At 61.1% G+C, this 57,671-nt stretch carries 44 protein-coding genes (2 of these 44 cut by a window edge); 19 read left to right on the top strand and 25 right to left on the bottom strand.

Annotated features, from left to right (window positions below):
- The 4 genes in view from N8H74_RS23125 to N8H74_RS23110 are tightly spaced (at most 13 nt apart) and all read right to left on the bottom strand, a layout consistent with a single transcriptional unit that may run on beyond the window.
- Window positions 1-1,807, bottom strand: partial view of an acetyl/propionyl/methylcrotonyl-CoA carboxylase subunit alpha gene (locus N8H74_RS23125; protein WP_262150561.1) — the 5' portion only. The gene continues 143 nt to the left of window position 1, outside the view; the window shows 1,807 of its 1,950 coding nt (coding positions 1-1,807); its start codon is at window positions 1,805-1,807; its stop codon lies beyond the left edge, outside the window.
- Window positions 1,807-2,619: a gamma-carboxygeranoyl-CoA hydratase gene (locus N8H74_RS23120; protein WP_217830523.1), complete on the bottom strand. Its 813-nt coding sequence runs from the start codon at window positions 2,617-2,619 to the stop codon at window positions 1,807-1,809. Before N8H74_RS23120 ends, N8H74_RS23125 begins: the two co-directional genes overlap by 1 nt.
- A gap of 13 nt (window positions 2,620-2,632) precedes the next feature.
- The gene (locus tag N8H74_RS23115) at window positions 2,633-4,240 is read right to left on the bottom strand and encodes a carboxyl transferase domain-containing protein (RefSeq protein WP_262150558.1); all 1,608 of its coding nucleotides are present in this window, start codon (window positions 4,238-4,240) and stop codon (window positions 2,633-2,635) included.
- A gap of 12 nt (window positions 4,241-4,252) precedes the next feature.
- Window positions 4,253-5,416, bottom strand: a complete 1,164-nt coding sequence (locus tag N8H74_RS23110) for an isovaleryl-CoA dehydrogenase (RefSeq protein WP_262150556.1) — start codon at window positions 5,414-5,416, stop codon at window positions 4,253-4,255.
- A gap of 200 nt (window positions 5,417-5,616) precedes the next feature.
- On the opposite strand from N8H74_RS23110, the gene N8H74_RS23105 reads away from it, so the two are divergent.
- Window positions 5,617-7,314 carry an AMP-binding protein gene (locus N8H74_RS23105; protein WP_262150554.1) on the top strand — a complete coding sequence of 566 codons (1,698 nt, stop codon included), beginning with the start codon at window positions 5,617-5,619 and terminating at the stop codon, window positions 7,312-7,314.
- 606 nt (window positions 7,315-7,920) lie between these two features.
- On the opposite strand, the gene N8H74_RS23100 is transcribed toward N8H74_RS23105, so the two are convergent.
- The 3 genes from N8H74_RS23100 to N8H74_RS23090 all read right to left on the bottom strand — a co-directional run bounded on the left by N8H74_RS23100 (window position 7,921) and on the right by N8H74_RS23090 (window position 10,393).
- On the bottom strand, window positions 7,921-8,820 hold the full coding sequence (locus N8H74_RS23100; RefSeq protein ID WP_217830519.1) for a hydroxymethylglutaryl-CoA lyase: 900 nt from the start codon (window positions 8,818-8,820) through the stop codon (window positions 7,921-7,923).
- Between the two features lie 62 nt (window positions 8,821-8,882).
- Window positions 8,883-9,284 (bottom strand): MerR family DNA-binding transcriptional regulator, encoded by a 402-nt coding sequence (locus N8H74_RS23095; RefSeq protein ID WP_217830518.1) that lies wholly within the window; start codon window positions 9,282-9,284, stop codon window positions 8,883-8,885.
- A gap of 179 nt (window positions 9,285-9,463) precedes the next feature.
- On the bottom strand, window positions 9,464-10,393 hold the full coding sequence (locus N8H74_RS23090) for a LysR family transcriptional regulator (RefSeq protein ID WP_217830517.1): 930 nt from the start codon (window positions 10,391-10,393) through the stop codon (window positions 9,464-9,466).
- Between the two features lie 165 nt (window positions 10,394-10,558).
- Between N8H74_RS23090 and N8H74_RS23085 the strand changes: the two genes are divergently transcribed.
- Window positions 10,559-11,788: an acyl-CoA dehydrogenase gene (locus N8H74_RS23085; RefSeq protein ID WP_217830516.1), complete on the top strand. Its 1,230-nt coding sequence runs from the start codon at window positions 10,559-10,561 to the stop codon at window positions 11,786-11,788.
- 69 nt (window positions 11,789-11,857) lie between these two features.
- Here the strand turns inward: N8H74_RS23085 and N8H74_RS23080 are convergent, their stop codons facing one another.
- Together N8H74_RS23080 and xthA are read right to left on the bottom strand one after the other, a co-directional pair.
- Window positions 11,858-12,496 (bottom strand): OmpA family protein, encoded by a 639-nt coding sequence (locus N8H74_RS23080; RefSeq protein WP_262150550.1) that lies wholly within the window; start codon window positions 12,494-12,496, stop codon window positions 11,858-11,860.
- Window positions 12,497-12,618: 122 nt separating this feature from the next.
- The gene (xthA, locus tag N8H74_RS23075; RefSeq protein WP_262150548.1) at window positions 12,619-13,431 is read right to left on the bottom strand and encodes an exodeoxyribonuclease III; all 813 of its coding nucleotides are present in this window, start codon (window positions 13,429-13,431) and stop codon (window positions 12,619-12,621) included.
- 171 nt (window positions 13,432-13,602) lie between these two features.
- Between xthA and N8H74_RS23070 the strand changes: the two genes are divergently transcribed.
- The 3 genes from N8H74_RS23070 to N8H74_RS23060 all read left to right on the top strand — a co-directional run bounded on the left by N8H74_RS23070 (window position 13,603) and on the right by N8H74_RS23060 (window position 19,717).
- Window positions 13,603-14,253, top strand: a complete 651-nt coding sequence (locus N8H74_RS23070) for a GNAT family N-acetyltransferase (RefSeq protein ID WP_217830513.1) — start codon at window positions 13,603-13,605, stop codon at window positions 14,251-14,253.
- Window positions 14,254-14,318: 65 nt separating this feature from the next.
- A complete protein-coding gene (locus N8H74_RS23065) occupies window positions 14,319-16,046 on the top strand; it encodes an autotransporter assembly complex family protein (protein ID WP_217830512.1) in 1,728 nt (575 codons plus the stop codon).
- Window positions 16,043-19,717: a translocation/assembly module TamB domain-containing protein gene (locus N8H74_RS23060; protein ID WP_262150545.1), complete on the top strand. Its 3,675-nt coding sequence runs from the start codon at window positions 16,043-16,045 to the stop codon at window positions 19,715-19,717. Before N8H74_RS23065 ends, N8H74_RS23060 begins: the two co-directional genes overlap by 4 nt.
- Here the strand turns inward: N8H74_RS23060 and N8H74_RS23055 are convergent.
- The 8 genes from N8H74_RS23055 to N8H74_RS23020 all read right to left on the bottom strand — a co-directional run bounded on the left by N8H74_RS23055 (window position 19,714) and on the right by N8H74_RS23020 (window position 32,746).
- Complete coding sequence (locus tag N8H74_RS23055; RefSeq protein WP_262150543.1) at window positions 19,714-22,203, bottom strand: fimbria/pilus outer membrane usher protein; 2,490 nt, start codon at window positions 22,201-22,203, stop codon at window positions 19,714-19,716. The two genes, N8H74_RS23060 and N8H74_RS23055, sit on opposite strands and share 4 nt — an antisense overlap.
- An 85-nt stretch (window positions 22,204-22,288) precedes the next feature.
- Window positions 22,289-23,038: a molecular chaperone gene (locus N8H74_RS23050; protein WP_217830509.1), complete on the bottom strand. Its 750-nt coding sequence runs from the start codon at window positions 23,036-23,038 to the stop codon at window positions 22,289-22,291.
- 73 nt (window positions 23,039-23,111) lie between these two features.
- Window positions 23,112-23,702 (bottom strand): fimbrial protein, encoded by a 591-nt coding sequence (locus tag N8H74_RS23045; RefSeq protein ID WP_262150542.1) that lies wholly within the window; start codon window positions 23,700-23,702, stop codon window positions 23,112-23,114.
- A gap of 108 nt (window positions 23,703-23,810) precedes the next feature.
- Entirely contained in the window at window positions 23,811-24,458 is a 648-nt protein-coding gene (locus tag N8H74_RS23040; RefSeq protein WP_217830507.1) for a response regulator, read from the bottom strand.
- Window positions 24,459-24,465: 7 nt separating this feature from the next.
- Complete coding sequence (locus N8H74_RS23035; RefSeq protein ID WP_262150539.1) at window positions 24,466-27,645, bottom strand: hybrid sensor histidine kinase/response regulator; 3,180 nt, start codon at window positions 27,643-27,645, stop codon at window positions 24,466-24,468.
- A gap of 86 nt (window positions 27,646-27,731) precedes the next feature.
- Window positions 27,732-28,919 (bottom strand): EAL domain-containing response regulator, encoded by a 1,188-nt coding sequence (locus N8H74_RS23030; protein ID WP_262150537.1) that lies wholly within the window; start codon window positions 28,917-28,919, stop codon window positions 27,732-27,734.
- Window positions 28,906-31,719, bottom strand: coding sequence for an ATP-binding protein (locus tag N8H74_RS23025; RefSeq protein ID WP_262150535.1), 2,814 nt, complete (start codon window positions 31,717-31,719; stop codon window positions 28,906-28,908). Before N8H74_RS23025 ends, N8H74_RS23030 begins: the two co-directional genes overlap by 14 nt.
- A 55-nt stretch (window positions 31,720-31,774) precedes the next feature.
- Window positions 31,775-32,746 carry a fimbrial protein gene (locus tag N8H74_RS23020; protein WP_262150533.1) on the bottom strand — a complete coding sequence of 324 codons (972 nt, stop codon included), beginning with the start codon at window positions 32,744-32,746 and terminating at the stop codon, window positions 31,775-31,777.
- Window positions 32,747-32,940: 194 nt separating this feature from the next.
- On the opposite strand from N8H74_RS23020, the gene N8H74_RS23015 reads away from it, so the two are divergent.
- The 4 genes from N8H74_RS23015 to N8H74_RS23000 all read left to right on the top strand — a co-directional run bounded on the left by N8H74_RS23015 (window position 32,941) and on the right by N8H74_RS23000 (window position 37,693).
- A complete protein-coding gene (locus N8H74_RS23015) occupies window positions 32,941-33,414 on the top strand; it encodes a MarR family transcriptional regulator (RefSeq protein ID WP_262150531.1) in 474 nt (157 codons plus the stop codon).
- Window positions 33,411-34,880, top strand: coding sequence for an efflux transporter outer membrane subunit (locus tag N8H74_RS23010; RefSeq protein WP_262150530.1), 1,470 nt, complete (start codon window positions 33,411-33,413; stop codon window positions 34,878-34,880). The genes N8H74_RS23015 and N8H74_RS23010 overlap by 4 nt, the downstream gene beginning before the upstream one ends.
- Window positions 34,881-34,895: 15 nt before the next feature.
- Window positions 34,896-36,098 carry an efflux RND transporter periplasmic adaptor subunit gene (locus tag N8H74_RS23005; RefSeq protein WP_262150528.1) on the top strand — a complete coding sequence of 401 codons (1,203 nt, stop codon included), beginning with the start codon at window positions 34,896-34,898 and terminating at the stop codon, window positions 36,096-36,098.
- A gap of 65 nt (window positions 36,099-36,163) precedes the next feature.
- Window positions 36,164-37,693: a DHA2 family efflux MFS transporter permease subunit gene (locus tag N8H74_RS23000; RefSeq protein ID WP_262150527.1), complete on the top strand. Its 1,530-nt coding sequence runs from the start codon at window positions 36,164-36,166 to the stop codon at window positions 37,691-37,693.
- A 172-nt stretch (window positions 37,694-37,865) separates the two neighbouring features.
- Here N8H74_RS23000 and lpxH read toward each other — a convergent pair whose 3' ends face one another.
- Both lpxH and N8H74_RS22990 read right to left on the bottom strand, forming a co-directional pair.
- Window positions 37,866-38,612: a UDP-2,3-diacylglucosamine diphosphatase gene (gene lpxH, locus N8H74_RS22995; protein WP_262150526.1), complete on the bottom strand. Its 747-nt coding sequence runs from the start codon at window positions 38,610-38,612 to the stop codon at window positions 37,866-37,868.
- Window positions 38,609-39,112, bottom strand: coding sequence for a peptidylprolyl isomerase (locus N8H74_RS22990; protein ID WP_217830497.1), 504 nt, complete (start codon window positions 39,110-39,112; stop codon window positions 38,609-38,611). Before N8H74_RS22990 ends, lpxH begins: the two co-directional genes overlap by 4 nt.
- A 263-nt stretch (window positions 39,113-39,375) precedes the next feature.
- On the opposite strand from N8H74_RS22990, the gene N8H74_RS22985 reads away from it, so the two are divergent.
- Together N8H74_RS22985 and cysS are read left to right on the top strand one after the other, a co-directional pair.
- Window positions 39,376-41,076 carry a glutamine--tRNA ligase/YqeY domain fusion protein gene (locus N8H74_RS22985; protein ID WP_217830496.1) on the top strand — a complete coding sequence of 567 codons (1,701 nt, stop codon included), beginning with the start codon at window positions 39,376-39,378 and terminating at the stop codon, window positions 41,074-41,076.
- Between the two features lie 20 nt (window positions 41,077-41,096).
- Entirely contained in the window at window positions 41,097-42,479 is a 1,383-nt protein-coding gene (cysS, locus tag N8H74_RS22980; RefSeq protein WP_217830495.1) for a cysteine--tRNA ligase, read from the top strand.
- A 126-nt stretch (window positions 42,480-42,605) separates the two neighbouring features.
- Here cysS and N8H74_RS22975 read toward each other — a convergent pair whose 3' ends face one another.
- Window positions 42,606-44,459, bottom strand: coding sequence for a sigma-54-dependent Fis family transcriptional regulator (locus tag N8H74_RS22975; protein ID WP_262150523.1), 1,854 nt, complete (start codon window positions 44,457-44,459; stop codon window positions 42,606-42,608).
- 268 nt (window positions 44,460-44,727) lie between these two features.
- Here N8H74_RS22975 and N8H74_RS22970 point away from each other — a divergent pair, with 268 nt between their 5' ends.
- Genes N8H74_RS22970 through N8H74_RS22945 form a run of 6 tightly spaced genes read left to right on the top strand, consistent with a single transcriptional unit; the run spans window position 44,728 to window position 50,683 of the window.
- A complete protein-coding gene (locus N8H74_RS22970; RefSeq protein ID WP_262150521.1) occupies window positions 44,728-45,822 on the top strand; it encodes an ABC transporter ATP-binding protein in 1,095 nt (364 codons plus the stop codon).
- On the top strand, window positions 45,822-46,937 hold the full coding sequence (locus tag N8H74_RS22965) for an ABC transporter ATP-binding protein (protein WP_217830492.1): 1,116 nt from the start codon (window positions 45,822-45,824) through the stop codon (window positions 46,935-46,937). The genes N8H74_RS22970 and N8H74_RS22965 overlap by 1 nt, the downstream gene beginning before the upstream one ends.
- Complete coding sequence (locus tag N8H74_RS22960) at window positions 46,934-47,800, top strand: sugar ABC transporter permease (RefSeq protein WP_217830491.1); 867 nt, start codon at window positions 46,934-46,936, stop codon at window positions 47,798-47,800. Before N8H74_RS22965 ends, N8H74_RS22960 begins: the two co-directional genes overlap by 4 nt.
- A 9-nt stretch (window positions 47,801-47,809) precedes the next feature.
- Entirely contained in the window at window positions 47,810-48,610 is an 801-nt protein-coding gene (locus tag N8H74_RS22955) for a carbohydrate ABC transporter permease (RefSeq protein ID WP_217830490.1), read from the top strand.
- 10 nt (window positions 48,611-48,620) lie between these two features.
- A complete protein-coding gene (locus N8H74_RS22950) occupies window positions 48,621-48,893 on the top strand; it encodes a DUF2160 domain-containing protein (protein WP_056854889.1) in 273 nt (90 codons plus the stop codon).
- Between the two features lie 47 nt (window positions 48,894-48,940).
- On the top strand, window positions 48,941-50,683 hold the full coding sequence (locus N8H74_RS22945) for an ABC transporter substrate-binding protein (RefSeq protein ID WP_217830489.1): 1,743 nt from the start codon (window positions 48,941-48,943) through the stop codon (window positions 50,681-50,683).
- A 116-nt stretch (window positions 50,684-50,799) separates the two neighbouring features.
- Here the strand turns inward: N8H74_RS22945 and N8H74_RS22940 are convergent, their stop codons facing one another.
- From N8H74_RS22940 to N8H74_RS22920, 5 genes are all read right to left on the bottom strand, one after another.
- Window positions 50,800-51,759 carry a class I SAM-dependent methyltransferase gene (locus N8H74_RS22940; RefSeq protein ID WP_262150514.1) on the bottom strand — a complete coding sequence of 320 codons (960 nt, stop codon included), beginning with the start codon at window positions 51,757-51,759 and terminating at the stop codon, window positions 50,800-50,802.
- Window positions 51,756-52,979: a YcaO-like family protein gene (locus tag N8H74_RS22935; RefSeq protein ID WP_262150512.1), complete on the bottom strand. Its 1,224-nt coding sequence runs from the start codon at window positions 52,977-52,979 to the stop codon at window positions 51,756-51,758. Before N8H74_RS22935 ends, N8H74_RS22940 begins: the two co-directional genes overlap by 4 nt.
- 50 nt (window positions 52,980-53,029) lie before the next feature.
- Window positions 53,030-53,158 (bottom strand): hypothetical protein, encoded by a 129-nt coding sequence (locus N8H74_RS22930; RefSeq protein ID WP_262150510.1) that lies wholly within the window; start codon window positions 53,156-53,158, stop codon window positions 53,030-53,032.
- A gap of 438 nt (window positions 53,159-53,596) precedes the next feature.
- On the bottom strand, window positions 53,597-54,991 hold the full coding sequence (locus N8H74_RS22925; protein WP_262150508.1) for a heavy metal sensor histidine kinase: 1,395 nt from the start codon (window positions 54,989-54,991) through the stop codon (window positions 53,597-53,599).
- Complete coding sequence (locus N8H74_RS22920; RefSeq protein WP_217830485.1) at window positions 54,988-55,662, bottom strand: heavy metal response regulator transcription factor; 675 nt, start codon at window positions 55,660-55,662, stop codon at window positions 54,988-54,990. Before N8H74_RS22920 ends, N8H74_RS22925 begins: the two co-directional genes overlap by 4 nt.
- A gap of 477 nt (window positions 55,663-56,139) precedes the next feature.
- Here N8H74_RS22920 and N8H74_RS22915 point away from each other — a divergent pair, with 477 nt between their 5' ends.
- Together N8H74_RS22915 and N8H74_RS22910 are read left to right on the top strand one after the other, a co-directional pair.
- On the top strand, window positions 56,140-57,417 hold the full coding sequence (locus N8H74_RS22915; RefSeq protein ID WP_262150505.1) for a TolC family protein: 1,278 nt from the start codon (window positions 56,140-56,142) through the stop codon (window positions 57,415-57,417).
- Window positions 57,418-57,466: 49 nt separating this feature from the next.
- A protein-coding gene (locus N8H74_RS22910; protein ID WP_262150503.1) for an efflux RND transporter periplasmic adaptor subunit crosses the window boundary here: on the top strand, window positions 57,467-57,671 show its 5' portion. 995 nt of this gene lie beyond the right edge of the window; only the first 205 of its 1,200 coding nucleotides appear in the window; its start codon is at window positions 57,467-57,469; its stop codon lies off the right edge, out of view.

The following is a 57,671-nucleotide window of genomic DNA, read 5'->3' as shown; positions in this document are numbered from 1 at the left end:
CGGCTTCAACCGATTGCCCGGCCTCCACCAGTACCCGCACGATGCTGCCGTTCATTGGCGCCGTCAGCCCGCCCTGATGGCTGTGACTGGCCTCGACGGCGCTGATCGGATCGTAGGTTTCGACGCGCCGCAATTCACCGTCCCATTGCAGGTACAGAGCATCGCTGCGACGGATCGCGCGCAACCGACGGCGCAAGCCGTCCTGCTCGATCAGCAGTTGCTCGCCAGTCCATTTCGCGTTGCCGCCAGCGCCGAGGGTGACCGCCCGATCCTGGCCTTCGCAGCTCAAATGCAAGGTGGTTTCGCTCGGCAGGCCGGCACGCAGACCGCTGTTCAAAGCCCATGGCGAAGCCGGATCATCTGCTCGGCTAGCGCCCGGCAGACTCTGCGCAAAGGCCTGCGCCGCCGCGTTCCAGAACTCATCGCCAAGCGCCGTGGCCGTCGGCAGCAATTGCTCCTGATAGCGAGGAATGAACCCGGTATCCAGTTGCGCCTCGGCAAATGCTGGGTTAGCGATGATGCGCCGCAGAAAGTTGATGTTGGTCTTCAATCCGCCAATCGCGAACTCATCGAGCATGCTCAACAGGCGCAGCCGCGCTTGTTCACGATCGGCGCCCCAGGCAATCAACTTGCCGAGCATCGGGTCATAGAACGGCGAAATCTCGTCGCCTTCCTCGACCCCGCTGTCCACCCGACGCCCCGGTCCTTCATGGGATTCGCGGTACAGATCGAGACGTCCGGTGGCTGGCAGGAAATCATTCGCCGGATCTTCCGCGTACAACCGAACCTCGATGGCATGCCCGTTCAGCGGCACCTGATCCTGGCTGATCGGTAGCGCTTCGCCCCGCGCCACGCGGATCTGCCAGGCTACCAGATCCAGCCCGGTGATGGCTTCGGTGACCGGATGTTCGACCTGCAGGCGGGTGTTCATCTCCATGAAGAAGAACTCACCGCGAGCATCCAGCAGGAACTCCACCGTGCCGGCACCGACGTAGCCGATGGCCTGTGCTGAACGCACTGCCGCTTCACCCATTGCTCGCCGCAACTCGGGGCTGAGGCCCGGTGCCGGGGCTTCTTCGACGACTTTCTGGTGCCGGCGCTGGATTGAGCAGTCGCGCTCGTTGAGGTACAGGCAATTGCCGTGTTGATCGGCGAACACCTGGATTTCCACATGGCGCGGCTTGATCAGGTATTTCTCCACCAGCATCCGCGAGTCGCCGAACGATGACTGCGCTTCACGCTGGGCCGAGGCGAGGGCTTCGGCCAGTTGGCTGACGTCCTCAACCACTTTCATGCCTTTGCCGCCGCCCCCGGCGGTCGCCTTGAGCAGTACCGGATAACCGATGCGTTCGCAGGCTTCGCGGAAGGTGTCCAGGTCCTGCGCTTCGCCGTGATAGCCCGGCACCAGCGGCACGCCAGCGGTTTCCATCAGGGCCTTGGCGGCGGATTTGCTGCCCATGGCATCGATGGCGGAGGCGGGCGGGCCAAGGAAAATCAGGCCGGCGGCTTCAATGGCGCGGGCGAACCCGGCGTTTTCCGAGAGGAAGCCATAACCCGGATGGATCGCTTGGGCACCACTGGCCTTGGCGGCCGCGATCAATTTATCGATTTGCAGGTAGCTTTCGGCGGCTTTGCTGCCGCCCAGATCGACGCGAATGTCCGCTTCACGGCTGTGTCGCGCCTCGCGGTCGGTGGCGCTGTGGACGGCGACGGTGGTCAGGCCCTGGGCCTTGGCGGTGCGCATGACCCGGCAGGCGATTTCGCCACGGTTGGCCACCAGCAGGGTGGTGAGAACAGGTGCGCTCATCAACGCGACTCCTTGGTGGTTGTGGCTTGCCAGTTCGGCGGGCGTTTTTGCAGAAAGGCGCGCAGACCTTCCTGACCTTCGGGACTGACGCGGATCCGTGCGATGGCGTTTTCGGTGTAGCGGCGCAGCGCCGGGGTCAGCGCGCCGTTGCCGACTTCACGCAGCAAATCCTTGCTGGCCCGCATGGCGGCGGGGCTGTTGAGCAGCAGGTTGTCGATCCACTGTTCGACTTTCTGTTCCAGTTCGATGGCCGGATAGCTCTCGGACAGCAGACCGATGTCCTGCGCCCGTTGTCCGCCGAAACGCTCGGCGGTCAGGGCGTAACGGCGGGCGGCGCGTTCGCCGATGGCTTGCACCACGAACGGACTGATCACCGCCGGTGCCAGACCGATGCGCACTTCGGACAGGCAGAACTGCGCGTCATCGGCACCAATCGCCATGTCGCAGCAACTGATCAAACCCAGTGCGCCACCAAACGCCGCGCCTTGCACCACGGCCAGGGTCGGGATTTTCAGTTTGGCGAGGTTGTACATCAGCTCCGCCAGTTCCCGGGCGTCGTCGAGGTTGGTGTGGTAATCGAGCTCGGCCGATTGCTGCATCCACGCCAGGTCCGCGCCGGCACTGAAGTGCTTGCCGCGCCCGCGCACCAGCAGAAAACGGAGGCTGGCGTCGCTGGCAACTTTATCGAGGGCGAGGATCAGTTCGCGGATCATCTCGGCGTTGAATGCGTTGTTCTTTTCTTCGCGGCTGAGCCAAAGGGTGGCGAAACCCCGTGGGTCGCTCTGCAGTTCGAGGGTGTTGAAGTCGCTCATGAGATTCTCCCGATCACATCCGGAACACGCCGAAGCGGCTCGGTTCGACAGGCGCGTTCAGCGACGCGGACAGGGCCAGGGCCAGCACATCGCGGGTCTGCGCCGGATCGATGACGCCGTCGTCCCACAGCCGTGCGCTGGAGTAGTAGGGGTGACCCTGCTCTTCGTACTGGTCGAGAATCGGTTGCTTGATCTCGGCTTCCTGCTCGGCGCTGAACGGGTGGCCACTGCGTTCGGCCTGCTCGCGCTTGACCTGGACCAGCACGCCAGCCGCCTGCTCGGCACCCATCACGCCGATCCGTGCGTTCGGCCACATCCACAGGAAGCGCGGATCGTAGGCCCGTCCGCACATGCCGTAGTTACCGGCGCCGAAGCTGCCGCCGATGATCACGGTGAATTTCGGCACCTTGGCGCAGGCCACGGCGGTCACCAGTTTCGCGCCATGTTTGGCGATGCCGCCGGCCTCGTATTTCTGGCCGACCATGAAACCGGTGATGTTCTGCAGGAACAGCAGCGGAATGCCGCGCTGGCAGGCCAGTTCGATGAAGTGCGCGCCTTTTTGCGCGGCTTCGGCGAACAGGATGCCGTTGTTGGCGAGGATCGCGATCGGGTAGCCGTGCAAGTGGGCGAAACCGCACACCAGCGTGGTGCCGAACAGCGCCTTGAACTCATCGAACACCGAGCCATCGACCAGTCGCGCGATCACTTCTCGCACGTCGAACGGCTGCTTGGCGTCGGCGGAAACCACGCCGTACAACTCGTCGCTGTTGTACAGCGGCGCGATCGGCGTGCGTTGCTGCACGTCGCCCAGCTTGCGCCAGTTGAGGTTGGCGACGCTGCGTCGGGCCAGCGCGAGGGCGTGTTCGTCGCTCTCGGCGTAGTGGTCGGCGACCCCGGAAATCTTGCAATGCACATCGGCCCCGCCGAGGTCTTCGGCGCTGACCACTTCACCGGTTGCGGCTTTCACCAGCGGCGGGCCGGCGAGGAAAATCGTCGCCTGCTGCCGGACCATGATCGCTTCGTCCGCCATCGCCGGCACGTATGCGCCGCCAGCGGTGCAGGAACCCATGACCACGGCGATCTGCGGAATGCCCATGGCGCTCATGTTGGCCTGGTTGAAGAAGATCCGCCCGAAGTGCTCGCGATCCGGGAACACCTCATCCTGGCGCGGCAGGTTGGCGCCGCCCGAATCCACCAGATAAATGCACGGCAGGCGGTTCTGCTGGGCGATGGTCTGGGCACGCAGGTGTTTTTTCACGGTCAGCGGATAGTACGAGCCACCTTTCACCGTCGCATCGTTGGCGACGATCATGCACTCGACGCCTTCCACGCGACCGATCCCGGCAATCACGCCAGCCGCCGGGACGTCCTCGCCATACACCGCGTGGGCCGCCAACTGGCTGATTTCGAGGAACGGCGAGCCCGGGTCGAGCAAGCGGTTGATGCGCTCGCGCGGCAGCAGTTTGCCCCGCGAGGTGTGCCGTTCCTGGGCTTTCGCGCCACCACCCTGAGCCACTTGGGCGAGCAGGGTGTGCAGGGCGTCGACCTGTTTGAGCATCGCGGCGCTGTTGGCGGCGAACTCCGCTGATCGCGGGTTGAGCTGGGTATGCAGGATAGCCATGGACAGCTCCGTTTAGCGGGTTTCGTTGAACAGTTCGCGACCGATCAGCATGCGACGGATCTCACTGGTGCCGGCACCGATTTCGTACAGCTTGGCGTCACGCAGCAGGCGACCGGTGGGGAATTCGTTGATGTAGCCGTTGCCACCCAGGATCTGGATCGCATCCAGGGCCATTTGCGTGGCGCGTTCGGCGGTGTAGAGGATCACCCCGGCGGCGTCCTTGCGTGTGGTTTCGTTGCGCTCGCAAGCCTGGGCCACCGCGTACAGGTAGGCGCGGCTGGCGTTGAGCTGGGTGTACATGTCGGCGACCTTGCCCTGGATCAGCTGGAACTCACCGATGCTCTGGCCGAACTGCTTGCGGTCGTGGATGTACGGCACGATCACGTCCATGCACGCCTGCATGATCCCGGTCGGGCCGCCGGACAGCACGACGCGTTCGTAGTCGAGGCCGCTCATCAGGACTTTCACGCCACCATTGAGCACGCCGAGAATGTTTTCTTCCGGCACTTCGACGTCATCGAAAAACAGCTCGCAGGTATTGGAGCCGCGCATGCCGAGCTTGTCGAATTTGTTGCTGCGGCTGAAGCCTTTCCAGTCACGTTCGACGATGAAGGCGGTGATGCCGTGCGGGCCTTTTTCCAGGTCGGTCTTGGCGTAGATCACGTAGGTGTTGGCGTCCGGGCCGTTGGTGATCCAGGTCTTGCTGCCGTTGAGTACGTAGCGGTCGCCGCGTTTTTCCGCGCGCAGTTTCATCGACACCACGTCGGAACCGGCGTTCGGCTCGCTCATCGCCAGGGCGCCGACATGCTCGCCACTGATCAGTTTTGGCAGGTACTTGGATTTCTGTTCGTGGTTGCCGTTACGGTTGATCTGGTTGACGCAGAGGTTGGAGTGGGCGCCGTAGGACAACGCCACCGAGGCTGAACCTCGGCTGATTTCTTCCATCGCGACCACGTGTGCCAGGTAACCCAGACCGGCGCCACCGTACTCTTCCGGAACGGTGATCCCGAGCAGGCCCATGTCACCGAATTTGCGCCACAGATCGGCGGGGAACAGGTTGTCGCGGTCGATCTGTTCAGCGCGCGGGGCGATCTGGTCGGCGACAAAGGCCTGAACCTGATCGCGCAGCATGTCGATGGTTTCACCGAGGGCAAAGTTCAGGGATGGGTAGCTCATGGGACACCTTTTGGCTTTTTTGTAGGGTGGGGAGGGCGGGGATTTGGCTCTCACCTTTACGTTAACGTAAGCCTGTGACGAATGGCTGTCAATCACCCTTTACGTTAACGTCAACTTGAGCGAGAGTAGAGCCAGTTCTGAAGGTCGGAGCTGTCATTGCTCCGGTCCAACACCCACTAATAAAGACAATAGGGGTCGTCATGGATCAACCCAGTGCAAACCCGCAGCGCAGCTACACCCGCGGTTCCCAGGACAAAGCCTTGCTGGCCATGACCATCGGTCAGAAGTTCGACGACACCGTCGCGCAGTACCCGGACGGCGAGGCGCTGGTGGTGCGCCACCAGCAGTTGCGCTATAGCTGGCAGCAACTGGCCGACGCGGTGGACGTGCATGCCAGAGCCTTGCTGGCGCTGGGGTTGCAGACGGGTGACCGCCTCGGCATCTGGGCGCCGAACTGCGCGCAGTGGTGTATCACCCAGATTGCTACCGCGAAGATCGGGGTGATTCTGGTCAACATCAATCCGGCCTACCGCAGTTCAGAGCTGGAATATGTGCTCAAGCAGTCTGGTTGCCAATGGCTGGTGTGCGCCGGTGCATTCAAGACCTCCGATTACCACGGCATGTTGCAGGGTCTGGCGCCGGAGCTGGCCGAGCACGCCATCGGTCAATTGTGCAGCGAGCGTCTGCCGCAACTGCGCGGCGTGATCAGCCTCGACGCGCAGCCGCCATCCGGCTTTCTCCCGTGGGCGCAACTGACGGATCTGGCGGCCGCCATTTCCCCGCAGCAGTTACGCGAACGTGGCGACAGCCTGCATTTCGATCAGCCCGTGAACATTCAATACACCTCCGGCACCACCGGTTTTCCCAAGGGCGCGACCCTCAGTCACTACAACATTCTCAACAACGGTTACATGGTCGGTGAAAGCCTCGGGCTGACGGCCGCCGATCGCCTGGTGATCCCGGTGCCGCTGTATCACTGCTTCGGCATGGTCATGGGCAACCTTGGCTGTATCACCCACGCCAGCACGATGATTTATCCCAACGATGCCTTCGATCCGCTGCTGACCCTGAGCACCGTCGCCGAAGAGAAAGCCACGGCGCTGTACGGCGTGCCGACCATGTTCATCGCCATGCTCGATCAGCCGCAGCGCGCCGAATTCGATCTGTCGACCCTGCGTACCGGGATCATGGCCGGCGCCACCTGCCCGATAGAAGTGATGCGCCGGGTCATCAACGAGATGCACATGAGCGAAGTGCAGATCGCCTACGGCATGACCGAGACCAGCCCGGTGTCCCTGCAGACCGGGCCTTCGGATGAACTGGAATTACGCGTGACCACCGTCGGCCGTACCCAGCCACAACTGGAAAACAAGATCATCGACGAGGCTGGCAATCTGGTGCCGCGTGGCACCATCGGTGAACTCTGTACCCGTGGTTACAGCGTGATGCTCGGTTACTGGAACAATCCGCAGAGCACCGCCGAAGCCATTGACCAGGCCGGCTGGATGCACACCGGTGATCTGGCGAGCATGAATGACGAAGGCTATGTGTGCATTGCCGGGCGTAACAAGGACATGATCATCCGGGGCGGCGAGAACATTTATCCGCGCGAACTGGAAGAGTTTTTCTTTACTCACCCGGCGGTGGCGGACGTGCAGGTGATCGGTATTCCGTGCTCGCGATACGGCGAGGAGATCGTCGCCTGGATCAAGTTCCATCCCGGCCACAGCGCGACGGAGCAGGAGTTGCAGGCGTGGTGCAAGGAGCGCATCGCGCACTTCAAGACGCCGCGTTACTTCCGGTTCGTTGAAGAGTTTCCGATGACCGTGACCGGCAAGATCCAGAAATTCCGCATGCGCGAAATCAGCATCGAAGAGCTGAAGATAAACGACCGGTAACGGTGGGAGCGAATTTGTGGGGGCGGGCTCGCTCCCCAAATGGATCGGGTGCGAAACACAAATCGCAGAAAGCACAAAGGGGAGCCGAAGCTCCCCTTTAATTTTGTCGTCGCGTGCTCTTTTTTTATTATTGAGGGTCGGTCTGTTGTTGTTTTTGGCAACCGTGGCCCTTTACCGCTGTTTTTGGCGATCCCCATCCGGGATCAAGAGCAAACGTATTTTTTTGAGCGCTGATCTGCTTTCTCGCCAAGCGATCCAACCGATTCGGGAGCTACCTGAAGGTAGTTTTATTGTTCTCTGCCCGGTTGCGGGTCACTCCTGGGAGCACCCTGAAAAGCACACCTTCTCCAAAAAAATCTGTTAGCTGCGTCTCTGCCGTGTTGTTCTTGTTATGTCAGAGTCGTTTCGTCTTATTTTTATTGGTTTGCTGCTTTTTATTCTTGTTATACCATAGGGATAGCAGAAGCCGTGCCAACTTTTAAATTTCCTTATAAATCAATAACTTAAAAATTTGTAGGATTTGGCTGTCGGCTAAAGCCAGACAATTTGTTTCCGTGTTACTCGCTTTTGCCCACGTTTCGCTCGCCGCGGTAACACCGTTCCCCCTCACTGTGCGCTACGCGCCTTCGCCACGCGCGAACCGCTCGGGCGACCAAGCACCGCGCTGATCTGCTGGCCCGCAGCAATCAAGGCGTCCAGGTCGATCCCGGTCTCGATGCCGAGGCCGTTGAGCAGGTAAACCACGTCTTCGGTCGCGACGTTACCGCTGGCGCCTTTGGCGTATGGGCAGCCGCCGAGGCCCGCGATAGAGCTGTCGAACACCGCGATGCCTTCCAGCAGGCCGGCATAGATGTTGGCCATGGCCTGGCCGTAGGTGTCGTGGAAATGCCCGGCAAGTTTTTCCCGTGGCACGTGCGCCGAAACCACTTCGAACAGCCGCCGGGTCGCGCCTGCGGTGCCGGTGCCGATGGTGTCGCCGAGGGAGACTTCGTAGCAGCCCATCGCGTACAGCTCGCGGGCGACCATGGCCACCTGTTCCGGCGCCACCGTGCCTTCATAAGGGCAGCCGAGCACACAGGACACATAACCGCGCACGGTAACGCCGTGTTGTTTCGCGGCGTCCATGATCGGTGCGAAACGCGCGAGGCTTTCGCTGATCGAACAGTTGATGTTGCGCTGCGAGAAGGCTTCGGAGGCGGCGGCGAACACCGCGACTTCCTTGACCCCGGCTGCCAGCGCATCTTCGAAACCGCGCAGGTTGGGCGCCAGTGCGCCATAGGTCACTCCGGGCTTGCGCTGGATCTGCGCAAACACTTCGGCGGAACCGGCCATCTGTGGCACCCACTTGGGCGAAACGAAACTGCCGACTTCTATATAGCCCAGACCGGCGGCGCTCAGCGCGTCGACCAGTTGCACCTTGTCGGCGACGCTGATGGGTTGGGCTTCGTTTTGCAGGCCGTCACGTGGGCCGACTTCGATCAGGCGTACTTGGGAGGGGAGGGACATGGCGTTGACCTGCTGTAATTGTTAGACGTCCGGGAAGCGTTCCACCGGGGCATTCGGGAGGTTTACTGAACCGCCTGCTGACTCTTGAGCGTTTGCTCCAGCGCCTGCACGCAGCGCTCCTCGGCGGTGTCGAGTTCCAGTTTCATCTGTTCGATGTCCAGCAGTTGCTGCTCGAGCTGCGCCCGACGCTCGGCGATTTTCGCCAGCATGCTGTTGAGTTGTTTGGTGTTACCGCTGGAGGGGTCATAGAGTTCGATCAGCTCGCGGCACTCGGCCAAGGAAAAACCGATGCGCTTGCCCCGCAGAATCAGCTTCAGGCTGACCTTGTCGCGCGGCGAATAGATGCGCTCCTGGCCCCGGCGCTCGGGACTGAGCAAGCCTTGTTCTTCATAAAAGCGGATCGCCCGGGTGGTGATGTCGAGCTCGCGGGCGAGGTCGGAAATGCTGTAGGTCTGGCTGCTCATGGAAGCGCTCGGAAAAGGGTCATGGCGCTAAGCTAATGGCAGGTTGACGTTTACGTCAAGGGGTGGGGTTTTTCATCGAATTCACGGGCTCTTCGCGGGCGAGCCCGCTCCCACAGCGAGCGCAGTTGCTGTTGTGGGAGTGGGCTTGCTCACGAACAACGATAACGCGGCGCAAAGTCCTACACCTTGTCGAGCTTCTTCTCATGCGCCGTGACCTGCTGGCACAACTCGATCATCTGCTCGCGCATCCAGCGGTTGGCCGGGTCCTGGTCAGTGCTTTCGTGCCAGTAAAGATGCGTCTCGACCGGCGGCACATCGTTCACCGGCAGGTTGAACGCATGCAGTTCGTGGCGACGGGCGAAACGCTCCGGTACGGTCATGACCATGTCGGTCTGCTGCAACACCTGGGAGGCCATCAGGTAGTGCTGGGAGCGCAGGGCGATCTTGCGCTGGATACCCATTTTGCCCAACGCCAGATCGACATGGCCCAGGCCATTGCGACGGCTGGAAATGTGGATATGGGTGAGTGACAGATAGTCGTCGAGGGTGAGTTTTTCCTTGCCCGCCAGCGGATGACCCTTGCGCATCGCACAGACATAGCGGTCTTCCATCAGCTTGACGTGGCGCACTTGCGGATCGGTGTTGAGCGGTGCATCCACGGCAAAGTCGAGACGCCCGGCGGCCAGCTCCTTGGTGGTTTCCCGGCGCTTGGACAGGAAACTCTCGATGATCACTGTCGGCGCCAGACGCCGCAGACGCTGGAACAGCGGCGGCAGGATCACCGCCTCGGTCAGGTCGGTCATGCTGATGCGATAGGTCTTGACCGCTTGCGACGGGTTGAAAATCCGGCTTTCCTGCACCGACACGCGCAGCAGCGACAGGGCGTTGCGCACCGGGCCGATGATGTTCTGCGCCATGGGCGTCGGCACCATGCCCTGGGCGGTGCGCACAAAGAGCGGGTCGTTGAAGGTTTCGCGCAGGCGCGCCAGGGCGTTGGATACGGCCGGTTGAGTAATGCCGACAATCTGCCCGGCGCGAGTCAGGTTGGCTTCGGTGTAGATCGCGTCGAAGACGATGAAAAGGTTAAGGTCGACCTTGCTCAGATTCATTACGCGGCTCTCTTCTTATAGGGACGGGGGTGGCCCGGAAAATCAACTGATCATATATCGGTGATGAATGTTAATACACGCCGAGAATAGGCTAGGTAAATTATCAACGCTGTTCTAGCATCGATTGCATGACCTAAACAACCTCTAAAACAGAAGGTGATGCTCATGGATTTCGCTTATTCGCCCAAGGTTCAAGAACTGCGTGAGCGCGTGACCGCGTTCATGGACACCTACGTGTATCCCGCCGAGGCCGTGTTCGAACGCCAGGTGGCCGAAGGCGACCGCTGGCAACCGACCGCGATCATGGAAGAGCTCAAACTCAAGGCCAAGGCCGAAGGGTTGTGGAACCTGTTCCTGCCGGAGTCGGAACTCGGCGCCGGCCTGACCAACCTCGAATATGCGCCGCTGGCGGAAATCATGGGCCGTTCGCTGTTGGGGCCGGAGCCGTTCAACTGCTCGGCACCCGACACCGGCAACATGGAAGTGCTGGTGCGCTACGCCAACGAAGAACAGAAACAGCGCTGGCTCGAACCGTTGCTGCGCGGCGAGATCCGCTCGGCATTCGCCATGACCGAACCCGACGTCGCCTCTTCCGACGCCACCAACATGGCCGCCCGCGCTGTGCGTGATGGCGACGAGTGGGTGATCAACGGCAAGAAGTGGTGGACTTCCGGCGCCTGCGATCCACGCTGCAAGATCCTGATCTTCATGGGCCTGAGCAACCCGGACGCACCGCGTCACGCCCAGCACTCGATGATCCTCGTGCCGGTTGATACCCCTGGCGTGAAAATCCTCCGTCCGCTGCCGGTATTCGGTTACGACGACGCGCCTCACGGTCACGCCGAGGTGCTGTTCGATAACGTGCGGGTGCCATACGAAAACGTCCTGCTCGGTGAAGGACGCGGGTTTGAAATCGCCCAGGGGCGTCTCGGCCCTGGCCGGATTCACCACTGCATGCGTTCGATCGGCATGGCCGAACGGGCACTGGAACTGATGTGCAAACGCTCGGTGAGCCGCACCGCGTTCGGCAAGCCATTGGCGCGCCTGGGCGGTAACGTCGACAAGATCGCCGACTCGCGGATGGAAATCGACATGGCGCGTCTGCTGACCCTGAAAGCGGCGTACATGATGGACACCGTGGGCAACAAAGTGGCGAAAAGCGAGATCGCGCAGATCAAGGTTGTCGCGCCGAACGTCGCCCTGCGGGTGATCGACCGGGCGATCCAGATCCACGGCGGGGCCGGGGTCTCGAACGATTTCCCGCTGGCCTACATGTACGCCATGCAACGCACCCTGCGCCTGGCCGACGGTCCGGACGAAGTCCACCGCGCGGCGATCGGCAAGTTCGAGATCGGCAAGTACGTGCCGAAGGAGATGTTGCGCAGCGGTCATTAAGACCGCGTCGCCTGCTTTGCTAGCGAGCCCGCTCCTACGTTGCGTGGGGGCGGGTTGTCCGCGAATGCGTCAGTAAACCCAGACCTCAACCCGCCGATTCTTGATCCGGCCTTCGTCGCCATTGTTGGCGGCGACCGGCATCAATGCGCCAAACCCGCGCACTTCGCGTAGCACCACGCCGTTTTTCACCAACTCCCGACGCACCGCCATCGCCCGCAGTTTTGACAACAGGTCGGCCCGCGCCGGGTCATCCTTGGCGTCGCCGAAACCCACCAGTGTCACGGCGCGGTCAGTCTTGTCGTGGCGCTTTATATAGTCGAATACCCGGGCCAGATCCTGGCGTGCCTTGTTATCGAGGCTGGCGCTGCCTTCCTCGAAACGGAAGTTGACGGTCAGACGTTGTGCATGGCGGCTGAGGGATTGATAACCCTCGGGCATCAGCGCATTCGGCGTCACCGCAATCGCCTGCACGGTCTGGCCGACGACCCGTTGTTCGTTAGCGGTGTCGGGGTTTTCCCGATGGATTTTCAACAGGCCTTGTTCTTGAAAAAGGCCTTCGACCAGCGCCGGACCGAGATCCGCGCCGATGGTATTGGAACCCTGAATGCGCAGCACCGGTCCGCGGTCGGCGATCGGCAAGTCGCCGGCGGCGGCGATCAATGGCAGCCACGCGCCCAGCAGAAAGGAGAACAGAACACGCAGGATCATGCCGGCACCGATTGCAGCCAAGGGGATTGCCGGGGAGATTAAGTCAGATGCATGACGGAGAAGTTACAGAGCGTCGATGTGGGAGCGGTGCTCCCACACTCAGGGTTGAGGTGATGTCGTAATCAGCTCAGTTCCAGCCAGATCGGCGCATGATCCGACGGTTTTTCCATGCCGCGCAGTTCATAGTCGACACCGGCGGCCTTCACCCGTGGCAGCAAGCCATGGGACGCGAGGATCACATCGATCCGCAGCCCGCGCTTGGGCTCATCCTCGAAACCACGGCTGCGGTAGTCGAACCAGCTGAACATGTCGGTCACGTCCGGGTTCAGGTGGCGATAACTGTCGGTCAGGCCCCAGTTTTTCAGGCGCGCCATCCACTCGCGCTCTTCCGGCAGGAAGCTGCATTTGCCGGTTTTCAGCCAGCGCTTCATGTTGTCCGGGCCGATGCCGATGTCGCAGTCTTCCGGGGAAATGTTGACGTCACCCATCACCACCAGTGGCTGTTCGTTGTGGAACTGACTTTCCAGCAAGGTTTGCAGGTCGCTGTAGAAGCGCTGCTTGGCCGGGAACTTGGTCGGGTGGTCGCGGCTTTCGCCCTGGGGGAAATAGCCGTTCATGATGGTCACCGGCACGCCGTTGGCGTCGGCGAACGTGCCCCAGATGAAGCGCCGCTGGGCGTCTTCTTCATCGCTGGCGAAGCCTTTGTGGATCGCGATCGGCTCCTGGCGCGAGAGCAGGGCGACACCGTAATGGCCTTTCTGCCCGTGGAAATACACGTGATAACCCAGCGCCCGGACCTCTTCGAGCGGGAACTGGTCGTCGTGGACCTTGGTTTCCTGCAGGCCGATGACATCCGGCTGATGCTTCTCGATCAGCGCCGCCAACTGATGCGGACGGGCGCGCAGTCCGTTGATGTTGAAGGAAACGATCTTCATGGTCGGCAGTCCTGGCAAAAGGGCGATGCTAGCTGACATGTAGGATCCGGGCCAGTCCAGTCGATGAAGATCAAGCCTTGGGCTATACCTGTGGGGAACTGTGCAGTCACCCAAAGGTTCGTACCAACAAGAGCGCCGCCCTCCGAGCGCGCCCCGGGGAGAATCACCGTCATGCCTGAAAGCCAGACCGCCATTGCCGACATCCACATGCTCGATCGCGGCTACTCCCGCGAAGCCCGTTCCCTGCTGTATCAGGCCTATCGGCATGAACCGACCTTCGGTTACCTGTTCGAGGCCGAGCGTCCGGGGTACGAGCAGCGGGTGCGCGCCACCGTGCGCGAACTGGTCAAGCAGCATTTCCTGCAGGATCTGCCGGCCATCGGGCTGCTGGTCAATGATCGGCTGATCGGCATCGCCCTGATCGCGCCGCCGCAACGGCGCCTGGGCGTCACCGAGAGTTGGGCCTGGCGGCTGCGCATGGTGCTGAGCACCGGTTTTCGCTGCACCCGACGTTATCTGGAGTACCACGCGGCAGTCGAGGCCTGCGTTCCTTCGGAGTCAGTACACATGCTGCCGCTGCTGGGCATTCACCCACAGTTCCAGGGCAAGCATTTTGGCGAGCAACTGCTGCAAGCGGTACATAACTGGTGCGCCGTGGACGAAACCTCCCAAGGCGTGGTGCTGGACAGCGGCAACCCGCGCTACCTGGAATTCTACAAACGCCAGGGCTACGAAGAGATCGGTGAAGTGGCGGTTGGCCCGGTGCGCGAGCATGTGTTTTTCCATGCCAATCCACAGGTGTTACAAACGGCAACGGCATAAAGGTAGAACTTTACCGGCACCCCAGGCTCTATCACGCTCCCAAGCTCGTGATAGCATCCGCGCCTATGAAGTTTCCAGGAAGATTTACCAGCGGTTTGCTGATGCTGTTCACCAGTGTCGCAGCCCTGGCGCAAAGTGAATTGGATGTGCGGGTCAAACCGTCCAACGATGAGCTCAAGGCCAATATAGAAGGCTATATCGGCAGCCTCGGCGATCGTGACGAAGAAGCCTTGCAGCGCTTCAGTCGTGGCGCCGAAGAGCAGGCGCGCAAGGCCGCCCAGGCGTTGGGCTACTACCAGCCGCAAATCGACAGCGAAGTGAAGGGCGGCGAGAAGCCGCGCCTGGTGCTGACCATCGATCCCGGCGAGCCGATCCGTCTGCGCAACGTCACCGTGCGCGTCGATGGCCCGGCCGCCTCGCTCAAATCCTTTCGAGTCCCCAAGAGTGACGTGCTCAAGCCCGGCGCGGTGCTCAACCATGGCCGTTACGAAGACGCCAAGCGGCTGATCCAGAACCAGGCCTCGCGCTTCGGTTTCTTCAGCGGGCATTTCACCAGCCAGAAACTGCTGGTCGACCCGCGTGCCGGAGTAGCCGACGTTGAACTGATCTACGACAGCGGCCCGCGTTATGCCCTGGGCAACGTCAGTTTCGAGGGCGACACGCCGTTCGATGAAGACCTGCTGCAACGCATGGTGCCGTTCAAGGCGGGCGAGCCGTATGACTCGGAACTGATCGCCGAACTCAACCAGGCCCTGCAATCGAGTGGTTATTTCGAAGGCGTGCGGGTCGATGCCGCGCCGACCGCCGCGAAGAATGACGTGATCCCGGTGGCGGTCAAACTCGACACCCGCAAACCGCGCACCATGGGCCTGGGCCTCGGCTATTCGACCGACGTCGGCCCGCGGATCAAGGCCAACTGGACTCGCCATTGGGTCAATGCGCAAGGCGACAGTTATGGCTGGGAAGCCGAACTCTCGGCGCCCCGGCAGAACGTCGGGGTGTTCTATGACATTCCGCTGGATCCGCCGCTGACCGACAAACTGCGCTGGGCGGCCGGTTACCAGTACGAAGACATCGACGGCTCCGACACCTTGAGCAAACTGCTTACGCTCGGCCCGGAATGGCACAGCAAGTTGCCCAGCGGCTGGCAGCGGGTGATTTCCTTGAAGTGGCAGCGCGAGGAATATCAACTGGGCGACGACTCCGGCCTGAGCACCTTGCTGATGCCCGGCGTCAGCTATTCCTACCTGAAAAGCGACAACCGCATCGACCCGCACAACGGCTATCGCCTGACCTTCGAAAGCAAGGTCGCCAAGGAAGGCCTCGGCTCGGACAACAACCTGGTGTATGGCACGGCATTGATCAAAGGCCTGACCACGGTGTTCGACAAGCACCGCTTCCTCGGCCGCGTGCAGGTCGGCGGCAGCGCCACCAACGGCTACAAGTCGGTGCCGCCATCGCTGCGTTTCTTCGCCGGTGGCGATCAGAGCGTGCGCGGTTACGACTACCAGAGCCTGTCCCCGGAAAACTCTGAGGGCGACCGCATTGGCGGGCGCTACATGGTGGCCGGCAGCGTCGAGTATCAATATTCGATCGCCGAAAAGTGGCGGGTCGCGACCTTCGTCGATCAGGGCAACTCTTTCAACAAACTCGAACTGCCGAACCTCAAGACCGGGGTCGGTATCGGTGTGCGCTGGGTGTCACCGGTGGGGCCGATCCGCCTCGACCTGGCCCATGCACTGGACGACGACGGCGGCATCCGGCTGCACTTTTCCATGGGGCCTGAGCTGTGAAACGTGGTTTGACGATAACGTTGCTGGCGATTCTGTCGCTGCTGTTGCTGGTCGTGCTGAGCCTGGCCGCCGTGCTCGGCACCCAGGCCGGCAGTCGCTGGGCGCTGGAGCGGGTGCCGGGGCTGAGCGTGGAGAATTTCCAGGGCCGGCTCGGCGGGCAATGGAGCGCCGATCATTTGTTGTGGCAGCAGGACGGCAACCGGGTCGAGCTGAACAAGCCGATCTTCGAGTGGTCGCCGTTGTGCCTGACGCGCATGACCCTGTGCATCGATCAGCTCAAGACCGATCAAGTCATCCTGCAATTCGCGCCGAGTGCCCAAAGCACGGAAAGCGGCCCGATCACGCTGCCGGATCTGCAATTGCCGCTCGCCATCGAACTGGGCGACGTGCAGATCGGCAGCCTGCTGCTCGACGGCAGCGAACAGCTCAAGGATCTGCAACTGGCGGCGCACTGGACGGCCAAGGGCATGCAGATCGACAGCGTAAAACTGCAACGCGACGATTTGAGCCTGAACCTGTCCGGCCTGCTGCAACCGACCGGCAACTGGCCGCTGAACATCGAGGGGCAACTGACCCTGCCGGCGCCGGGCAGCGCCCCGTGGACGCTGGCGCTGAAGGTCGATGGCGATCTGTTGAAAACCCTCAACCTGCACGCCGACAGCCGGGGCTATCTCGACGGTCAGTTGAGCGGCGAGCTGCAACCGCTGGCGGAAAACCTGCCGGCCAAGGTGCGGATTACCAGCGACGGATTCAAACCGAGCGCCGATCTGCCGGACACCCTGCAACTCAATCAACTGGTGCTGACCGGCGAGGGCGACCTGAAAAACGGTTACCAGTTGCTCGGTAACGCCACGCTGCCCGCCGAGCAGGGACCGGTGGCGCTGCTGCTCAACGGCAAGGTCGACGCCAAGGGCGCGCAGATCGCCGGCCTCGATCTGAACGCCAACGACAAGCAAAGCCTCAAGCTCACCGGCTATGTCGACTGGAGCAAAGGCCTCAGCGCCCAGGCCAATATCAACTGGCAGGACTTCCCGTGGCATCGGCTGTATCCCGAGATTGACGAGCCGCAAGTCGCGTTGCGTACGTTCAACGGCGAAGTGTCCTACACCGACGGTCAATACCTCGGCAACTTCGCCGCGGCACTGGATGGCCCGGCGGGGGCGTTCAGTCTGAGCAGTCCGTTCAGTGGCAACCTCAAGCAGATCTTCCTGCCGCAATTCAAACTCGAAGCCGGGCAAGGCAAGGCCGAGGGCCATGTGAACGTGACGTTCGCCGACGGCATCGCCTGGGATACCGCATTGGAACTGTCGGCGCTGAACCCGGCGTACTGGGTGGCGGAACTGCCGGGCACTCTGGCCGGGCCGTTGAAAAGCAGCGGCGAAATGAAGAACGAACGCCTGAGCCTGAACGCCGACCTCGACATCAAAGGCAAGCTGCGCGGACAACCGGCGGTGCTGCAAGCCAAGGCTGACGGCGCCGGCGAGCAATGGAACCTCAACGCCCTGCAAATCCGCCTCGGCGACAACAGCATCAGCGGCAAGGGCCGCCTGCAACAGACACTCGCCGGGCAGATCGACATCAAGCTGCCACGCCTGGCGCAGCTCTGGCCGCAACTGCGCGGGCAGATCAACGGGCGGGTGGATGTCGCCGGTTCGCTCAAGGCGCCGCAGGGCAAGCTCGGCCTGCAAGGTTCGCAACTGGCGTTCCAGGACAATCGCCTGCAAAGCCTCAATCTCGACGCCACCCTCGACAGCGCGCAACGGGCGAAAATCGATCTCAAGGGCAGCGGCATTCAGGCCGGCGACACGTCCCTCGGAACGCTGACCGCCAGTGCCCAGGGCGATATCAGGAACCAGAAACTCAACCTCGACCTGCTCGGGCCGAAGCTGAAACTGGCGCTGGGGCTGGACGGCAATCTGGACAAGGGTAACTGGCGCGGGCGTCTGGCCAGCGGTGACATTCAGGCCGGCGGCCAGGACTGGAAACTGCAAAACCCGGCCAGGCTCGAACGGCTGGCCGACGGCAAGATCAACTTCGGCGCCCATTGCTGGATGTCTGGCAATGCCAGCCTGTGCGGCGAAGATCAGCGCCTGATGCCCGATCCGAAGCTGCGCTACCACCTCAAGCAATTCCCGATCGAAAGCCTGGCGCAATGGTTGCCCAAGGATTTCGCCTGGCAGGGCCGGCTCAACGCCGACCTGCAACTGGACCTGCCGGCCAGCGGTCCCAACGGCGTGATCAGTATCGACGCCAGCGGCGGCACCCTGCGCATGCGTGAAAAAGATCAATGGCTGGATTTCCCGTACCAGACCCTCAAGCTCACCAGCAAACTCACGCCCAAGCGTATCGACACCGACCTCAACTTCGTCGGCGGCAAACTCGGCGAGCTGATGGTCCAGGCACAACTCAATCCGTTGCCGAAGAACAAACCGTTGAGCGGCTCGTTCCGCCTCAGCGGGCTGGATCTGTCGGTGGCGCGGCCGTTTGTGCCGATGGTCGAGAAACTCACCGGGCGCCTGAACGGCAGCGGCACGATTTCCGGTGGGCTGCTGGCACCACTGGTCAATGGCACCGTGCAGCTCAGTGACGGTGAAGTGTCCGGGCCGGAGCTGCCGCTGGAGCTGCAGAACCTGCAACTGCAAGCGGTGATCGCCGGCGAGTCGGTACGCCTGGACGGCGGCTGGAAAAGCGGCAAGGCCGGGCGGGGCAGTCTCAACGGCAACGTCGCCTGGGGCCAGGCGCTGGTGGTGGATCTGGCGCTCAAGGGCACGCAATTGCCGGTGACTGTCGAGCCGTACGCCAAGCTGGAAGTGGCGCCGGACCTGAAGATTTCCATGGCCGGCGATGAGTTGAAGATTGCCGGCAAGGTGCAGGTGCCGAGAGGCGAAATCACCGTGCGCGAGCTGCCGCCCTCGACGGTGAAAGTCTCCGACGACACGATCATCGTCGGCGCGCAGACCGAAGAGGGCAAACCGCCGCTGGCCATGAAAATGGACATCGACGTGGTGGTGGGCGAGGACAAGTTGAGCTTCGCCGGGTTCGGCCTGACCGCCAACCTGCAAGGCCATGTCCACATCGGCGACAACATGGACACCCGCGGCGAGTTGTGGCTCAACGACGGGCGTTACCGCGCCTACGGCCAGCGCCTGACCGTGCGGCGCGCGCGGCTGTTGTTCGCCGGCCCCCTCGATCAGCCGTACCTGGATATCGAAGCGATCCGCCAGACCGATGACGTGATTGCCGGTATTCGTCTGAGCGGCAGCGCCGAGCAGCCGACTACACAGATCTTCTCGGAACCGGCGATGAGCCAGGAGCAGGCGCTGTCCTATCTGGTGCTTGGCCGGCCGTTGAGCACCAACGGCGAGGACAACAACATGCTCGCCCAGGCGGCGCTGGGGCTGGGCCTGATGGGCAGTTCCGGGGTGACCAGCAGCCTGGCGAAAGACCTGGGTATTCAGGACTTCCAGCTCGACACCCAGGGTAGCGGCAACACCACCAGTGTGGTCGCCAGCGGCAACATCTCCGAAAAACTCAGCCTGCGCTACGGCGTCGGCGTGTTCGAACCGGCCAACACCATCGCCTTGCGCTACAAGCTGAGCAAAAAGGTCTACCTTGAAGCCGCCAGCGGCGTCGCCAGTTCGCTGGACATCTTCTACAAGCGGGATTTCTAAGGCGCCAGCGGGCTGCACACCAGTGATGCCCGCTCGTAATTCAACGCCTTGTCACGCTCGGGCAGGGCGTAAGTTGCCTCGCAACGCTGGCCCTGCCAACGGATGGTGAGCGTTCCCGCATCGTCTTCGACCAATGCCAGTGCCTTGCCGCTCGGGTCTGAGATCGCCAGTTGCTTGCCCGTGCCATCCTCAAGCGAAGCGCCAAACGGGATGGGCTGGTGCCGGGCATCGTACAAGGCAAACTGCACCCGGCGGCCGGTCTTGCTGGCGTAACGCGCCAGCACCACGGCACCGCGTCGCGGCACCACTTGCCGGGTCGCGTTTTCAATTTCGAATTCACCGCCCAGATCGCGAGTATCCAGACTGATCCAGTTCACCCGATACGGCTGCGCGTTGGACACCACGGCGAAGCCGTTACCGGCGGTCCTGGCCCCGGCGAAACTGGCGATCTTCACGCCTTTCACGCCTTCGACCTGGGCCAGCGCAAACGTCTCGCCCACGGTTTGCCCCAGGTTGATTCCACCGGCGTGACCGACGATCGAACCTGCCAGGTTGAGGTTTTGCGAGTCATATCCGCGGCCCTGGCTGTAGCCGGCACTGATGTCCATCACTGCCGTCCGTGTGCTGATGTTGGCCGAGCCACTGTTGCCACCCGTGCTGCTGTTACCCGCCTGCACCGAGTAGTAGCTGTCGCTGTCTTGCGAAAAATAGCCATTCACGCCCATCTGGGTGCTGTCGCTGCCTTTTTGCGTGCTGGCAGAAACGAAGGCTCGTGGTGCGCGAGGTTTCGAACCCAACGGGAACGACAGTGACAGATTGATCAGGGTGTCGTTGTTCGAGGGGCCATAGTTGCCGACATCCTTGGTATAGGTGGCCCCAACGTTGTAGCTCACCTCGCCCCAGTAGTTGCTGTATCCAGCCGACAGGCTTTGCGAACCACCGCGCCCCCAATAGCGCTGGTCACTGGCATTGAGGTAGAGGCTGCCAAATTGCTGGTTGCGCCCCAGGCTCTGGTTGACGGTCAGGTCCGTACGGGTTTTCGAGTTGCCCGTGCGTTTTTCGCCTTCGCGGCTCAGTTCCTCTACGTGTTCGCTGAGAGTGCGATAGCCCTCGGTCGAATAGCGGTAGGCCGCCAGGGTGAAGTTGGTGTCGGTGCCGGTGAATGTCTTGGCATACAGCGCACGCAGGCTGTTGCCCTTGACGGTCTGGCCGAAGGTGCGACTGCTGGAGTGGGTCAAATCCAGCGAGACTGCGCCGATCGACGTGTTGCGTCCCAACCCGAGGGACAACGCCTGGAAATTTTCCGTCGCCTGAGTTCCGACAATCGCCGACAGATTGCTGCTGACGCCGTAAGCCAGGGTACTGCTGACAAATTGCGGTGACTGCTGGTCATCGCTGTTGCTGTTGTAGCGGCCCGCCGAAACGCTGTATTTGAGCTGGCCCTGGCGAACCATGATCGGCAGGCTGGAAAACGCTTGCACCGTCACCCGGCGCTGGCCATCGGCTTCGATGACTGTCACTTCCAGGTCACCGTTGGAGCCGCTGGGGTAGATGTCGCTGATCTCGAACGGGCCGGGCGGCACGTTGGCGGTGTACAGAATGTAGTTGTTCTGGCGAATTTCCACCGTGGCGCTGGACTGCGCAATACCGCGAATAACCGGCGCATAACCGCGCTCGCTGTCGGCGCGCATGCCGTCGTCGGAAGCCAGTTTCAGACCGCGATAGCGCACGCTGTCGAACAGGTCGGCGTCGGAAAATATGTCCCCGGCACTGAACTGTCCTTTAAGCGCGGTCACGTCATGTTGCAGATAGCTGCGGTTGCTCTTGAACGTGCTCGGCCGGCCGGTGCTGCTGTTGAAGTTGGACTCGTTGCGCAATCGCCAGCCGCCCAGGTTGATACCGTTGCGCAGGCCGACGTTGTTGGAAATCGTCGTGTCAGTCTCGCTGCTGTTGCGGTTGCTGCTCACCTGATAGTTGATAAACGCCGCCGATACGCCTTCGTCCCACAGCGCCGGATCGACGTAACCGCGCCGACCGCGTTCCATCGCGCTTTGCGGCACACTGACCAGCAGTTGCAGGCGCGGCACGTCATAACGCACGGTCGCGTGGTCGATCAGCGCGGGCAGGTCGAGACAAGCGTTCGTGTCAGCGGCGTCGAGTTTGCCGCTCGCCTGCAGTTTGCTGATATCGACGCCGATCTGTCGCAGCATTTCCAGGGTCAGGCAGGCTTCGACCTTGCCACTGCCGGGGTGGCGGCGAAATTCGATATCACGGCGGCCGACCAGGGTTTCATTGCCGTACAGGTCGACCCGGTACGTGCCCGGAAGTACACGACTGTTGACGAGCAGGCATTGCACGTCGACTGAAGACGAGGCGCCTTGCAGAAAAGAGGTATTGAATTGTTCATCGGTGTCGGCCAGACACGGGGTGCTACAAACCAGAACAACCGAAAAAGGCGCCAGTCCGTCGCGCTTGAGTAAAAACATTCAGGAACCCTATATCACCTCCGATACGAACTAACGGAGCGAAGAGAAATACAGTGAAAGTGCGGCAATAAGAGCAGCGCGCAAGTTATGGCAATTCTTTATTCGGCGTGGCGCGCGTATCGGAATGGCTGGAAAGTTGCGCGACATAACGGTCTTGCGCGCCATAGTCATTGATGCTGCTGAATAACAGTCGTGGCGAGTTGATGGACTTGAGTTGTTTGAGTGCGAACTCTTTTTGTTCACCCGGGGCGATCATCATCGAATCAAACGGGTGCTCGCTGATTGCACCGGATTGCAGTGTGATATCGGCGATCGATACGTGATAGAGGCCGGGATTGTTCACCACCAATACACTTTTGCCGGCGCGCTCGGCCAACCGCCATGTCAACTCGGTGGGCGCCAGGTAGGCGTTGTTTTTCAGCCCGGCCGGGCGAAAGAACACCTTGATTCGCTGGCGTACCGCCAGTTGCAGAGTGTTCTCGGTTTTGGCTGCCCGGGGGATTTCCTGCACGTTCAGCCACACCACCGACTCGCGGTCGTCCGGCATACCCGTGCCCTCGTAGATCACTCGCAGTATTTGCTGTTCATCGCCACTGACGCGCACCAGGGGCGGGGTCACGGCGAAGGGCGCTGCACCGGTTTCGCTGTTGTCGGTGTCGATCCAGGACTGGATCAGCACGTCATCACCACTATTACGCACCGTGATGCCGGCTTCTTTATGCTTGCCATCGAATACCAGTCGGGTGCTGCTTAACGAAATGCCGGCCATGGCCTGATTGACGGCGAACAGGCCCAGCAGACCCACGCAGAAGGACAGAGAAGAACGTAAAAACATGAGGATTACCGCGCAAGGTGAATAAAAGTGCAGGGCGGGTCGGCCCTGCACAGTGCTCAATGGATCGTGCGGTTTACTCGTATTGCAGGGTGAACGGCAGGGTGGCGTCACCGCGACCGGCAACGGCCAGGGCCGGCTCAACGGTGGTGACGTAGGCCGCCGAGAATTTCAGCGTGGTATTGCTGTCTTGCAGGTTGCTCTCGATTCGCGCGGTGGACGGCGAGGTCAGATCGATGACTGCGCCGTTGGCGTCGAGCAAGGCGATACCGATGCCTTTGGCGGCCCCCAGGCCTTCAACCAGTTTCAAGACCTTGGTGCCGGCTTCGATGCCGGAACCGCCACCCTTGGTCGGTTCGAAGATCATGGCAACTTTGGTGCCGGCGTTGCAGTTGATCTTCATGTCGAAGTTTTCAACGCTGAGCGTCCCGTTGCCTTTCGGCGCGGTGGCGGTGCCCATGTCCTTGATCGAAACTTCCCCCATGTTTACCGAGATGGTTTTGTTTTTCCCGGCGCCTTCAACCGAGCAGGCATCGTTATTGATGGTGCCGGTGAAGTTGATGGTGCCGCTGCCAGCCTTGGTCGGGGTAACCGGGTCGGCCGCCAGGACATTTCCTGCAACAGCGAAGATCGAAAGGGCGAGAAGCGTACGGGACAGCTTTTTCATGTTGCTTTTCCATTGGTGGGGTTAAAGCAACACGATAAAACGTGGGTTCCCGGTGCAACATCAGACGATTCCTAGAAGCACTGCCATTGCACTGGCATTGTTTTTCAATCAGTTGAACAAGTTGCGCTCTATGCAATAAGCCAGTAACTCCTGGTCACTGCTTACTTCGAGTTTGCGCATGGCCGATACTTTTTGGGTGCTAATGGTTTTGGCACTTCTATTCAAACCACGGGCAATTTCGTTGACGCCTTGTCCCTGCACGAATAGCCGCAGGATTTCGTGCTCCTTGGGCGACAGTCGGGAAAAGCGCTCCTCCAGATCAGCGCCGTCCTCCATCACGGAGGTTGGCGGTGGCCCCTGGTGGCGAACCGGGTTGCCCTTGGCAATCGCTTTGAGCGCAATCTCTATTTCATTGTGCAGCTGATTTTTCTGAATGACTGCCAGTACCCCGAGTTCCTGCAAGCGAGTCAGGATCAAAGGATTGGAAATCATGGTGAGCACCAGCACCCTCACACCGGGAAAGTGTCGCGTCAGGTATTCCACCAGTTTTAGCCCGTCACCATAGGGCGAGTCGGCGGGCATGTTGAAATCGGTGATCAACAAGTCCACCCGCCGGCTCTCCAGCAGGCTGATCAGTTCATTGGAACAAACGGCTTCACCCACCACGTTGAAGCGTTTGTCTCGTTCGACCAGTTCCCGCACCCCCAGCAATACGATGGGATGATCATCGGCGATGACAACGTTGAAGGATTCCATGGGCTATTCATCCAGAGTGAAGTGATTCAAGGGCGTCGAGCAAGTCATGCAGCCGCGCCAGATTTTGCCGCACCTCCACCGCCAGGGCCGTTGTCACCGCCATGCCGGCCAGGCGACATTCCAGCTCGACAAACGTGCTGGCAAGGGCCTCGAGCTGCACGGCACCCAATGCTCCCGCCATGCTGTGCATTTGTTGCGCTACACGGCTGGCGTCGTCCGCGTCCAGCGCGGCCAGCGTGGTTCGAATGTCCTGGCGCAAGGTCGAGACAAACAGTTCGCGCATTTTCGGCGATAACTGCGGCATGGTGGTGACGGGAGCCAGCGTCGTTTTGCAATGCTCTTCCAGTTGCGCGCGCAAGGTCGCGAGGTTCAGCGGCTTGACCATCCAGGCGTTCATGCCGACAGCGGCACAGCGTTCGCCTTCCTCGCGCAGGGCATTGGCAGTGACGCCGATGATCGGCAGCGTCGTGTCCCGCTGGCGCAGCGCCTCGGCCAGGCGGTAACCGTTCATGATCGGCATGTTGACGTCGGTCAGCAGCAGATCGAAGCGGCCAGGCGCATAGTGTGCCAAGGCCTGCTCACCATTCGCGGCCACCACCACCGAACAGCCCAGCGCCTCCAGTTGCTCCTTGATGATCGCTCCGTTGACCACGTTGTCTTCCGCCACCAGCACCCGTAGATGCAAGTGTCGTTTTTTTTGCTGGAGCGCGGATGGGCGCGGGGTACTGGCGCCATGTTGCGCCTGGTAAATCGCCCAGGCGATTGCACGCACATCATCGGCGTCAACTTCCCAGTCAGTGCCTTTCAACTGCGCCGGATCAGGTCCCCCTGGCACGGCAACGATCCGAGGACCGTTCCACAGCGGGGTGTTGGCGAGGGGGACGAGGTCTACCAGCAGCGTCGCTGGCGGCGCCATTTCTGTTGTGACCAGGCGGCAATCCAGACCAAACCGGTTGAGCCAGGCGATCAAATGCTGCGCCAGTTCAGAGACTGGCGCCCGCACCAGAACGGCGGGTGTACCGGCAACGAACGCCGGGCAATCGTCCAGATTGCCCGGTACGCATTCCAGTGTGATTTGCAATGTGAAGCTGCTGCCCAGTCCGGGTTCGCTGACCACGTTCAACTGGCCGTGCATCAGCTCGCACAGCCATTTGCAGATGGCCAGACCCAGGCCCGCACCCGTGTGACGGTCGTCCTCGTTGACCTGATAGAAGGGGTCGAACAATTGTTGTTGCTGCGCCTGGGAAATACCCACGCCGGAGTCGCTGATCTGCCATTGCAGCTCGGCGCGGCCTGCGGTGTTGTGCACGACCTGGAGGCGCAAAACCACGCGACCGTTATCGGTAAACTTGATCGCGTTGCTCAGCAGGTTGTTGAGAATCTGTCGGATGCGCAGCGGGTCACCGCGCAGTCGATCCGGCAGTGTCGAATCGATGCAGGCGTACAGTTTCAGCCCTTTGGCGCGGGCAAAGGCGCCGTAGGTGCGCACGATGTCTTCGGTCAGTTCCAGCGGGCAGAAGGTCTGAAGCTCAAGGGTCATCTGCCCGGCCTCGATCTTCGACACGTCCAGCACATCGCTGATCAACTGAAACAACGTGGCGGAAGAGCGCTGGATGGTGCGCAGGTAATCCTGCTGACGCGGGGCGAGCGGGGTCAGGGCGAGCAGTTCCAGAGTGCCCAGTACGCCATACAAAGGCGTGCGAATCTCATGGCTCATGGTGGCAAGGAAGCGGCTTTTGGCCTGGTTGGCCGAGTCGGCGGCCTGGCGGGCCACTTCCAGCGCCGCTGCATCTTCAACATGTCGGGTCACATCATGCAGCGCACACAGCCAGGCGTCCTGTCCCTGATAACGGGTCGATACGAACGCGACGTGCAGATGGCGCCCGTCAATCTCCAGCTCGCCGTGACCCGTCGGCGCTTGTTGCTCCAGCAGCCCGATGAGTTCACGGGTGTCGTGCCATTGCTGGGCGCGCTGGTTTTCCAGCAGCACGCGATGGTCACTGCGACGGATCACACAGAGGCCGGTCGGGGCGGTATCGATGACGGCGCGGCTGAAGGCTTCGCTTTCGGCGATGCTGGCGTGTGCACTTTGCGCGGGCAGGATGACCTGGTTCGTATACCAGCGATTGAGCGCCCGGCCACAGCCGAGCACCGCCAGTACCAGCGCGAAAAGACATAGCAGCGGCCAGAGCGCGCGATCGAGAAAACGCTGCACACTGATGACATAGATCGCTGTCCACTGCTGTTCGCCGGAGCTGGTCAGCTTGAATACCAGACCGTCGCGGGTGAAATTCACCCCGTCATTCAGCGCCCGGGCGGTTCTGGGCACGCCGGTCAGCACTCTGTCGCCGGGTGTGATCAAGGTGAAGTCGTCGTAGATCGACCATTGCAGCAGCCGTTCGATATTGTTCACCTGGGACAGGTTCAGCAGCGAGGCCACCACCACCCAGGTGCTGGCTCCGTCGATGGTCAGTGCCGTCTCGGCCAGATTGATGTTGACGTAAGCCAGCAGGGTCGGCGCGGCTTTGTCATCCTGAGTGGAAGGGAAGGATTCCCAATGCACCTGATGAGCCGGGGAGGAGACGTTCTCCGTCCGCAGGCGCTGGTTGACCTGAGTCATCACCTCGACCAGCGCACCCACCTGCATCCCCATGGCGCCGCGCACGCGCCCGGCAGCCGGTACGGCCACATCGAAGTTGTCGGGGCCGTTGAGCAATATCACCTGCGGCGATTGATAATGGGACGCCGCCCAGAATGCGCTGTAGTAGGCGGCCAGGTAGGTGCCCAGCGCGAAGACTTTAGGGGACTGGCTGGCGGTAATCTTGTCTGGATCGATCTTCACACTGTACGGCAGGGAAAACGGCAGACCCCGGCCTTCATAAATGTTCGGCCCTTCGTCAGGCAAAGGCCTTTGCACATAGGTGGGCAGGACCGCCCAGGCCGGCTGACCGACCTTGGTGCTTTCCCGCGAGATGTCTCGCAGGAACACCTCCTGTTCGCGGATGTTTTCCATCAGCCGGGCGAAATGGAACTGCACGGTATCGTGCTGTTCCTCGATCATGCGCTGCACCCCCACGTAGCTGATGCCCAGCAGCAACAACACCAGGGCACCGAGCACCAGCAAACCTTTGTTCAGGCGCTGTGAGCTGCTGGCCAGTTTATCGAGCAAAGCATTGGGGTCCGGCATCACAACGCCTGGCCAGCAATGAAAGGAAAACCTTTGGACACAGTGACCTCGATGGCAAGTGACGCGTGTCAACGGCGGGTGGCGGATCAAAAAGCGTTCGCCGGCCCGTCATGGGTCAGCAACTGCTGGAATTGATCCGAAGACACGGCATGGGAGATCAGGAACCCCTGAACTTGAGTGCAGTCGATTTTACGCAACAGAGCAAGTTCCTGCGCAGTCTCTACGCCTTCGGCCACGACCGTCAGGCCCAATTGCCGACCGAGGCTGACAATGCTGGTCAGTGCCTGGGCCAGTTCCGCATTGGCGTTGCAGCCCTGCACCAGTGCGCGGTCGATCTTGAGTTCGGTGAAAGGTGCCGACACCAGATTCATGTAGGAGCTGTAGCCTTTGCCGAAATCGTCCTGGGACAAACCAAACCCCTTGATCCGCAAGCGACACGCGCCAGCGTAGAAGTTGCTGATGTCATCGGGCACGGAGCATTCCATCAATTCGAAACAGATCCGCGCCGGCAAACCTTGATGTTTCAGCACGAAGGCGAGGATGCGGTCGGGCAGGTCGTGGCTGTTGAGCAGGTGTGTCGGCAGGTTGATCGATACGGGAATGTCATAGCCCTGCTGGCGCCATGTGGCCTGGGCGGCCATCGCCTGTTCCAGCACCCGCCACAGCAGGGGTTCTTCGAGGTCGAAAGCGATCAGGGCGGGCAGAAACAGGCCGGGCAACAGCGTGCCGTGTTTGGGGTGAACCCAGCGCACCAGTGCTTCGGCGGCGACGATGCGGCCATTGTTAAGGGCTTTCTTGGGCTGGAACCAGGCCTGCAGTTCGCCCTTGTCCAGGGCCTGTAACAGACTCTGGCGGTCGATCCCGGCGTGAGCCTCGACCGGCACGGTCTGGCGCAGCGCCTGTAACTGGTCGATCAGGCAACCCAGGGCGGCGGCATTCACCGGTTTGGAAAGCAGGCCGATGACTTTCACTTGCAGGTTGCTCGCCACCAGGCTGGCGCCCATCAGCATGCGTCGTGAGGCGGCGCTCATGATCGCCAGTGCCGGGCGCGAGCGCTGCGCGGCGAGGCCCTGGATGAATTGCACACCGTCCATGCCCGGCATCAGCAGGTCGGTCAGCACCAGGTCGAAATCACGCCTGTTCAGACGAGCCAGGGCTTCTGCGCCGTCCCTGGCACATTCCAGGTCGAAGAGGCCCTGCTCGTTGAACAGGTTCTGCAGATACAGTTGCTGGAAAGGGTGGTCTTCGACAATCAGAATGCTAAAGGACTTCATGGGCGACTCGTTCGTAGGGAGCCAGCGCAACCGACAAGGCTCGCAGCGTAAAAGGTTTGACCAGGCATTGGTTCATGCCGGCGGCCAGGCACAGGGCGTCTTCGCCGCGCAGGGCGTTGGCGGTGGCGCCGATGATGGGAGTGGTGCAGCCCAGGACTCGCAAGGCCCTGGCCAGTTCATAGCCGTTGAGTCTGGGCATGTTGACGTCAGTGAGGACGAGATCGAAGGCGTCGTCGTGCCAGCGCGACAAGGCTTCCTCGCCATCGCTGGCCAGTGTCACCGTGCAGCCCAGTTCCTGCAGTTGGTCGCGCAGGATCAATTGGTTGATGGCATTGTCTTCGGCGACCAGGATATGCAGGTGCAATGGCGGCAATACCTGGGCCACTCCTTGCTCCTGGCGCCGGGAAGTCTGTCCGCCCTGAGCCTGGCGAACCGCTTGTTGGATGGCGGCCAGATCATTCAGGTTGGCTGTCCAGCCGCCAGCGGTGAACTGCGGTTCGCAGGCGCTATCATTGCTGGCCAGCACCCGCGGCCCCGACCAATGCACGTCCGCGCGCTGCTCCATGGGCGTCGGATACAGCTCAAGCAGCACGCCTGTGGCGGCAAGGTCCCCATGGGTTGGCGCGCCGATCTGTGGACGGGCGCCCCAGCGATGCAACCAGCCGCTCAAACTCTCGGCCAGTTCGCGCACCGGTGACACCACGTAGACGCTTTCGGCGGCCAGATCCATTGCGCCTTCAGGTAACTGGCGGCATGGACGTTGCTCAAGTGGCAAGGTGAGAGAGAAACTGCTGCCCAGCCCCGGTTCGCTGACCATGCGCAGGGTGCCGTTCATCAAGTGGGTCAGACGCAGGCAGATCGGCAGGCCCAGCCCGGTGCCCGCCACCACGTTGGTGTTGCCTTGGGTCTGATAGAACGGTTCGAAGATAAAGGCCTGATCGGCGTGGGCGATGCCTCGACCGGTATCCGAGACTTGCCATTGCAGGCAGACGCGTTCGCCTTCTCGGGACAGTGCCTTGACCCGCAATATCACGCGTCCGAAATCTGTGAATTTGACCGCGTTGCTCAACAGGTTGTTGAGAATCTGCCGTACGCGGCTGACGTCGCCGATCAGGTTGTCCGGCAACTGTGGATCGAAGCAGGCAAATAACTGCAGGCCCTTGCTCTGCGCCGCTGCCGCGTAACCCTGCACCACTTCCTGTACCAGCGTCACGACCGAAAACTCACTCAACTCCAGGGCCAGTTGCCCGGCTTCGATCTTCGACACATCCAGCACGTCGCAGATCAATTGCAGCAGAGTGGCGGACGACCCTTCGATCGCTCGCAGGTAGCTTTTCTGCTGGGTATCGAGCTGGGTTCGGGCGAGTAATTCCAGGGTGCCGAGCACGCCGTATAGCGGTGTACGGATTTCGTGGCTCATGGTGGCGAGAAACAGGGTTTTCGCCTCGTTGGCCGCGTCGGCCGATTGGCGTGCCTGCTCCAGCGCTGCTTCGATTTGCCGGCGCGCACTGATATCGCTGAAGGCACAGAGCAGAACGTCTTCACCTTTGTAGCGGGTGGGGGCGCAGCTCAGGTAAAGGTGACGGCCATCGGCAGTCTCGAAATAATCGGTAAGGCAAGGCGCGTTATCGGCAAACGCGTCACGAATCCAGCCAAGACCCAATAGCTCGCTGCACTGTCCCAGCCATTGTTGGGCGAGGGTGTTTTCCAGGACGATCCGGCCATCGGTGCGCCGCAGTACGCAGAGCGCCACCGGGGCCGTCTGTATTACGTCGCGGCTGAACAATTCACTGTCCACCAGCGCCTGAATCCGGTGCAGGGTCGGGGTGATGAAACGATGTTCCAGACGCCGGGTCAGCAGGCACACCAGGCTGATACTCAGCAAACAGAACACCAGCGCACCGAGCATTTGCGGCCAGAGTGCCCAGAGCACGGCCGGCAAGTCGATGGAATAGGTGAGTTGCCAGTCCGAGGACTTCAGTTGTTTGCGCAGCACCAACTGCTCGGGCAGCCAGCCAGTCCCGACAAACCCGAAGAAATCCTGTTGGCGCAATAGCGGCAGGTTCTGCCCGGGCGGTGGCTTCTGGCTGTTGCTGAACAGCGGCATTCCCTGGGAATTGAACATGGTGAACTCGCCCGCGCTGTGATCACTCAGGGCGATGGAGACTTCCCGGTCGTCCATTTCCAGGCCGAGCCAGCCGGAGTCGAGGTCGCGTTCATCCAGGCGAATGAAAATGTACAGTTGCGAATGCCCGCGCGAGGTATGGGTCAACCAGATTTCCTGCAGGGCGCTGGTGTTCTGGCGCTTGAGGTTTTCCAGGCGGTCGAGCATCGCCCGGGGGAAATTACCTGTCGCGGGGGCCGTGTTGTAGAGGCGCCATACCTGAGCCTCGGCGCCACTGCTGACGTAGAGCAGGTTCAACTTGTGGGCATTGAGGTAGTCACGCATGCGCTGGGTCAGCCAGATACTCCATTGCTTGCCCGGTGTCTTTCCCAGCAACAGGCGAATCTCTTCCTCGGAAAGCGGTGCGTCCAATGCCGTCTGCCGGGTGGCCGACAGACTGAGGCTTTCCAGTAGCGCTTCGCGAGTGGTGAAGAACGTGTGGGCCTCGGCAATGGCGCTGCTCATGTAGCTGCGCCGCTGGGAGATTTCGTTATTGAAGGTAAACAGCAGGAAGCTGTAGACGCCGCCGAGAATCCCCACCAGCAGCACCAGCGCAAAGATGCGCAACAGGCGACGCGCGGCATGGGGCGTGGACAGGAACGGGCTGATCTGGTGCAGGTAGTTCTTCAATCTCATCCCGGCACATTAGGGACGGCCAGGCACCGCGAACATCAGACGATCCTTAAAGGCTTCACAGGTAATTGACGATGAATGTCACTTCGGTGTTGGCGCTGCCAGCCTGGGGTTCCTCCTTCCCGAGGCGGTAGTACGCCGCCGTCAAGGGGATTTTGAAGCTCGTGCCGGTGGTGGTGAAGGCATTGAACGGGTAAGTGGTATTCAAGGCCATGGGCTGCCCGACGTCATTCATCAATTGCAGGCCGATGCCCTTGGCGGTGGAACTGTCGTTGAGTGCGACGATGCCTTTCGCCGCATCGATGACCGGGGTGTTGGCCTTGAGCGAGTAGGTCACTTTCTTGATGCCGGTCTGGCACTGGTTCAGGCCGATGTTGAAACGCACCGTGCGAGCGTGTGCGCCAGCTTCGCGAAACTCATTGAGTTGGTAGTCATCGCCCATGGCAACGGGCACGGAAGGGGTCTGGCAGGAGGCCGTATTCACCACCAGGGAGTTGGCAAGGTTGAATCGATTCAGAATCAGCTCGCCTGATTGCAGGGTCCCCAGGCTGCCGGCAGCAACCGTGACATTCGCAGCCAATGGGCCTGACTTGATGATTTCCAGGCGTACCGAGCCCGAGGCGATGCCGTAGCCTTTCGGGCTTATCGCAAACAGCGATGGCTCATAGCGATCCAGCATATCCATCCAGATCCGAAACGAGAGCCCTGTCTTGCCCAAGGGAAAGGTCGTGACGTAACTGGCCGGGGTGCCAAAGGCGGGATTGACCGCCACGCCATATTGCGAAGTCGCCGTGCACCTCCAGTAATGCCACGACGATTGTTGTGCGGTGTCCTGATAGACCACCGTGCCATCAGGCGTATCGGCGGGGATAGAGAGACCACCATTGGCCAGGCTTGCGCCGAAGGAAAGTGTTTGCGTGGAGGGACTGCCGTCGAATGTGCAGTTCGCCGCCAGGGCGTCCGCCGCGCAGGTCAGCAACGTCGCCGTGACCAAGGTGAGCAGGGGGCGTTGCAGTTTTAGACGCTTCATGAAGGGCTGTTCGTGTCGGCCAAAGAGCGCCGTACGTTAAACACGCCGCCTGCCGATGGACATCAGGCAATTCTGAGAAACCTTCTGCTGATCGGCTGATTACCAAGCCTGCTAACTATTCCATTTGACATTCGCTGCCTAGGCAGTAATATTTCGACATACATTCACTGCCTAGGCAGTTATTAGGTGCGCAAATGAAGCATTTCACCCCGGACGGATTCAAACATTGTCATCTCGGCCTGTTGCTGGGCCGGGCCGCGCTGCTCAAGGACAAGATCATCGACATCCACATGGAGCCCCACGGCATCACCGCCGCGCAGTTCAAGGTGTTGATCATCATGGCGCAGTACGGGGTCGATACCCCGGCCGAACTGTGTCGGCACCTGTCCCTGGACAGCGGTTCGATGACGCGCATGCTCGATCGTCTGGAGCAGAAAGACTTCCTGATTCGCCAACGCAGCGAAGGCGACCGCCGTCAGGTGCAGTTGAAGCTGACGGAGCAGGGCCAGCAACTGGCTGATCGCCTGCCGTACATCGGCGCCGACGCGATGAATGAACTGGCCGGTGCGATTACTCCGGACGAGTTGAAAACCCTGGAACACATTCTCAAGAAAATTTTGCTGGCGGCGGGTGACCCGATCACCCTTCTGCGGGTAGGTGAAAAATGAGCAGTAAAACCTTGCGCAGCAGCCTGACGCTGGTGCTGTCGGCGATGATGCTTGCCGGGTGCGCCAACTACAGCGGCCTCGACACCCAAGGCACAAACCTTGATGCCAAGACCCTCAAGACCGGGCAATCGCTCAACGGCGTGACCCTGTCCCCGGCGGCCTGGCCGAAAAGCGACTGGTGGACCAGCCTTGGCGATCCGCAACTCGACGGCCTGATCCGTGAAGCCCTGCGTGACAACCCGGACATGCAGATCGCCGATGCCCGTGCCCATCAGGCCAACGCGGCCGCGTACGCCGCCGATGCCGCGCGTTATCCGACCCTCGACGCCAGCGCCGGCATCAGCCGTTCGCGACTGGCCAAGGATCAGGATCCTCGCGGGCAGGGCGATGCTTACGCCACCGTGCGCAACGTCAGCGCCGGCTTCAATTACAACTTCGACCTCTGGGGCGGCCAGCGTGACGCCTGGGAAGCCGCACTTGGCCAGGCCCGCGCCGTTGAAGTCGACCGCCAGGCCGCGCAATTGACCCTCGCCGCCGACGTGGCCCGGGCCTACAGCGACCTCGGTGAAGCGCACATCGTCTATGACCTGGCCAATGAAGACCTCAAGCGTACCCGCCAGTTGCTCGACCTGAGCCAGCGCCGCTTGAGTTCCGGGATCGACAGCCAGTACCAGTTCCAGCAGACCGAAAGCCTGGAAGCCAGCTCCGAAGCCAGTCAGATCGACGCCGAAAAACGCCTGAACAGCGCGAAAATCGCCTTGGCTGTGTTGCTCGGCAAAGGCCCGGATCGCGGCAACGAAATCGCCCGGCCAAAAGTCCTGCAAGCCAGTGCCGTGGCGTTGCCAACGGTGTTGCCGGCGGAACTGTTGGGACGGCGTCCGGATCTGGTGGCGGCGCGCTGGCGCGTCGAGGCGGCGAGCAAGGACATTGCGGCGGCCAAGACCCAGTTCTATCCCAACCTGAACCTTACGGCGGCCGCCGGTGCCGAATCCTTGTTGGGTGACGCGATGTTCGGCTCGGCCAGTCGCTTCTTCAACATTGCCCCGACCATTTCGGTGCCGATCTTCGATGGTGGACGCCTGCGCGCCAACCTCGACTCGCGCGACGCCGATTACGATCTGGCGGTGGCGCAGTACAACAAAAGCCTGGTGAAAGCCCTCGGCGATGTCAGCGACACCATCAACCAGTTGCGTGACATCGGCCGCCAGATCGGCGCCCAGCAGCACGCGACCGACGTTGCCCAGGATTCCTACAACACCGTCGTCCAGCGTTACGGCTCCGGTATCGGCAACTACCTGGACGTGCTCAGCATCGAGCAGCAATTGCTTCAGGCCCAGCGCCAGTTGGCGACCCTGAATGCCGAGCAGATCGACCTGTCGATTCAACTGATGCAAGCGCTGGGCGGCGGATTCCAGGGGGAACCCCTGACCGCAGCCAACGCCAACCCAGCCACGCTGCACAACTAATTCAAGGTAATTGTCATGGCCACTGCCGAAAACACCCAAACCCAGGAAAACCCGCAAGACGCCGGCAATCCGCGTAAACGCAAAGTGATGCTGCTGGTGCTGGCCCTTGTTGTTGCTCTCGCCGGTGCTGGCGTCTGGGCGTATTACGAGTACATCGGACGCTGGGCCGAAAGCACCGACGACGCCTACGTCAATGGCAACGTGGTGGAGATCACACCGCTGGTCACCGGCACCGTCGTCAGCATTGGCGCCGATGATGGCGATCTGGTGCATGAAGGCCAGGTGCTGATCAACTTCGACCCGAACGACGCCGAAGTCGGTCTGCAGAGTGCCCAGGCCAAACTGGCGCGCACCGTGCGTCAGGTGCGCGGTCTGTACAGCAACGTCGACGGCATGAAGGCTCAGGTCAACGCCCAGCAGGCCGAAGTGCAGAAGGCTCAGGACAACTTCAACCGACGGAAAAATCTCGCCGCCGGCGGGGCGATTTCCCAAGAAGAACTGTCCCACGCCCGTGACGACCTGACCTCGGCGCAAAACGCCCTGGCCAATGCCAAACAACAATTGAAAACCACCAGCGCGCTGGTCGATGACACCGTGGTGTCGTCACACCCCGACGTGATGGCTGCCGCTGCGGAACTGCGTCAGGCGTACCTGAACAACGCTCGTAGCACGCTGATTGCACCGGTCACCGGTTATGTCGCCAAGCGCACCGTGCAACTCGGTCAGCGGGTGCAGCCGGGTACGGCGCTGATGGCAGTGATTCCGCTGGATCAGGTGTGGATCGATGCCAACTTCAAGGAAACCCAACTGCGTGACATGCGCATCGGCCAACCGGTGGACATCGAATCCGACATCTACGGCAGCGACGTGAAATTCCACGGCACCGTCGACAGCCTCGGCGCCGGCACCGGCAGCGCGTTTGCCTTGCTGCCCGCGCAGAACGCCACCGGCAACTGGATCAAGATCGTGCAACGGGTGCCGGTGCGGATTCACGTCAACGCCGAAGAACTGGCCAAACATCCGCTGCGTGTCGGTCTGTCGACCACCGTCGAAGTCAACCTGTATGACCAGAGCGGTCCGGTGCTGGCCCAGCAACCGCCGCAACAGGCCTCGTTCAGCACCAACGTCTACGACCGCCAACTGGCCGAAGCCGACGCCATGATCACCCAGTTGATCCACGACAACAGCGCTGCGGTCAGCAAGACCGCGCAACGCTGATTCGCCGATCCCTTCGCCGCGTACCGTGACGGACGCGGCGCCTGCCGAGTTCCAAAGGATTCGCGATGAGCAATAACGCCTCTTTTTCGCCGCCCAGCCTGGTGCTCAGCACCATCGGCCTGTCGCTGGCGACCTTCATGCAAGTGCTCGACACCACCATCGCCAACGTGGCGCTGCCGACCATTTCCGGCAACCTGGGGGTGAGTTCGGAGCAGGGCACCTGGGTCATCACTTCGTTTGCCGTAAGCAACGCCATCGCGCTGCCGCTGACCGGTTGGTTGAGCCGGCGGTTCGGTGAGGTGAAGCTGTTTCTCTGGGCAACGATCCTGTTCGTTCTGGCGTCGTTCCTGTGCGGCATTTCGACGTCGATGCCGGAACTGATCGGCTTCCGCGTCCTGCAAGGCCTGGTGGCCGGGCCGTTGTACCCGATGACCCAGACACTATTGATCGCGGTTTATCCCCCCGCCAGGCGCGGCATGGCCCTGGCGTTACTGGCGATGGTCACGGTGGTGGCGCCGATTGCCGGGCCGATTCTCGGCGGCTGGATCACCGACAGTTACAGTTGGCCGTGGATTTTCTTCATCAACGTGCCGATCGGGATCTTCGCGGTGATGGTCGTGCGTTCGCAGTTGGCGAAGCGCCCGGTGGTCACCAGTCGTCAACCGATGGACTACGTGGGCCTGATCACGCTGATCATCGGGGTCGGCGCGTTGCAGGTGATCCTCGACAAGGGCAATGACCTGGACTGGTTCGAATCGAACTTCATCCTCATCGGTGCGGCGATTTCGGCGATTGCCCTGGCGGTGTTCGTGATCTGGGAGATGACCGACCGGCATCCGGTGGTCAATCTGCGGCTGTTCGCTTACCGCAACTTCCGCATCGGCACTCTGGTGCTGGTGCTGGGGTATGCCGGATTCTTCGGCATCAACCTGATCCTGCCGCAGTGGTTGCAGACCCAGATGGGCTACACCGCGACCTGGGCCGGGCTGGCGGTGGCGCCGATCGGGATTCTGCCGGTGCTGCTGTCGCCGTTTGTCGGCAAGTACGCGCACAAGTTCGACCTGCGCCTGCTGGCCGGAATTGCATTCCTGGCGATTGGCCTGAGCTGTTTCATGCGCGGGGAATTCACCAACGAGGTGGACTTCCAGCATATCGCGCTGGTGCAACTGTTCATGGGCATCGGCGTGGCGCTGTTCTTCATGCCGACCCTGAGCATCCTGATGTCGGATCTGCCACCGCACCAGATCGCCGACGGCGCGGGCCTGGCAACCTTTCTGCGGACCCTGGGCGGCAGCTTTGCAGCGTCGCTGACCACCTGGATCTGGATCCGTCGGGCCGATCAGCACCACGCCTACATGAGCGAAAGCATCAGCACCTATGAACCGGCGACCCGCGAGGCGCTGAACCAGTTGGGCGGGGCGGGTAACCCCGCGTATGCGCAACTCGATCATGTGCTGACCAGTCAGGCGTACATGCTCTCCACCGTGGATTACTTCACGTTGCTGGGCTGGGGGTTCATGGGCTTGATTCTGATTGTGTGGCTGGCGAAACCGCCGTTTGCGGCGAAGGCGGGGCCGGCGGCGTCCGGGCATTAAGGTGGCAGAGCGCCAAAGCCCGCTCTCCCGGAGGGAGAGGGGGCTGACCCAGGTGTTCTTTCGACGTACGCCGACCTGAAAGTCCTCAGTCGAACTCAGGTTTGAAAAGCACAAGGCTCTGCTCCCTTTCTCACTCGCCCCCTTGGGCGAGAGGGCTGGGGTGAGTGGGGCTTCAGCCGTGCGGCAATCCCAACGGCGGCGCAAAATCAAACGGCGCCAACGCAAACCCGTTCTCATCCACCTGCAGCGCCCATCCCTGACGATCCCAATCCCCCAGCACAATCCGCTTGGCCGCTTGCTCGCCAAGCTGCAACTTGTGGATGGCCGGGCGATGGGTATGCCCGTGAATCAGGGTTTTCACCCCATATTCCTGCATGATCTGCGGAATTACCTCCGGCGTGACATCAACGATGTCATTGGCCTTCATCCGCGTCTGCGCGCGGCTCTCGCTGCGCAGTTTGCGCGCCAGTTTGTGCCGGGTGCGCAAGGGCAGGTGGCGCAGGATGAATAGGGTGATCGGGTTGCGCAGGTAGCGGCGCAGCTTCATATAGGCTTCGTCGCGGGTGCAGAGGCTGTCGCCGTGCATCAGCAGGACGGGCTCGTCGTAAAACTGCACGACACTCGGATCCTTCAGCAGGGTGCAACCGGCCTGTTTGCAGAAGGCCTGGCCCAGCATGAAGTCGCGATTGCCGTGCATCAGAAAAATCGCCGTGCCGCTGTCGCTCAGTTCGCGCAGGGCCTGGCAGATGGAACGCTGGAAAGGGGTCATGGCATCGTCGCCGATCCACGCCTCGAAAAAGTCGCCCAGGATGTACAGCGCACTCGCCGAGCGGGCGCGTCCGGCGAGCAAATCCAGAAACGCCCGGGTGATGTCCGGGCGCTCCTCTTCCAGATGCAAGTCTGAAATCAGCAGTATCACTCAATGATCTCGGCTTTCTCGATGATCACGTCGTCTTTTGGAACGTCCTGGTGGCCTGCCTTGGAAGTGGTGGAAACGCCTTCGATCTTGTCGACAACGTCGGTGCCTTCAACCACTTTGCCGAATACGGCGTAACCCCAGCCCTGGGCGGTCTTGGCGGTGTGGTTGAGGAAGCTGTTGTCGGAGGCGTTGATGAAGAACTGCGCCGATGCCGAATGCGGATCCATGGTACGGGCCATGGCGATGGTGTACTTGTCGTTCTTCAGGCCGTTGTCGGCTTCGTTCTGGATGCTCGGGCTCTTGTCTTTCTTTTCCTGCATGCCAGGCTCGAAACCGCCGCCCTGGATCATGAAGCCCTTGATCACACGGTGGAACACCACGTTCTCGTAATGACCTTTCTTAACGTACTCGATGAAGTTGGCCGCGGTGACCGGGGCTTTTTCAGCGTTCAGTTCGATGACGATGTCACCGTAGTTGGTGGTCAGTTTGACTTGGGTCATGATCGTGCTCTTTATAAGTGAAGCATTTATAAGGAATTCGTGGTTTTGGGACATTCGGCCCCGCAACCGGTTCAGCCTGTTTCGGCCAAGGTGCGCAGTTTAGCGTGACAGACGCGAAATTCGAGGCTGTTTTTCAAAACAGGTGCATTAAACGCACCTGATTTTGGGCCTGCTCTGTCAGCGGCTTGACAGCATCGGCTATGATAGCGGCTTTGTTTTGTCAGGCCCGTGTCCCGGCCGCGCACTGTACGTTCAAGGATCCTATGAGCAAGCCCACTGTCGACCCTACCTCGAATTCCAAGACCGGCCCTGTTACGCCGGTCAATTTCCTGCGCCCGATCATCCAGGCGGATCTGGACTCGGGTAAGCACACGCAGATCGTCACCCGTTTCCCGCCTGAGCCCAACGGCTACCTGCACATCGGCCACGCCAAGTCGATCTGTGTGAACTTCGGCCTGGCCCAGGAGTTCGGCGGCGTCACTCACCTGCGTTTCGACGACACCAACCCGGCCAAGGAAGACCAGGAATACATCGACGCGATCGAAAGCGACGTCAAGTGGCTGGGTTTCGAATGGTCCGGCGAAGTGCGCTACGCCTCGCAATACTTCGACCAGTTGCACGACTGGGCGGTGGAGCTGATCAAGGCCGGCAAGGCCTACGTCGACGACCTGACCCCCGAGCAGGCCAAGGAATACCGTGGCAGCCTGACCGAGCCGGGCAAGAACAGCCCGTTCCGCGACCGTTCGGTGGAAGAGAACCTGGACTGGTTCGCCCGCATGCGCGCCGGTGAGTTCCCGGACGGCGCCCGTGTGCTGCGCGCGAAGATCGACATGGCCTCGCCGAACATGAACCTGCGCGACCCGATCATGTACCGCATCCGCCACGCCCATCACCACCAGACGGGCGACAAATGGTGCATCTACCCGAACTACGACTTCACCCACGGTCAGTCGGACGCCATCGAAGGCATCACCCATTCGATCTGCACCCTGGAGTTCGAAAGCCATCGTCCGCTGTACGAGTGGTTCCTCGAGCACCTGCCGGTGCCGGCCAACCCGCGCCAGTACGAGTTCAGCCGCCTGAACCTGAACTACACCATCACCAGCAAGCGCAAGCTCAAGCAACTGGTTGACGAGAAACACGTCAATGGCTGGGACGACCCGCGCATGTCCACGCTGTCGGGCTTCCGTCGCCGTGGCTACACGCCTGTGTCGATCCGCAACTTCTGCGAGATGGTTGGCACCAACCGCTCCGATGGCGTGGTCGACTACGGCATGCTCGAATTCAGCATCCGCCAAGACCTCGACGCGAACGCCCCGCGCGCCATGTGCGTGCTGCGTCCGTTGAAAGTCGTGATCACCAACTACCCGGAAGACAAGGTCGACAACCTCGAACTGCCACGTCATCCGCAGAAAGAAGAACTCGGCGTGCGCAAACTGCCGTTCGCCCGGGAAATCTACATCGACCGCGACGACTTCATGGAAGAGCCGCCAAAAGGCTACAAGCGCCTGGAACCGGCCGGTGAAGTGCGTCTGCGTGGCAGCTACGTGATCCGTGCCGACGAAGCGATCAAGGACGCCGACGGCAATATCGTCGAGCTGCGTTGCTCCTATGACCCGGACACCCTGGGCAAGAACCCGGAAGGCCGCAAGGTCAAAGGCGTGATCCACTGGGTGCCGGCGGCTGCCAGCGTCGAGTGCGAAGTGCGCCTGTACGATCGCCTGTTCCGTTCTCCGAACCCGGAGAAGGCCGAAGACAGCGCCAGTTTCCTGGACAACATCAACCCTGACTCACTGCAAGTGCTGACCGGTTGTCGTGCCGAACCCTCGCTGGGCGACGCACAGCCGGAAGACCGTTTCCAGTTCGAGCGCGAAGGTTACTTCGTCGCGGATATCAAGGACTCGAAACCGGGCGCGCCGGTATTCAACCGTACCGTGACCCTGCGTGATTCGTGGGGCCAGTGATCAAGTCTCAAGGAAACAACGTGCTTACGATCTACAACACGCTCACCAAGAGCAAAGAAGTCTTCAAGCCGCTGGATGGCAACAAGGTGCGCATGTACGTGTGCGGCATGACCGTGTACGACTTCTGCCACCTCGGCCACGGCCGCAGCATGGTCGCGTTCGACCTGGTGACCCGCTGGTTGCGGTTCAGCGGTTATGACCTGACCTATGTGCGCAACATCACCGACATCGACGACAAGATCATCAACCGGGCCAACGAGAACGGTGAGTCGTTCGAAGCGTTGACCGAGCGCATGATCGCCGCGATGCACGAAGACGAAGCGCGCCTGAACATCCAGAAGCCGGACATGGAACCGCGCGCCACGGATCACATTCCGGGCATGCACGCAATGATCCAGACCCTGATCGACAAGGGCTACGCCTACGCACCGGGCAATGGCGACGTGTACTACCGCGTCGCGAAGTTCATGGGCTACGGCAAGCTGTCGCGCAAGAAGATCGAAGACCTGCGCATCGGTGCGCGGATCGAAGTCGACGAGTCGAAGCAGGATCCGCTGGACTTCGTCCTGTGGAAAGCCGCCAAGCCGGGCGAGCCGAGCTGGGAATCGCCGTGGGGCGCCGGGCGTCCGGGCTGGCACATCGAGTGCTCGGTGATGTCCACCTGCTGCCTCGGCGAGACGTTCGACATTCATGGCGGCGGCAGTGACCTGGAGTTCCCGCACCACGAGAACGAAATCGCCCAGAGCGAAGCGGCCACCGGCAAGACCTACGCCAATGCGTGGATGCATTGCGGCATGATCCGTATCAATGGCGAGAAGATGTCCAAGTCCTTGAACAACTTCTTCACCATTCGCGACGTGCTCGACAAGTACCACCCGGAAGTCGTGCGTTACCTGCTGGTGTCGAGCCACTACCGCAGCGCGATCAACTACTCGGAAGACAACCTCAAGGACGCCAAGGGCGCTCTGGAGCGTTTCTACCACGCGTTGAAAGGCCTGCCGAGTGTGGCGCCGGCCGGTGGCGAGGCGTTCGTCGAGCGTTTCACCACCGTCATGAACGACGACTTCGGTACGCCGGAAGCCTGTGCGGTGCTGTTCGAGATGGTGCGTGAGATCAACCGTCTGCGCGAGAGCGATCTCGATGCGGCGGCCGGTCTGGCGGCGCGTCTGAAAGAGCTGGCAAGCGTGCTGGGTGTGTTGCAACTCGAAGCCGACGACTTCCTGCAAGCGGGCGCCGAAGGGCGCGTCGATGCCGCCGAAGTGGACGCGCTGATTGCCGCGCGCCTGGCGGCACGTGCCGGCAAGGACTGGGCCGAATCCGACCGTATCCGCGACCAGCTCACCGCCATGGGCGTGGTGCTGGAAGACGGCAAGGGCGGGACGACCTGGCGTCTGGCTGACTGATTGCTTGTCTGGCCAAAAAACAAAACCCGCCTTTGTGCGGGTTTTGTTTTTTTCAAAGTCAAAAGTCCTTAACCCTCTCCCTCGGGAGGGGCTGGGCGGGCGGCGTTCCGATGAGGGGAAGGCGGTTCACTCGATCCCAAACTGCCGCAACCGCTTGTAAAGGGTATTGCGACTGACCCCCAACCGCCGTGCCAGATGGGAAATATTCCCCCCGGCCGCCTGCAACTCCCGGCTCAACGCCTCGGCATCATTCAGATCAATCCCCAGTGGTTCTGCCGTCTCCACCGGTTCCATCTCCAGGTCGACAAAAAAGTCATCCGGCAGATGCTCAGGCCGCACCGGCTGCTCTTCGGCCATCGCCAGCGCCACTTGCATCACGCTGCTGACCTGACGCAGATTCCCCGGCCACGGATGACGGCCGAACAACTCCAGCACCTCCCGACTCAGCCCCGCCCATTGCGCAGGTTCGCGATGCTGTTCCCACAGCCGTTTGAACAACGCTTCCTTGTCACTGCGCTCGCGCAGCGGCGGCAATTCCAGGGTGAGCCCGCCGATGCGGTAATACAGATCCTCACGAAACCGCCCCAGTTGTACCTGTTCGCGCAGCGAGCGATTGGTCGCCGAGATGATCCGCAGATCCACCGGGAACAACTCGCTGCTGCCCACCGGTTGCACGCAGCGCTCCTGCAATACCCGCAGCAGGCGGGCCTGGGTTGGCAGCGGCATGTCGCCGATTTCGTCGAGGAACAGCGTGCCTTTGTCCGCCTTGCGGATCAGTCCGATGCTGCCTTTCTGGTTGGCGCCGGTGAACGCGCCTTTCTCATAGCCGAACAGCTCGGACTCCACCAGTTCGGCGGGGATCGCCGCACAGTTCACCGCGATAAACGCCTGTTTGCTGCGGGAGCTGGCCTGATGCAGGGCTTTGACGAAGACTTCCTTGCCGACCCCGGTTTCGCCGTGGATCAGCAATGGAATGTCTTTCTCCAGCAAACGTTCGGCCTGGCGCACGGCTTTTTCCACGCGGCTGTCGCCAAAGTGCAGGGTATTGAGGCTGATCGCCGTCGAGGCCGGGGCTGTGGGCTCCGGAGCTTTTGGCTCCGTGAACACGCGTGCCTGGACCGGTGCCTGTTTCGGCCGTTTCAACAGGCATTGAAAGCGGTTGCGCCCGCAAGTCTGCAAGGCGAACGGCAGGCCGTCGGGCTGGTTGATCAACTCCAGCAACGACACTTTGAACAGACTCTCGATACTGACCCGCGAAAGGCGCACACCGAGCAGGTTGTCCGCGCGGCGGTTGGCGGACAGCACCTGGCCGCTTTCATCGAAGATCAGCAGCCCGGCCCACTGGCTGTCGAGGTTGTTCAATCCGGTGTTGAACGTCAGTTGAAAGTGCTGACCGTGGAACAGGTTGAGGATCAGCCGGTTCTCCACGGTCTGGCTCATCATCTTGACCATGCCGAGGGTGTGGGACGGTGGCAGGTAGCTGTCGCTGGACACGTCGAGCACGGCAATGACCTTGCGCTCGGCATCGAAAATCGGCGCGGCGGAACCGGTCATGAAGCGGTTGGCCTTGAGGAAGTGTTCATCGTGCTCGATATGCACCGCCTGCTCGCAGGCCAGTGCGGTGCCGATCGCGTTGGTGCCGCTGGAGCGCTCCATCCAGCTCGCCCCGGTCTTGAAGCCCCGCGCCAGGTTCGGCTCGATAAAGCGCTGGGTGCCCCATGACGTCAGCACTTGGCCCTGATTGTCGGCCAGCATGATCAGGCAATTGGAGTTGCTCAGGATGTTTTCGTAGTACGGCAGCACTTCCTGATGGGTGGTCTGCACCAGTGAGTGGTGGCTGTCGAGCAACCGCGCGATGCCGGCGGCGGGCAGTTGGTCGAATGACGGCGTGCTTTGGTGATTGAGGCCGAAGGCGCGGCAACGGGACCAGGAGTCCTGGACGATGGCGTCATGGGAAAGCGGCGGGACAGGATCGGCCATGGCAGTCAGCCTCTGAAACAGCATTTTTATTGTTGTTATGCGATCACTGGCGGGAGCGGGCCAGCGGATCCGTGCAAAAAAGCATCGCTAGAGTGTTGTTCACTATTGTTCATTGTCAATCGTTGACCTGTTCAATTGTGTTCAGCAATGAAGGTGCATTCACTGCGTTTTCAGCGCTTTTCACGACAAATCAACGGCTTGGGATTTCTGGCACGAATGTCGCTCTGCTGAACACGTTGCTTGACTCCAATAATAAAAAGGCCGAGCCATGTCACTCACCCTGGAGCACGTCAGCCGTACCGTCGAGGGCCAGACCTGGATCGACGATGCGTGCCTGAAATTCGAACCCGGATCTTTCAACGTTTTGCTCGGGCGCACGCTGTCCGGCAAAACCAGTCTGATGCGCCTGATGGCCGGTCTGGACAAGCCCGACAGCGGCCGCGTCCTGATGAACGGCGTCGACGTCACCCAACACCCGGTGCGTTTGCGCAACGTGTCGATGGTCTATCAGCAGTTCATCAATTACCCGACCATGACGGTGTTCGAGAACATCGCCTCGCCACTGCGTCAGGCCGGGATCTCCAACGAGCAGATCCAGAGCAAGGTGCTGGAAACCGCGAAGATGCTGCGCATCGAGAAGTTCTTGAAGCGCTACCCGCTGGAACTGTCCGGCGGCCAGCAGCAGCGCACCGCCATGGCCCGGGCGCTGGTCAAGGACGCCGAGCTGATTTTGTTCGACGAGCCGCTGGTCAACCTCGACTACAAGCTGCGTGAAGAGCTGCGCCAGGAAATGCGCGAGCTGTTCAAGGCGCGCCACACCATCGCCATCTACGCCACCACCGAACCCAACGAAGCCCTGGCGCTGGGCGGCACCACGACCATCCTCCACGAAGGCCGGGTGATCCAGAGCGGTGTTTCGACCGAGGTCTACAACCAGCCGCAAACGGTGCTGGCGGCGGAGCTGTTCTCCGAGCCGCCAATCAACCTGATGCCCGGGCGGATTGCCGGCAACGAAGTGAGTTTCGCCAACTTCGTACACTTTCCGCTGAACGTCGACCTGCGTCCGGTGGGCGAGGGCGAGTTCCGCTTCGGCGTGCGTCCGAGCCACATCTCGCTGGTGCCGAGCAACGACGACGACCTGGAACTGGCGGTGACCGTCGAAGTGGCGGAGATCAGCGGTTCGGAAACCTTCCTGCATGTGCGCAACGAGCATTTCCTGCTGGTGCTGCATTTGCCCGGTGTTCACGAATACGACGTCGATGCGCCGATCCGCATTTACATCCCGACCCATAAACTGTTTGTGTTCGATGCGCAGGGCCGTCTGGTGCAGGCACCGGGCCGGCGTATCGCGAGGGTTGCCTGATGGCCGAAATCCGTTTGCAGCACCTCGCCCACAGCTATACCAGTACCCCGAGCGGGCCTGAGGATTATGCGATCCGCGAAATGGACCACATCTGGGAGCAGGGCGGCGCTTTCGCGCTGCTCGGGCCGTCGGGTTGTGGCAAGTCGACCTTGCTCAACATCATTTCCGGCCTGCTCAGCCCGTCCCAGGGCCATGTGCTGTTCGACGGCAAAGCGGTCAACGATCTGTCGCCGGAGCAGCGCAACATTGCCCAGGTTTTCCAGTTTCCGGTGGTCTACGACACCATGACCGTGTTCGACAACCTGGCCTTCCCCCTGCGCAATCAGGGCATGGCCGAGGCGAAGGTCCACAGCAAGGTGCAGGAAATCGCCGAAGTCCTCGACCTGCAGAATCTGCTGAGCAAGAAGGCGCGCAACCTCACCGCCGACGAAAAACAGAAAGTCTCCATGGGCCGTGGCCTGGTGCGCGACGACGTCTCGGCGATCCTCTTCGACGAACCGCTGACGGTGATCGACCCGCACCTGAAGTGGAAGCTGCGGCGCAAGCTCAAGCAGATCCACGAGCAGTTCAACATCACCATGGTCTACGTCACCCACGATCAACTGGAAGCCTCGACCTTCGCCGACAAGATCGCGGTGATGTACGGCGGCCAGATCGTTCAGTTCGGCACGCCACGGGAGTTGTTCGAGCGGCCGAGCCACACCTTCGTCGGCTACTTCATCGGCAGTCCCGGCATGAACCTGATCGACGTGGTGCCGCAACCGGGCGGGGTGGGTTTCGCCTCGACCCATTTGCCGTTGTCCGACGCCTTGCAGCGCCATATCGAACACGGCCAGTGGAAAAATCTGAAGGTCGGCATCCGCCCCGAGTTCATCCATGTGTGGGATGAACCCCTCGATGACGCCCTGCGCGCGCGGGTTGTCCATGTCGAAGACCTCGGCACCTACAAGATCATGACCCTGGATCTCGACGGCGCGGTGCTGAAAGTGCGTCTGGCCGAAGACAAACCGGTGCCCCAGGGCACGGCGTACATCAGTTTTCCGGCGCAGTGGCTGATGGTCTATGCCGATGAGTTCCTGCTCGATACCACCACCGACCCTGAGGAGCGGCCATGAACAAGGTGCAGAACAACAAGGCCTGGTGGCTGGTGTTGCCGGTGTTCCTGCTGGTGGCGTTCAGTGCGGTGATCCCGATGATGACCGTGGTCAACTATTCGGTGCAGGACATCTTCGACCAGTCCAGCCGCTACTTCGTCGGTGCCGACTGGTACAAGCAGGTGCTGCTCGATCCGCGTCTGCACGACTCGTTGCTGCGCCAGTTCATCTATTCGGCGTGTGTGCTGCTGATCGAAATCCCGCTGGGCATCGCCATTGCCCTGACCATGCCGACCAAGGGCCGCTGGTCGTCGGTGGTGCTGATCGTCCTGGCGATTCCGCTGCTGATTCCGTGGAACGTGGTCGGCACCATCTGGCAGATCTTCGGCCGCGCCGACATCGGGCTGCTCGGTTCGAGCCTCAATGCCCTGGGCATCAGCTACAACTACGCGGCCAACACCATGGACGCCTGGGTCACGGTGCTGGTGATGGACGTGTGGCACTGGACCTCGCTGGTGGCGCTGCTGTGTTTCTCCGGGCTGCGGGCGATTCCCGATGTGTATTACCAGGCGGCGCGGATCGACCGGGCCTCGAACTGGGCGGTGTTCCGCCACATTCAATTGCCCAAGCTCAAGAGCGTGTTGCTGATCGCGGTGATGCTGCGCTTCATGGACAGCTTCATGATCTACACCGAGCCGTTCGTGCTCACCGGCGGCGGGCCGGGCAACTCCACGACCTTCCTGAGTCAGACCCTGACCCAGATGGCCGTAGGCCAATTCGACCTGGGGCCGGCGGCGGCATTCTCGCTGGTGTACTTCCTGATCATCCTGCTGGTGTCGTGGCTGTTCTATACCGCCATGACCCACAACGATGCCAATCGCTGAGGCCCGGCCATGAACAAGAAAAAGCTGATTCTGCTGCTGGTCTACATCCTGTTCCTGCTGGTGCCGATCTACTGGCTGCTGAACATGTCCTTCAAGAGCAACACCGAAATCCTCGGCGGGCTGACGCTGTTTCCCCAGGACTTCACCTTGAAAAACTACAAGGTGATCTTCACCGATCCGAGCTGGTACACCGGTTATCTCAACTCGCTGTACTACGTCAGCCTGAACACGGTGATTTCCCTGAGCGTGGCGTTGCCGGCGGCCTACGCCTTTTCGCGCTATCGCTTTCTCGGTGACAAGCACCTGTTCTTCTGGCTGCTGACCAACCGCATGGCACCACCGGCGGTGTTCCTGCTGCCGTTCTTCCAGTTGTATTCGTCGATCGGCCTGTTCGACACGCACATCGCAGTGGCGTTGGCGCACTGCCTGTTCAACGTGCCGCTGGCGGTGTGGATTCTTGAAGGGTTCATGTCCGGCGTACCCAAGGAAATCGACGAAACCGCCTACATCGACGGCTACAGTTTTCCCAAGTTCTTCGTGAAGATTTTCATCCCGCTGATCGGCTCCGGCATCGGTGTGACGGCGTTCTTCTGCTTCATGTTTTCCTGGGTCGAACTGTTGCTGGCGCGCACGCTGACCTCGGTCAATGCCAAGCCGATCGCGGCGGTGATGACCCGCACGGTGTCGGCGTCCGGCATCGACTGGGGCGTGCTGGCGGCGGCGGGGGTGTTGACCATCCTGCCGGGCATGCTGGTGATCTGGTTTGTTCGCAACCATGTGGCCAAGGGCTTTGCCCTGGGCCGGGTATGAGGAACTGATGATGGAATGGATGAGCTGGACCGTCCCCACGGCCGCGTTTTTTGGTGTCATCGGTTTGATCCTGGTGGGCATGACCACCTGGGAACTGCGTTCGCCGAGCGTGTTGCGGCGAGGTTTTCTTCCGATTGCCACCACCCGTGGCGATCGCTTGTTTATCGGTCTTCTCGGCAGCGCCTACCTGCATTTGCTGGTAATCGGCGTCACCGACTGGAGCATCTGGGTTGCGTTCGCGTTGTCCCTGGTGTGGCTGTTGGCTGTGATGCGTTGGGGCTAGTCGAATCGCTCGGCAATCTTGCTCCGAAAACCTAACAGGAGGTCTCTATGTTCGATAAGAAAAATAAGCTGCGACATAGCATTTCATTGGCAGCCATGCTGGCACTCAGCGGTTTGAGCGCGTCCGCCTGGGCTGATGCCTACGAAGACGCCGCAAAAAAATGGATCGGCAGTGAATTCAAACCGTCGACCCTGACGGCCGATCAGCAGCTCGAAGAATTGAAGTGGTTCATCAAGGCCGCCGAACCGTTTCGCGGCATGGAAATCAAGGTCGTTTCCGAGACCCTGACCACCCACGAATACGAGTCGAAAGTGCTGGCCAAGGCCTTCACTGAAATCACCGGAATCAAGCTCACCCACGACCTGTTGCAGGAAGGCGACGTGGTGGAAAAGATGCAGACGGTGATGCAGTCGGACAAGAACATCTATGACGGCTGGGTCAATGACTCCGACTTGATCGGTACGCACTTTCGCTATGGCAAGACCGAGTCGATCACCGACCTGATGGCCAACGAAGGCAAGAACTTCACCTCGCCGACCCTGGACATCAAGGACTTCATCGGCATCTCGTTCACCACCGCGCCGGACGGCAAGATCTACCAGTTGCCCGACCAGCAGTTCGCCAACCTGTACTGGTTCCGCGCCGACTGGTTCGAGCGCGCCGACCTGAAAGCCAAGTTCAAGGAAAAGTACGGCTATGATCTGGGCGTCCCGGTGAACTGGTCGGCCTATGAAGACATCGCCAAGTTCTTCAGCGAAGACGTCAAGGAAATCGACGGCAAGCGTGTCTACGGGCACATGGACTACGGCAAGAAAGACCCATCCCTGGGCTGGCGCTTCACCGATGCCTGGTTCTCCATGGCCGGCGGCGGTGACAAAGGCTTGCCCAACGGCTTGCCGGTGGACGAGTGGGGCATTCGCGTCGAGGACTGCCATCCGGTCGGTTCCAGCGTGACCCGTGGTGGTGACACCAACGGCCCGGCGGCAGTCTTCGCCACACAGAAATACGTCGACTGGCTCAAGGCCTACGCGCCACCGGAAGCGGCGGGCATGACCTTCTCCGAATCCGGTCCGGTGCCGTCCCAGGGCAACATCGCCCAGCAGATATTCTGGTACACCGCGTTCACCGCCGACATGACCAAACCGGGGCTGCCGGTGGTCAATGCCGACGGCACGCCGAAATGGCGGATGGCGCCGTCGCCGCGTGGCCCGTACTGGGAAGAGGGGATGAAGCTCGGTTATCAGGACGTGGGTTCGTGGACGTTCATGAAGTCGACGCCTGAGAAACAGAAACTTGCGGCCTGGCTGTATGCGCAGTTCGTGACCTCGAAAACCGTGTCGCTGAAGAAAACCATCGTCGGCCTGACGCCGATTCGCGAGTCGGACATCAACTCGCAAGCCATGACCGACCTGGCGCCGAAACTCGGCGGGCTGGTCGAGTTCTACCGCAGCCCGGCCCGCGTGCAGTGGACGCCGACCGGCACCAACGTGCCGGACTATCCACGTCTGGCGCAGCTGTGGTGGAGCCACATCGCCGAGGCGGCCAGCGGCGAGAAGACTCCGCAGCAGGCCCTCGATGGCCTGGCCAAGGATCAGGACGCGATCATGACCCGTCTCGAGCGCTCCAAGGCCCAGGCCGTTTGCGCACCGAAAATGAACCCAGAACGCGATGCGCAATACTGGTTCGACCAACCGGGCGCGCCAAAACCGAAACTGGCCAACGAGAAGCCGAAAGGCGAGACCGTGAGCTACAACGAACTGCTCAAGTCGTGGGAGGCGGCGCGCAAGTAAGCGTTGATTGGGGATGATGAACGGCACCGTGAGGTGCCGTTTTTTTGTGCCTGTCTTGGCCGGCCCCTTCGCGAGCCAGTCCTTGAATAAACTTCTGCTGAACGACAAGCGCCGCATTACCTTGCCATCCTCAGCCGATAAAACTGAAACAACTCAGTCTGCCCCGGTCGCGCCGCGACGCTGGATTCCAGTCGCAGGCCGAGCCGGGCCGCCAGCCAGTTGACGGCAAGCAACACCGGGGAGTGACCAAACACAAGTACCGTCCCGCCTGGTTCGACACAACGGATCAGTGATTCAAAGATTGTGTGGGCCTGCTGCCGTGTCAGTACCTCGGCATTCAGAAAACGCAGTATCAGCACATCGCAACGAACACCACTGGCGTAGGCATCGCCGGCATCGAGCAGACGAAACTCGACTGGGGTTGCTGCATGCCAGTGCTTGGCATGTTCGATCATCGAAGCCGATCGGTCCGTGCCCAGAAAGCGGCAGTCGGGCAGTGAGTGGGCCAGATGAGCGATGAACCTGCCCGTCGAGCAGGCCGGGTCATAAATCAATGCGCCGGCTGCGACAGTTGTCTGCAACAACCCGGCGCAATGCTCGCGCAAGTGCTGTTCTTGCGCATCCAGTTGCACCGCGAGGCCGTCATGGCAGTGCCAGAACCGGGGCGGGCAAACGGCTTCCTGGCCATCGGCGTCCAGCAACGGAAAGGGAAACTGGATTTCACTGTCAGGCCCTGCCAGCGCGCTTGCGAAGAACGCTGCTTTTGCCTCGGGCGAAACAGGGCGAAAGCAGATCGACAGGCCTTCGTTACTCCACTGCGATTGAACATGCGGCCCCAGCAGCATTGTGGGTTTGAGCACGCTGCTCGCTTGCCAGCGCTGGTGTCGATCCAGTTGCAGGACTTTGCGGCCAACCCAGGTGCGCCCATCCATGCACAGAAAAAACAGGTGATGAAGACCATTGCCCGGTGGCTCGACAAAGTAGCCGAAAGTCCCGGCCGTAAGGATGTGGGGAGACAGGTCACGGGCCAGCGTCAGTTCCCGGAGGTGGTCGATTTCCATGAACGGCTGGCTCATGCGACGCTCCTCTGCAAACGGCGACCACGGGTCTGCGGGATGACCACGTTACCGCCAGAAACCACGAAGAAGCGTTCCAGTCCGGGGATCACCACGTTCAGCAGGGTTGTACCGAGTCGGGTTCGTTCCAGGATCGTCGCCCCCACTGTACGACCGTGACTCTGCACGTCTTGCAGCAGACGATAGACCTGCTCCTCCACCGGCAAGTCTTCGCTGCTATCGGGCAGTCTCACCTCATGTTGCGGGCACCGATCCAGCAAGACTCGCGGATCGAACCGGGCACAGCGCAGCAGGCGCGGGAATGGCTGCAGGTGGCGCAGGGCATTGTCCAGGGTTTGCCGATATTCCGGCTCTGCGGCAGCGAGCCGCAATTGCACCAGTTCGCTGAGCGCACGCCACGCTGCATGGCGCGCATCGAGGGAGCAACCGCTGCCGAACACCCTTGGATGAGCGCCAGAGGCTGCCGAGAACGCCAGAAAGGTGCGTGCCAGGAATTCGCTGCTGATATCCACCAGCACGATTTCGCTGCCGATTTCCTTCTCGGCGTCGGCCCACAATCGCCCCAGGCTGTCATCCTCATGCGGGCGCGCGACCCGTCGCAGGGGCGGGCGGTGTTCGTAGTAAAAATGCCTGAGCAGAAACAGCGACACGGCATCGCGCTCGATGCACTCGTTGGCCCCATGCAGCAGCGCTTCTTGGTAACTGGCGCCAATGGCGGTGCCGCTGTTGCTCGCGTAACGCTGCACGGCGCGATAGTCCACGGTGTCGTGTGGCAGGCGCGGGGGGGAACAGTTCGGCGCGATCAATGCCACCGGATAGGAAAAGATGTCGTGCCACAGCGGGCAGACGTAGGTTCGACAAGCGATGCGCGCGTCGGGCAGGACGGTCATCCGTTGCAGCAGCGAGTCGTCGGCAAACATCGGCGTGTCGGTGAAATAGTGTGCCGCCTCGTAGTGGATATCGCGCGTACACAACGAGTCTGCCCAATAGTGTTCGAGTGCTTCGTAAAGTGCGCCCAAACGTGCCTGACCTGCATAGCCTTTGCCGGAACCTCGGGCCAGTCGATTGTCGCTGCCGTGAAGGCTGGCTTGCACGGCTAGTACCTTGCTGCCGAGTGTGCGGGTCGTCGCCGTCAGACCGAGGCGCGAAAGCTCGGCGCGAATCCGTTGCTCGGCCTGATGTGCCGTCAGCTCGCGCTCGGCGATCCTTGTCTTGTCCATGAGTCCCTTCCTGTAAAGCCAACGGGGGCGCGAGGCCCCCGTTGTGCTTGTCACTCGACGGTCAGTTCCGCCAGCTCTTCCTCACTCAGTTGCAGCGCTTCGATCTGCTCGGACGAGGGGATTTCCTGTTCGTCGAGGTCATCGAGGTGGTTACCGTTCCAGCTACCCATGTATCCCATTGGTGCGTTCCTTCTAGATGGTTGTTGGTGTGCGCCGTTTTCAGCACGAGCCGAATCTAAAAGCGCTGCGTCGTCGGGGTCAAAAGTGTCCGGAGGTTTCCGCACGCGGCTTTTGCCTATGTCGAAATACGTACTGGCAAACCGTGAATTGACGATCTCGAACAGCCGGGTGCGCTTGCTCGCGATCAGGCTGAACACCGCATGAAAAGCGCTTTTCAGGGGAGTGATGAAGAGCAGAGGTATCAGCCGGGATGCGGCCCGATCGCCACTCGCTGGAGCGGAACGATTAACCGCAGGCCGGGTTTTGTTTCCCCGGCGCGTCAGATATTTCAGCAGAAGGTTGCCGCACAATCGCACCGATGGACTTGTTCACTCTCCATCGGAGCCATTGCGCGGTGACTTTTCCTATAACGATCAAGCACTCGCTACGCCGTGTTTTCAGGTTTTAGGGAAGGCCAGTCTGAACACGGTCATCTCGCCCGGCTGACTTTCAACCTGCGCGACACCTTTGTGCAGGCTCATGATCGAACGGACGATGGCCAGCCCCAGCCCGGTGCTGCCTTGCGAACGGGTACGGCTGCTGTCGACCCGGTAGAAGCGGTCGAACAGATGTGGCAGGTGCTGCGCCTCGATACCGACGCCGGGATTGCTGACAAACAGTGAAACCTGGGTGGCTCCGGATTCGATTATCAGCGACACCGTATTCCCCGGAGGACAGTGGCGCAGGGCATTGGACAGCAGGTTCGAGATCGCCCGCTGGATCATCAGACGATCCCCGGACACCTGCGCGCTGCCGACCACACTCAGACGGATCTGCTTGTCCTGTGCCGACAGGGCGAACAGCTCGACCACTTTCAATACTTCATCTTCCAGGGTAATCGACTCGAAAGGCGCATGGGCCGTCGGGTGGCTGGCCTGGGCCAGAAACAGCATGTCCGAGACGATTCGCGCGACCCGCTCAAGCTCTTCGATGCACGACACCAGTACGTTTTTGTATTCCTCGGTCGTGCGCTCCCGGGACAGCGTCACCTGCGCCTTGCCCATCAGGTTGTTGATCGGCGTGCGCAGTTCATGGGCCAGGTCGTCGGAGAACTGCGACAGTTGCTGCACCCCCGCATCGAGGCGATGCAGCATGACGTTGATGCCCAGCGCCAGTTCGCTGAGTTCCTGAGGCATGTTCACCGCTGACAGGCGATGGTCGAGGTCCTGGGTGGTGACCCGCGCTGCAACTTTGCGGAATTCGCGCAGCGGCGCCAATCCTCGCTGCACGGCGCCCCAGGCACTGAGGCCGATGAAGATCAGCAGCAACGGCAGCGCCAGCAGGGTTGAGCGCAGATAGGCGCTGAGCAGTGCCTGATCGTGGGCATTGTCGGTCGACAGCAGCACCGGCACGCGGGTCCCGTCCTTGAGACGGATCAGTCTCGACGCGGTGAGGAATTTCGTGCCCTCGGTGTCGGTGTTGCTGGTGTAGGCCAGTTGTTCGGTGGTCGCCCGTATGGCTTTCAGTTCCAGACGCGGGTCACTCATGCCCGCGCCGGACTTGAGCAGCGGCGTGCGCAAATTGTCCTGGTCGTAAATGGTCAGCGTGAGGTTGTCGTGGCCCATGACCTGATCGAGCAGAATGTGCGGTTTGGTGCGGATTTCACTGGCATCGGCGTACAGCTTCAGGCTGTGTTCGACCTGCTCGATCTTCTTCTCAAGGCTGTCTCTGGAGAGTGCGTTCAGCTCATGAGTCAGGGCGAAATAAGCGAGGATCGCCACGAACACCACCAGCAACGCGCCGAGAATGCTCACCGTCAGACCCAGGCGCAGGGACAGGCTGGCCGGCTTCATTCCCGTGCCTCCAGCACATAACCGACGCCGCGCAGGGTGTGGATCAGTTTGTGCTCGAACGGGTCGTCGATCTTGGCCCGCAGACGCCGGATCGAGACTTCGACCACGTTGGTGTCGCAGTCGAAGTTCATGTCCCATACCAGCGAGATGATCTGGGTGCGGGTCAGCACCTCGCCGGACTGGCGCATCAGCAGGTGCAGCAGAGCGAATTCCTTGGTGGTCAGGTCGATGCGTTGCTCGCCGCGAAACGCCCGGTGCCGCCCAGGATCAAGCTCCAGATCGGCGACCTTGAGCACCTGCGGCACCGGTATGTTTTCGCTGCGGCGCATCAGTGTGCGCACCCGCGCCAGCAGTTCCGGAAACTCGAACGGCTTGACCAGATAATCGTCGGCGCCCAGATCCAGACCACGGATCTTGTCGGCCAGACGCCCGCGTGCGGTGAGCATCATGACCCGGGTCGAGTGGGTACGGCGCAACTGTTCCAGCACGGCCCAGCCGTCCAGTTCCGGCAGGTTCACGTCGAGGATGATCAGGTCATAGACCTGCTGGCGGGCCAGATGCAGGCCATCGGCACCGGTTGCCGCGCGGTCAACGATATAACCACTTTCCGTCAATCCCTGATGCAAGTATTCGGCAGTTTTAAGCTCGTCCTCAACGACAAGGATTCGCATGATTTATCACCACTTTATTTAATAGTTACGTAATTAAGAGGGGCGGAAAAGTTGTTGGTTTTGTAAGGTCTTCCGGAGGTTATTCAATAACTGGCAAGCGATTTTAAAGTTGCCGGATCATGTAGGTTCTTCACTTGGGTGACATGCACGGTAAAGGCTGTAGTGGCTACAGAGTCAAACGAATACTCGAAATGAGAGGCTCTAAACTGGCTTTCTGCGACAGCCTGTCGCAGAAAGCCATGCGTATGATTTTCAACTTCACGGCCGCTCGGTTGGGGCAAGTGCTGTTCGGCAGATAATCCCGAGTATTTGTTTCGATGTATTACGGAAATTGCTCGAGCACTTCGAATGCTAGAGCAAAACAACTTGCTGTAACCGTGGATAACGGATTTGTAATGTTCCAGTCACCTTGTCGATAAGTTCAAAACCCTACCGTGGCGCAATCGACATTTCTTGATTTAAAAAGGAAGTATTCAATTGCCCGGTCCAAGAGAACTGACGGCACGATCACGCCTGAAAAACATACTGCGGATGCTGAGCACCACGGGGCTTTTGTGGTGCACTGGTTCTGCTTTTGCCGCCGCCCCGCCAACCTCGGTGGCGACACTGAGCCTCGAACAGGCGCTGCAAACGGCGTTTGCCGGCAACCCCGAACTCGCGGCCGCGCAATGGGAAATCGGCATTGCCGAGGGGGAGCGAAAACAGGCCGGTCTGATGCCCAACCCCGAGGTGTCCTGGGAGGCGGAAGACACCCGGCGCGATTCACGCACCACCACGCTGACGCTCAGCCAGCCGATCGAGCTGGGTGGCAAGCGCGGAGCGCGGATTGATGTCGCCAGTCGCGGACAGGATGCCGCCGCGATCGAACTGGAGCGCAAGCGCAATGCCTTGCGCGCGGACGTGATTCAGGCGTTCTCCAGCGCCCAAACGGCGCAGCAACGGTTGTTGTTGTCACGCCAGTCGCAGGCCCTGGCCGAACAGGGTGTGCGGGTGGCGCAGGGGCGTATCGAGGCGGGCAAGTCGTCGCCGGTCGAAGGCACGCGGGCGCAGGTGCAGCTATCGGAGGTGCGTCTGGAGCTGAGCCGGGCCGAGCGCGATCAGGCCAATGCCTATCAGCAACTGGCACAGGTCATGGGGGCGCCGCTGTCGACCTCGGTCAATGTGCAAAGCGCCGCGCAAGGTTTGCCGGCGGTGCCGCCTTCAAACCGTTTGCTTGAGCGGCTGAGTGACACCGCCGAGCTGCGTCTGGCGAAGCTGCAGATCGATCAGCGTGAGGCTTCGCTGGGCCTGGAGAAGGCGCAGCGGATTCCCGATCTCACCGTGAGCGTCGGCAGCCAGTACAGCGAAACCGAGCGCGAGCGGGTCAATGTGGTCGGGCTGTCGATGCCGATTCCGTTGTTCAACCGCAATCAGGGCAATGTACTGGCCGCCGCCCGCCGTACCGATCAGGCGCGGGATCTGCGCAACGCCACCGAGCTGCGTTTGCGCACGGAAACCCAGACCGCCCTGGCGCAATGGCAGACCGCCAACGGCGAAGCCGAAGCGTTCAACCGGACCATCCTGCCCGCCGCGCAACGTGCGGTCGACAGCGCCATCCGTGGTTTCGAAATGGGCAAGTTCGGCTTCCTCGATGTACTCGACGCCCAGCGCACCTTGATCAGCGCGCGCACCCAATACATTCAGGCGGTTGCCGAGGCGACCGACGCGCGAGCGCGCATCGAACGTATTTTCGGCGACCTCGCCGTCCGCCCTTGAACCCTGTTTTTTCAATCACTGCGCGATGGCTCGGCGCAGAGGAGTTCCCATGGATAAAAAATTGATGGTTGTCGCCGTGGCGACGTTGGCGTTGGGTATTGGCATCGGTTCGATGTGGACGGCGGACTCGTCCATCGACGCCCACGCCGATGAAGCGGCGGAGCACGCCGACCATGCCGAGCACGCCGAAGAAGGCGCCGCTCAGGAAGAACACGCCGAAGAAGGGCAGGTGACCCTGAGCGCCGAACAGATCG

The sequence above is a fragment of the Pseudomonas sp. B2M1-30 genome, assembly GCF_025447575.1.
GTDB lineage: Bacteria > Pseudomonadota > Gammaproteobacteria > Pseudomonadales > Pseudomonadaceae > Aquipseudomonas > Aquipseudomonas botevensis.
This window is presented reverse-complemented; position numbering and strand designations above follow the sequence as displayed.

Coding starts and splice junctions, on each gene's coding strand:
- N8H74_RS23120 (WP_217830523.1), bottom strand. CDS start 2,619: ATGAGCGACTTCAACACCCTCGAACTGCAGAGCGACCCACGGGGTTTC.
- N8H74_RS23115 (WP_262150558.1), bottom strand. CDS start 4,240: ATGGCTATCCTGCATACCCAGCTCAACCCGCGATCAGCGGAGTTCGCC.
- N8H74_RS23110 (WP_262150556.1), bottom strand. CDS start 5,416: ATGAGCTACCCATCCCTGAACTTTGCCCTCGGTGAAACCATCGACATG.
- N8H74_RS23105 (WP_262150554.1), top strand. CDS start 5,617: ATGGATCAACCCAGTGCAAACCCGCAGCGCAGCTACACCCGCGGTTCC.
- N8H74_RS23100 (WP_217830519.1), bottom strand. CDS start 8,820: ATGTCCCTCCCCTCCCAAGTACGCCTGATCGAAGTCGGCCCACGTGAC.
- N8H74_RS23095 (WP_217830518.1), bottom strand. CDS start 9,284: ATGAGCAGCCAGACCTACAGCATTTCCGACCTCGCCCGCGAGCTCGAC.
- N8H74_RS23090 (WP_217830517.1), bottom strand. CDS start 10,393: ATGAATCTGAGCAAGGTCGACCTTAACCTTTTCATCGTCTTCGACGCG.
- N8H74_RS23085 (WP_217830516.1), top strand. CDS start 10,559: ATGGATTTCGCTTATTCGCCCAAGGTTCAAGAACTGCGTGAGCGCGTG.
- N8H74_RS23080 (WP_262150550.1), bottom strand. CDS start 12,496: ATGATCCTGCGTGTTCTGTTCTCCTTTCTGCTGGGCGCGTGGCTGCCA.
- xthA (WP_262150548.1), bottom strand. CDS start 13,431: ATGAAGATCGTTTCCTTCAACATCAACGGACTGCGCGCCCGTCCGCAT.
- N8H74_RS23070 (WP_217830513.1), top strand. CDS start 13,603: ATGCCTGAAAGCCAGACCGCCATTGCCGACATCCACATGCTCGATCGC.
- N8H74_RS23065 (WP_217830512.1), top strand. CDS start 14,319: ATGAAGTTTCCAGGAAGATTTACCAGCGGTTTGCTGATGCTGTTCACC.
- N8H74_RS23055 (WP_262150543.1), bottom strand. CDS start 22,203: ATGTTTTTACTCAAGCGCGACGGACTGGCGCCTTTTTCGGTTGTTCTG.
- N8H74_RS23050 (WP_217830509.1), bottom strand. CDS start 23,038: ATGTTTTTACGTTCTTCTCTGTCCTTCTGCGTGGGTCTGCTGGGCCTG.
- N8H74_RS23045 (WP_262150542.1), bottom strand. CDS start 23,702: ATGAAAAAGCTGTCCCGTACGCTTCTCGCCCTTTCGATCTTCGCTGTT.
- N8H74_RS23040 (WP_217830507.1), bottom strand. CDS start 24,458: ATGGAATCCTTCAACGTTGTCATCGCCGATGATCATCCCATCGTATTG.
- N8H74_RS23035 (WP_262150539.1), bottom strand. CDS start 27,645: ATGCCGGACCCCAATGCTTTGCTCGATAAACTGGCCAGCAGCTCACAG.
- N8H74_RS23030 (WP_262150537.1), bottom strand. CDS start 28,919: ATGAAGTCCTTTAGCATTCTGATTGTCGAAGACCACCCTTTCCAGCAA.
- N8H74_RS23025 (WP_262150535.1), bottom strand. CDS start 31,719: ATGAGATTGAAGAACTACCTGCACCAGATCAGCCCGTTCCTGTCCACG.
- N8H74_RS23020 (WP_262150533.1), bottom strand. CDS start 32,746: ATGAAGCGTCTAAAACTGCAACGCCCCCTGCTCACCTTGGTCACGGCG.
- N8H74_RS23015 (WP_262150531.1), top strand. CDS start 32,941: ATGAAGCATTTCACCCCGGACGGATTCAAACATTGTCATCTCGGCCTG.
- N8H74_RS23010 (WP_262150530.1), top strand. CDS start 33,411: ATGAGCAGTAAAACCTTGCGCAGCAGCCTGACGCTGGTGCTGTCGGCG.
- N8H74_RS23005 (WP_262150528.1), top strand. CDS start 34,896: ATGGCCACTGCCGAAAACACCCAAACCCAGGAAAACCCGCAAGACGCC.
- N8H74_RS23000 (WP_262150527.1), top strand. CDS start 36,164: ATGAGCAATAACGCCTCTTTTTCGCCGCCCAGCCTGGTGCTCAGCACC.
- N8H74_RS22990 (WP_217830497.1), bottom strand. CDS start 39,112: ATGACCCAAGTCAAACTGACCACCAACTACGGTGACATCGTCATCGAA.
- N8H74_RS22985 (WP_217830496.1), top strand. CDS start 39,376: ATGAGCAAGCCCACTGTCGACCCTACCTCGAATTCCAAGACCGGCCCT.
- N8H74_RS22975 (WP_262150523.1), bottom strand. CDS start 44,459: ATGGCCGATCCTGTCCCGCCGCTTTCCCATGACGCCATCGTCCAGGAC.
- N8H74_RS22970 (WP_262150521.1), top strand. CDS start 44,728: ATGTCACTCACCCTGGAGCACGTCAGCCGTACCGTCGAGGGCCAGACC.
- N8H74_RS22965 (WP_217830492.1), top strand. CDS start 45,822: ATGGCCGAAATCCGTTTGCAGCACCTCGCCCACAGCTATACCAGTACC.
- N8H74_RS22960 (WP_217830491.1), top strand. CDS start 46,934: ATGAACAAGGTGCAGAACAACAAGGCCTGGTGGCTGGTGTTGCCGGTG.
- N8H74_RS22955 (WP_217830490.1), top strand. CDS start 47,810: ATGAACAAGAAAAAGCTGATTCTGCTGCTGGTCTACATCCTGTTCCTG.
- N8H74_RS22950 (WP_056854889.1), top strand. CDS start 48,621: ATGGAATGGATGAGCTGGACCGTCCCCACGGCCGCGTTTTTTGGTGTC.
- N8H74_RS22945 (WP_217830489.1), top strand. CDS start 48,941: ATGTTCGATAAGAAAAATAAGCTGCGACATAGCATTTCATTGGCAGCC.
- N8H74_RS22940 (WP_262150514.1), bottom strand. CDS start 51,759: ATGAGCCAGCCGTTCATGGAAATCGACCACCTCCGGGAACTGACGCTG.
- N8H74_RS22935 (WP_262150512.1), bottom strand. CDS start 52,979: ATGGACAAGACAAGGATCGCCGAGCGCGAGCTGACGGCACATCAGGCC.
- N8H74_RS22930 (WP_262150510.1), bottom strand. CDS start 53,158: ATGGGATACATGGGTAGCTGGAACGGTAACCACCTCGATGACCTCGAC.
- N8H74_RS22925 (WP_262150508.1), bottom strand. CDS start 54,991: ATGAAGCCGGCCAGCCTGTCCCTGCGCCTGGGTCTGACGGTGAGCATT.
- N8H74_RS22920 (WP_217830485.1), bottom strand. CDS start 55,662: ATGCGAATCCTTGTCGTTGAGGACGAGCTTAAAACTGCCGAATACTTG.